Annotated in this window: 27 protein-coding genes and 1 pseudogene (1 of these 28 cut by a window edge); 11 read left to right on the top strand and 17 right to left on the bottom strand. The window is 71.5% G+C overall.

The window, feature by feature from the left end; translation table 11 throughout:
• Positions 1-553: PEGA domain-containing protein (locus POL72_RS24415; protein WP_272097928.1), on the top strand; the 553-nt coding region annotated here is incomplete at its 5' end.
• A gap of 86 nt (positions 554-639) precedes the next feature.
• Here the strand turns inward: POL72_RS24415 and POL72_RS24410 are convergent.
• The 3 genes from POL72_RS24410 to POL72_RS24400 are packed head-to-tail and all read right to left on the bottom strand — an operon-like array spanning position 640 to position 18,025.
• On the bottom strand, positions 640-8,520 hold the full coding sequence (locus tag POL72_RS24410; protein ID WP_272097927.1) for a beta-ketoacyl synthase N-terminal-like domain-containing protein: 7,881 nt from the start codon (positions 8,518-8,520) through the stop codon (positions 640-642).
• An 11-nt stretch (positions 8,521-8,531) separates the two neighbouring features.
• Positions 8,532-16,349, bottom strand: a complete 7,818-nt coding sequence (locus tag POL72_RS24405; protein WP_272097926.1) for a type I polyketide synthase — start codon at positions 16,347-16,349, stop codon at positions 8,532-8,534.
• Positions 16,350-16,375: 26 nt separating this feature from the next.
• Positions 16,376-18,025 (bottom strand): PfaD family polyunsaturated fatty acid/polyketide biosynthesis protein, encoded by a 1,650-nt coding sequence (locus tag POL72_RS24400; RefSeq protein ID WP_272097925.1) that lies wholly within the window; start codon positions 18,023-18,025, stop codon positions 16,376-16,378.
• 561 nt (positions 18,026-18,586) lie between these two features.
• Here POL72_RS24400 and POL72_RS24395 point away from each other — a divergent pair.
• A complete protein-coding gene (locus POL72_RS24395; RefSeq protein ID WP_272097924.1) occupies positions 18,587-21,166 on the top strand; it encodes an ATP-binding protein in 2,580 nt (859 codons plus the stop codon).
• A gap of 52 nt (positions 21,167-21,218) precedes the next feature.
• Here the strand turns inward: POL72_RS24395 and POL72_RS24390 are convergent, their stop codons facing one another.
• Entirely contained in the window at positions 21,219-21,968 is a 750-nt protein-coding gene (locus POL72_RS24390; protein WP_272097923.1) for a hypothetical protein, read from the bottom strand.
• 508 nt (positions 21,969-22,476) lie between these two features.
• Here POL72_RS24390 and POL72_RS24385 point away from each other — a divergent pair.
• Positions 22,477-23,646, top strand: a complete 1,170-nt coding sequence (locus POL72_RS24385) for a hypothetical protein (RefSeq protein WP_272097922.1) — start codon at positions 22,477-22,479, stop codon at positions 23,644-23,646.
• 81 nt (positions 23,647-23,727) lie between these two features.
• Here POL72_RS24385 and POL72_RS24380 read toward each other — a convergent pair whose 3' ends face one another.
• Complete coding sequence (locus POL72_RS24380) at positions 23,728-25,080, bottom strand: MBL fold metallo-hydrolase (RefSeq protein WP_272097921.1); 1,353 nt, start codon at positions 25,078-25,080, stop codon at positions 23,728-23,730.
• A gap of 653 nt (positions 25,081-25,733) precedes the next feature.
• A complete protein-coding gene (locus tag POL72_RS24375; protein ID WP_272097920.1) occupies positions 25,734-26,579 on the bottom strand; it encodes a transglutaminase-like domain-containing protein in 846 nt (281 codons plus the stop codon).
• 506 nt (positions 26,580-27,085) lie between these two features.
• Here POL72_RS24375 and POL72_RS24370 point away from each other — a divergent pair.
• The 5 genes from POL72_RS24370 (at position 27,086) to POL72_RS50485 (ending at position 32,145) form a co-directional block, all read left to right on the top strand.
• Entirely contained in the window at positions 27,086-27,859 is a 774-nt protein-coding gene (locus tag POL72_RS24370; RefSeq protein WP_272097919.1) for an acyl-CoA desaturase, read from the top strand.
• 547 nt (positions 27,860-28,406) lie between these two features.
• Complete coding sequence (locus POL72_RS24365; RefSeq protein WP_272097918.1) at positions 28,407-30,320, top strand: glycosyl hydrolase; 1,914 nt, start codon at positions 28,407-28,409, stop codon at positions 30,318-30,320.
• Between the two features lie 228 nt (positions 30,321-30,548).
• Positions 30,549-31,283: a hypothetical protein gene (locus tag POL72_RS24360; RefSeq protein WP_272097917.1), complete on the top strand. Its 735-nt coding sequence runs from the start codon at positions 30,549-30,551 to the stop codon at positions 31,281-31,283.
• Positions 31,284-31,468: 185 nt separating this feature from the next.
• The gene (locus tag POL72_RS24355; protein ID WP_272097916.1) at positions 31,469-31,774 is read left to right on the top strand and encodes a hypothetical protein; all 306 of its coding nucleotides are present in this window, start codon (positions 31,469-31,471) and stop codon (positions 31,772-31,774) included.
• Positions 31,771-32,145 carry a ribosomal protein bL12 gene (locus tag POL72_RS50485; RefSeq protein WP_272097915.1) on the top strand — a complete coding sequence of 125 codons (375 nt, stop codon included), beginning with the start codon at positions 31,771-31,773 and terminating at the stop codon, positions 32,143-32,145. Before POL72_RS24355 ends, POL72_RS50485 begins: the two co-directional genes overlap by 4 nt.
• 64 nt (positions 32,146-32,209) lie before the next feature.
• Here the strand turns inward: POL72_RS50485 and POL72_RS24345 are convergent, their stop codons facing one another.
• A complete protein-coding gene (locus POL72_RS24345) occupies positions 32,210-32,935 on the bottom strand; it encodes a TetR/AcrR family transcriptional regulator (RefSeq protein ID WP_272097914.1) in 726 nt (241 codons plus the stop codon).
• A gap of 289 nt (positions 32,936-33,224) precedes the next feature.
• Between POL72_RS24345 and POL72_RS24340 the strand changes: the two genes are divergently transcribed.
• Complete coding sequence (locus tag POL72_RS24340; protein ID WP_272097913.1) at positions 33,225-34,712, top strand: carotenoid oxygenase family protein; 1,488 nt, start codon at positions 33,225-33,227, stop codon at positions 34,710-34,712.
• Between the two features lie 110 nt (positions 34,713-34,822).
• Here the strand turns inward: POL72_RS24340 and POL72_RS24335 are convergent, their stop codons facing one another.
• The 3 genes from POL72_RS24335 to POL72_RS24325 all read right to left on the bottom strand — a co-directional run bounded on the left by POL72_RS24335 (position 34,823) and on the right by POL72_RS24325 (position 37,273).
• Positions 34,823-35,920, bottom strand: coding sequence for a nuclear transport factor 2 family protein (locus POL72_RS24335; protein ID WP_272097912.1), 1,098 nt, complete (start codon positions 35,918-35,920; stop codon positions 34,823-34,825).
• Between the two features lie 153 nt (positions 35,921-36,073).
• Positions 36,074-36,904, bottom strand: coding sequence for an SDR family NAD(P)-dependent oxidoreductase (locus POL72_RS24330; RefSeq protein WP_272097911.1), 831 nt, complete (start codon positions 36,902-36,904; stop codon positions 36,074-36,076).
• Positions 36,905-36,964: 60 nt separating this feature from the next.
• Positions 36,965-37,273 (bottom strand): hypothetical protein, encoded by a 309-nt coding sequence (locus tag POL72_RS24325; RefSeq protein ID WP_272097910.1) that lies wholly within the window; start codon positions 37,271-37,273, stop codon positions 36,965-36,967.
• Between the two features lie 39 nt (positions 37,274-37,312).
• Here POL72_RS24325 and POL72_RS52290 point away from each other — a divergent pair.
• A pseudogene (locus POL72_RS52290) lies at positions 37,313-37,944 on the top strand (GxxExxY protein); the annotation flags it as partial.
• A 364-nt stretch (positions 37,945-38,308) separates the two neighbouring features.
• Here the strand turns inward: POL72_RS52290 and POL72_RS24315 are convergent.
• The 6 genes from POL72_RS24315 to POL72_RS24290 all read right to left on the bottom strand — a co-directional run bounded on the left by POL72_RS24315 (position 38,309) and on the right by POL72_RS24290 (position 44,896).
• Entirely contained in the window at positions 38,309-38,620 is a 312-nt protein-coding gene (locus POL72_RS24315; RefSeq protein WP_272097909.1) for a hypothetical protein, read from the bottom strand.
• A 66-nt stretch (positions 38,621-38,686) separates the two neighbouring features.
• Positions 38,687-39,646, bottom strand: coding sequence for a protein phosphatase 2C domain-containing protein (locus POL72_RS24310; protein WP_272097908.1), 960 nt, complete (start codon positions 39,644-39,646; stop codon positions 38,687-38,689).
• A gap of 261 nt (positions 39,647-39,907) precedes the next feature.
• On the bottom strand, positions 39,908-40,285 hold the full coding sequence (locus POL72_RS24305) for a response regulator (protein WP_272097907.1): 378 nt from the start codon (positions 40,283-40,285) through the stop codon (positions 39,908-39,910).
• 36 nt (positions 40,286-40,321) lie between these two features.
• Positions 40,322-40,858 (bottom strand): chemotaxis protein CheX, encoded by a 537-nt coding sequence (locus POL72_RS24300; RefSeq protein ID WP_272097906.1) that lies wholly within the window; start codon positions 40,856-40,858, stop codon positions 40,322-40,324.
• A gap of 48 nt (positions 40,859-40,906) precedes the next feature.
• On the bottom strand, positions 40,907-43,696 hold the full coding sequence (locus tag POL72_RS24295; RefSeq protein ID WP_272097905.1) for a nitrate- and nitrite sensing domain-containing protein: 2,790 nt from the start codon (positions 43,694-43,696) through the stop codon (positions 40,907-40,909).
• Positions 43,697-44,386: 690 nt separating this feature from the next.
• Complete coding sequence (locus tag POL72_RS24290) at positions 44,387-44,896, bottom strand: chemotaxis protein CheX (RefSeq protein WP_272097904.1); 510 nt, start codon at positions 44,894-44,896, stop codon at positions 44,387-44,389.
• Positions 44,897-45,360: 464 nt separating this feature from the next.
• On the opposite strand from POL72_RS24290, the gene POL72_RS24285 reads away from it, so the two are divergent.
• Positions 45,361-47,532, top strand: coding sequence for an alkaline phosphatase D family protein (locus POL72_RS24285; RefSeq protein WP_272097903.1), 2,172 nt, complete (start codon positions 45,361-45,363; stop codon positions 47,530-47,532).
• Positions 47,533-47,568: 36 nt separating this feature from the next.
• On the opposite strand, the gene POL72_RS24280 is transcribed toward POL72_RS24285, so the two are convergent.
• Positions 47,569-47,687, bottom strand: partial view of a multicopper oxidase family protein gene (locus POL72_RS24280; protein WP_272097902.1) — the final stretch only. The gene runs 1,306 nt beyond the window's last position; the window shows 119 of its 1,425 coding nt (coding positions 1,307-1,425); its start codon lies off the right edge, out of view; its stop codon occupies positions 47,569-47,571.

Genomic DNA, 47,687 nt, shown 5'->3' with positions numbered 1-47,687 from the left:
CCGCGTCTTCGTGACGCTCCCCGGGTCTGCCGAGCGCGCGGCGGCGCCGGTGGAGAAGAGGTTCACTGTCGAGCTCGATCCCGGGGTCCATCTCTTCCGCGCGGCGCGGCCAGGACGCCAGGATGCGTTCGTTCAGAAGACCTACCGGCCGGGGGAGAAGGCGACGCTCGATCTGCACCTCGACATCCTGCCCGCGCGCGTGGCCGTGCGCGCGGAGCCGGCGCAGGCGCTCGTGCGTGTGGACGGCCGCGAGGCCGGGCTCGCGCCCATCGACATCGAGCGACCGCCGGGGAAGTACAGGATCGAGGTGGTGCGGGACGGGTTCGAGACGTACGCGGCGACGCTCGATCTGCACGCGGGGCAGCGGGCGGATATGACGGCCAAGCTGATCCAGGTGCGGCCGTCGCTGTGGACGCGGTGGTGGTTCTGGACGGGCGCGGCGGCGGTGGTGGCGGGAGGCGTGGTGCTGACGTACGCGCTGACCCGGCCGGAGCCGGACTACAACGGGGGAAGCCTGAACTGGGTCGCGGAGCCGGCGGCGATCAGGTGGTGAGGGGCCAGGGCGCGCGCGTGTCGCGACCGAAACGGCGGCCGTGACACGCGCGCGGCGACGGCTCGTTCCCGGGGTCGAGCCGCGGCTCACCCCCCGAGCCGCCTCCCGATGAGCCGCGCGGCGAGCTTCCGCAGCCAGTCCGCCCGCCGCGCGTCGGGCGCGACGAGCCGCCCCGTGCGCGCGGCCTCCAGGATCGCGGCTGTCTCCGGCGTCGGGTCGGCGCACGCCTGCAGCACCCGGAAGACCGTCGCGTCCTCGTGCGCGACGCCCGCCTCCTCCACCCAGGCGTCCACCGACGCCGCGAACGCAGGATCCCCGGGGAACGGCTGCTCGACCGCGTTGCTCGGGCCGAGCCCGTTGATGCCGCTGATCACGAGGTCCTTGCGATCCTTGTAGGTCAGCCCCGCGAGCTCCTCGGGCAGCAGCGGGCGGCCGATCCAGATGTCCTGCACGCCCATGCCGAGCGGGAACTCGAGCCGCCGCTCGAGCGGCTCCGGCGGCAGCGCGCCGGAGAAGCGCACAGGCACCACCGGGACGCCCACCGCGAGCGCCATGTCGATGAACGAGCCGCTCATCTTGCGCACCGGCGTGCGGCACTCGAGCGACCGCGTGCCCTCGACGTGCACCATCACGCCCTTGCCAGCCCCCTGCATCTCGGCCCCGAGCTCGGCGATGATGCTCCCGAGCGACGCCTTGTCCTCGCGATCGAAGTACGTGATCACCTTCGGATCGCGCGCGCCCGGGTACGCGAAGCAGTGCGCCAGCATCGTGCCGAGCCACGTCGTCCGGTGCTCGGCCTTGGCCAGCGTGACCGTCGAGACCTCCGTCAGGCCGGACACGGCGATGCCGAACAGCAGCGACTCCACGCCGACCTGGTGGTTGCCCAGGTAGAGCAGGCTCCGGCCCTTCACGGCGCTGAACGCTGCGGGATCGACGACGTGCACCCGGCGGATGAACCGCTCGATGAGCCCGAAGTAGAGGTCCTCCGCCGGCCACCGGCCGATGCCCATGGCCGCGCCCCAGTAGCGGCGGACCGGCGCGATGTCGATCATGGGCGGGCCCGCGTCGCGGACCACGACCTCCGAGCCCTCGCGCGCCACGGTGAACGGCCAGCGGGTCAGCGGCTGCGCCGACGAGACGCCGGCGAGGGACACGGTCGACGGGTGCACGCCCGCGCGCCGCGCGACGTGATCCTTCACCGCCGCCGCCTCGACGAGGTCGCCCGACGCGGCGTAGAGCTGCGCCACGGTGCCGGGCATCCAGTCCATCGTGCGCACGTCGGCGGGGCTGCAGCGCGCCTCGCCCGACGCCGCGTCGACGCGCGAGACGGCGAGGTCGACCGGCGCGCGATCGCGCAGGAACGCCCGGCGGATCCCGGGCGGCGCGCCGCCGATCGGCCCCTGCGGGAGCAGCACCTCGACAAGCCGGAGCTCCAGCCAGACGCGCTCTCCCGCCGCGGCCCCGACCTCGGCCCCGGCCTGCGCGATGGCCTGCACCCGGAACGAGACGAAGCGATCGTCACGGCCCTCGTAACGCACCTCCACGCGCACCGGCGACTCGGGCGCCGGCCCGTACACGCGGAGCGACGGGATGCGCGACGGGAACGCGATCTGGGCGGGCGGGCACCCTGGATCCCACAGCGACAGCCGATCGTGCGGGATGGTGTGGGTCAGCGCGTCGAGCATGCCCTGGTGCAGCGTCCCTGGGGGCACCGAGCCCCTCCGGGGGTCCAGCACCGCCGACGAGCCGCGCGCGCCGAGCCTGAGCGAGGTCAGGTACTGGAACGCAGGGCCGTGGAACAGCGTCCCCGCCGCGTACGGATCGTCCGCCTCAGGTGCGTCGAGCGCCGGCTCCGGCGCCGGGGCGGGCGGGTAGTCACGGGCCACCCGCACGCGGCCGGTGCACACGGGCTCGAACCGCGAGAGCGCCGGGTTCGATGCCTCGCGCCACGCGAGCAGCCGGACATCGAGCTCGTCGCCCGAGCCGGTCGCCTCGGCCTTGACGCGCACCGGCCCCGGCACGGGCAGCCAGCGCTGCACCACCACGTCCTCCACGGCCACGACCACGCTCCCCGGGCGCGCTCGCAACGCGGCGCCGGCCAGCCGGTCGACCATGCTCATCCCGGGGAGCGCCGGGACCGTCCACGTGGGGCGGTGATCCGCAACCCACCCGTCCGGGTCCAGCACCTCCTCGACGTCGTCGAGCGCCGGCGCAGGCGCGGCCTTCGCCGCGGGTTGCTCCTGCGGGCGCAGGCGCGGGCTCCCGCCCACGGCGCCGGGGAGCGACGCGAGGCGGCGCGCGCTCGCGCGCGGGTCGAAGCCGACGTCGCGACGCGCGCGGGGCGAGGCGCCGTCGACGATCCGCACGCCGAGCGTCGCGCCGTAGATGCGCAGGCCGTCCACCCAGAGGTAGGACTCGGCGATGACGTAGGGCCCGCGGTCGTCGCGGCCGACCTCGAGGATGTCGGTGTCGACAGTCACCCGCCGGCTGGCCGGCAGCACCTGGCCCCGGTACCGCCAGGAGTGCTCGTGCCCCGTCATCACGGGCTCGAACCGCGGATCGCGCAGGCCCGCGTGGAGGTCCTGGTGCAGCATCCAGAACTGGATCGTCTGCAGCATCGCCTCGATGCCGAGCGAGCCTGGCTGCACGGGATCGCCCAGGAAATGGGCCTTGAAGAACCACTCCGACGCGTGGACGTCCCGCCGCGCGCGGAGCCGGCCGAGCCCCTTCCGGCCGCCGGCCTGCCACAGGCCGTCGATCCGGTCGATCATCAGCAGCGACGGCCGCGCGAGCCCGAGCTTGCCGCCGCAGTACCGCGCGGGGCGCTCGCGGAGATCGACGTCGAAATCGGACGGCTCATCGAGCGCGGCGACCTCCTCGGGCCTCGGCGGGATCCCGATCTGCGTCGCGAGCGCGGCCTTCGGGAAGAAGCCGAACACCGTGTCGAGCTCGTACACCCGCGCGCCGCCGAGGCTGCACTCGACCCGGAACGAGAGGATGATCATGCCGCCCGACCGGGACATGTTCGTGAGCCGCGACCTGGTGCGCAGCGCGCTCACTGCCGGCGCCGGCGCCGGCAGGACCTCGGCGTGCAGCGTGCCCTTGCCGTCGAGGTTGCGGAAGTACAGCGCGCCGTCGGTCGAGAGCGCGCAGCCGGTGTAGCTCGCGAGCCAGCCGCACGTCTGGAGCGCGGCCTCGAGCACCACCGCGAACGGCATCGTGAGGCTCGCGTTCTCGTCGAAGTACCACGCGTCCTCCGGGACGTCGTACTCGACCTCGACCTCGGCGCCGGCCTTCATCGCCGCCATGGGGCGCGAGACCGACAGGACCCGGCTCATGAAGTGGTACGGCGGCCCCGGGAGCCGGGCGACGTGCTGTCCCCCGTCGAACCTGCGGTAGAGCGGCCCGAACGCGTCCGACGGCCTGCCCCAGGCGCACGAGAGCAGGCTCCGGTAATCGAACGGGAAGCCGCCGGCGTCTGCAGAGGCGCCATCCGGCGGCGCCGCACCCGTCTCGGACCAGGGGACACGCGCGACCGGCACCGGCTCGACGTGGCCGTCGAGCAGTTCGGGGGCGCTCGTCAGCGGCCAGTCGGGGCTGAGGCGCAGGCCCACGCGGCGGGCGTGGAACGCCTTGAGGCCGTCGACCGTACACAGGAAGTCGGCGAACACCGTCGGGCACGGGCCGTCGTGGACCTCCTCGACGAACACCTCGTAGGTGAGCACCCGGCTCGTCGGGACCACCTGGCCGCGGCAGCGGAGCAGGTAGGGGATCTCCGGCACGGGCTCGAAGCGGAAGCCGTCCGCGTCCACCGTGAAGCCCATGGCCGCCATGTAGAACGCGAGCGCCTGCAGGCAGCCCTCGAACATGAGCGTCCCCGGCATGCAGGGGTCGTCCTTGAAGTGGCCCTCGAAGTACCAGCCGTCCTTCGTGATCGGCAGCGTGGCCCGGAGATAGCCGCGCTTCCACGGGCCGCCGGCCGGGTCGAACACGTCGACGCGATCGAAGAACAGCATCGGCGGCGCGCTGATCCGCGGCGTCCTGACGTGGGTGCTCAAACGATCGAAGGCGGGGCCGAACGCCGCCGCGCCGTCGCCGGCCGCGAACGCGAGGAGGTCGGCCCGGTCGAACGCGGACTTCTGGCACGCGATCCGGGGCGGATCGAGGCGGGCGGTCTTCGCATGCTCGGCGGTGTCCGCGTCCCAGAGGACGCCGCCGGAGCTCGCGAGCTCCTCGTCGGTGAAGAAGCCTGCCTGGCCCTTGCGCGTCTTCAGGCGCAGCTCGCCGCCGATGCGGCAGTCGTAGTGGAAGAAGAACAGGCGGACGTCGCCGTGCTTCGCGTGCCCGTCGACGTGGATGTCGTAGACGAGCGTGTCGCCCGGGCGCGGCAGGCCGCCGTAGAAGGTGAGCTCGCAGCCGAGCAGGCGGTAGACGCGCTCGCCCTTGTTCTCGAAGTCCGCGCCGAGCCAGCTGATGAGCAGCAGGTCGGCCTGGCCGCTCTCGATCATGACGCCGGCCGGCATCGCGCCGTCGTGCAGGTACCAGGAATCCCACCGCACGTCGGTCTCGGTCCACATCGTGCCGAGCTTCATCGAGCCGGGCTCGGCGTCGATCCCGGTGACCCGATCGGCCAGCAGGAGCGGCGGCATGGGCATGCGCACCTGGCGTCGATAGGCGTCCTGCCGGGCGAAGAGCGGGCCGAACACGTCGGAGATCCGGCCCGAGGCGAGGTGCTCGAGCTGCTCGCGGCTGAACCGGGGGCCGCGGGGCGCGAGGGAAGACGCCGCAGGGAGCTCCGGCTGGGCGGCGGGGCGCGGCGCAGGCGGCGCGGCGGCGGGGCGCGGCGGCTCGAACGAGCGCGGCGGCTCGGCGCGGGCGGGCTGCGGCGCCTCGGCGCGAGCGGGCTGCGGCGCAGCGGTGGGGCGCGGCGCGTCGAGGCGCGCGAGAGCCGGCGCATCGATCGGCTGCGGCACAGCAGCGGGGCGCGGCGCGTCGAGGCGCGCGAGAGCCGACGCGCCGACCGGCTGCGGCACAGCGGCGGGGCGCGGCGACTCGACCGTGCGCGGGGCATCGATCCAGACCGGCGCGGCGTGGGGCGCCTGCGCCAAGGGGGCCTCGACCACCACCGCGGCCGCGCCCGACGACGCCTGCACGAGCGAGTCCAGCGCGCGCTGCCGCATCTGAAGGAACCGACGGTGGACCTGGGCTTGCTGCTCCGCCCACTCCTTGTGGATCTGCGCAAGCTGCACGGTGAACGCCGCGGCGCCGGCGATCACGTCGCCCGGGATATCCACGGCAGCGGCCGCGACGACCGCCGGTCCGACCGGCGGCGGCTCCTCTGCCAGGCGCGCGGCGACGGCCGCGACGACCGCCGGCTCGACCGCCGCCGGCTCGTCCCAGGACGGCGCCCGCTCCGCGTCGGCGGCAGAGAACCCCGTGGGCCCGGGGTACAGCGGCGGCAGGTCGTCGAGAGCGGACGGCAGAGGCGGCGCAGGTTCCATGGAGTCTCCGGGGGATGAACAGGAGGCCGCGCCGGGCACGACGATCGCCGGCGGGTGGGCGGGGAGCGTGAGCATCGGCCCCTCCGCCGATCGCGGCGGCGGGAGCGGCGCGGCAGGGCCGCCGGCCCCGATGCGGACCGACAGCGAGCCGCCGCCGAGGCCGGCGCAGCGGACCTCGGCGACCCGGATCTCGTCGGACCACGGCGCCCCGTCGAGCCTGCGGCCGTGACGGCACGCGAGCACCGCGGCGGCCACGTGCAGCAGCCCCGACGCGGCGTGCGCGTGGCCGAACCGCGGCGCGAGATCCGTGGACGACAGCACGAGGCCAGGGTCGCCCGGCTCGTCCACGACCACCGCCAGGACCGGGTGCCGCTCCCGGACGGCGTCGTCGAGGCGCTCGAGCACGAGCACCACGGCGGCGTCGCCGGGGGGCAGGCGGACGCCGAGCGCCTCGAGCGCGGCCGCGTGGGCGGGCTCGCACGAGAGATCCACCGCGCCGACGATCGCCGCGTCGACCGCGCCGGCGCGCAGGGCGCGGGACGCGACGCGCAGCGCCCAGGGGCCCGACAGCTCCTCGGCGGCGATCGTGAACGACGGTCCACCGACGTCGAGCTGGCTGTTCAGCCGGTTCGCCGGGATGTTCGGCATGTTCCCGACGACGCCCGCCGCCTGCAGCGCAGGGATGATCGCGTCCTGGAGCGCGCCGACGTCGACCGACGGACCGAGCCGCGGCGGCGCCGTCTCGGCGAGCCGCCAGCGCGTCATGTACCTGCACACCTCGGTGTCGGCGCCCATGCCGATGAGCACGGCGGTGCGATCGCGCGGCAGCGCGAGCCCCTCGGTGGCCTCGATCGCCGCCTCGAGCAGCAGCGTCTGCTGGGCGAGCGCCTGCTGAAGATCGCGCGGCGGGAACCGGAGCCGGTCCGCCGGCAGCGCGACGGCCGCGCGGCGAGGATCCGCGCCGCGGCCCGAGAGGAGCGGCTCGGCGAAGGCCCGGACGCCGCTGAGCTCACCGACGCACAGGCCCATGGCCACCACGGCCAGGTGGCCTGCCGGCGCGGGGCGCGCGGCATCGACAGGGCGCGAGGCCGCTGCAGCGACCTGCGGCGCGGCGTGGGCCGCTCGGCTCCTCGGCGACGACGGCTCGTACGCCTCCACGAGGAGGTGGGCGTTGTTCCCGCCGAACCCGAACGCCGACAGGCCCGCGAGCCGACGCCCCTCCCACGGCTCGGCGCGCTGCAGCACCCGGAAGGGGCTCGAGGCGACCGCCTCGCTCAGCGGATCGGCGTGCAGCGTCGGCGGGCGGACGCCCGCCGCCATGGCGCCGAGCAGCTTGAGGAGCCCGGCCGCGCCGGCCGTCGTGACGAGGTGACCGAGGTTCGACTTGAGCGAGCCGAGCGGGACCTCGCGGGAGCCGAACACCTCCTTGAGGGTCGCGATCTCGGTCGCGTCGCCGAGGGGCGTGCCCGTCGCGTGGCACTCGAGCAGCGACACCTCGCGAGGATCGAGGCCGGCCGTCGCATACGCGGCCCGCATCGCGCGCAGCTGGCCCTCGACGGCGGGCGCGAGGAGGCCGCGGCCGCGGCCGTCGTTCGACAGGCCGACCCCGCGGATCACGCCGAGGATCGGCCTGCCCGCGGCCTCCGCGTCCGACAGGCGCTCCAGGACCACGAACGCCGCGCCCTCCGCCGGGACCAGGCCGTCGGCCTCCGACGAGAACGGGCGGCTCTGCCCGGTGCGGCTCATGGCCGACAGCGCGCAGAACCCGATGTGGATGAAGAGATCGTCCGAGCGGCACACCGCGCCTGCGAGCATCCGGTCGGCCTCGCGATCGTGCAGCCGCTCGCAGGCGAGCGCGATCGCGTACAGTGACGACGCGCACGCGGCGTCGAGCGCGAACGCGCCGGCCCCGAGGCCGAGCACGTCGGCCAGCAGGTGGGCGGGCAGCCCCGACATGAACCGGTTGCGCGGATCGGGCCGCGGGACGCCGGCGAGATCGCCGAGCCACGTCGACTCGACCCACGCCGACATCGCCGACGACGGGAACGAGAGGTTCCCGAACACCGCGCCCGCGCGGTCGGACCGGCCCTCGTGCCCCGCCTCGCGCAGCGCCTCGCGGCCCGCGTGGAGCACCCACTGGAAGAGCGGGTCGAGCGCGAGCAGGGACTCGGGCGGCCCGGCCGGCCGCGGGAACGGGTCCCTGGCGAGCACGCGGCGGAAGTGCTCGTCGAACCCGGCGACGTAGCCGCCGCGGTCGCTCCACGCGCGGTCCTGCGCGTCGCGCACGTCGCGCGCGCCGCGCACGGAAGGCCCCGCGAGCGCGCGCTCGCGCGAGAGGCGCCAGCGGCCGTCGGGGGCGGCGGACAGGAGGTCCCTGCCGGCGAGCACGTTGTCCCAGAGGGCCGCGGGGTGGAGCGCGCCCGGGAGGACGCACCCGCGGCCGACGATCGCGATGGGCTCGAACACGCTGGCCTCGATCACGCCTGCCCGCGCGCCGTGTCGGGGCGCAGGACGTACTGCACGTCGCGCAGCTCCGCGACGAGCGAGCCGCGGTCGTCGACGAACGCGATGTCGGCCTTCGTGCGATCGCGGGCCACGATCTGCCCGCGCACCACCGCGCGCAGCGGGCCGTCGGACGGCCCCTCGGCGAAGGTGTGCAGCGCGCCCACGGACATCGGGAGCGCGGCGCCGCCGAGCACGTGCTGCGTCCACAACGTCGCGAGCTGCAGCCCGCCGTCGAGCGCCGCCGGATCGGTCTTCCACGGCTGGGCCACCCAGCCGGCCTCGCGGAGGCCCACGACCGTCCCCGCGATCCCTTCGCGGCTCACGCCGTCGAGCCGCCGGATCACCTGGAAGTCGCGGCCGTGGAAGAGCGTGCGGCCGTCGTACAGCTCGCCGCCGGAGGGCCATGGGCCGAGCTCCGGCGCGGCCGGGCCCTTCGGGGCCACGCGCCCCTCGGGCTGCTGCATCTGGATGGTCGCCGCGTAGTGCAGCGCCCCCTGCGGCCCGCGCAGCTCCGCCGCGAGCACGGCGCCGTGGCCGTTGCTCACCTCGCGGCAGTCGACGCGGAACACCTCGCCGCCGGTCTCGTACGCCGCGAGCTTGATCCCGCGCAGGACCCGCACGTCGCGGAGCTCGGTCACGACGAGATCCGGCCGGCACGCGCGCGCGGCGCGAGCGAACCACTCGAGCGCGATCACCACGGGCACCACGGGGACGCCGTTGATGGCGTGATCGCCGAGGTAGGGGTGCGTCGCGCGGTCCGCGCGGACGGCGAGCGCGACCCGGCCGCCGTGGCCCTGGGCCGCGAGCGCCTTCGGCTCCGCGCCGAGCACGAGCTCGACCGCGCCGGGCGGGGCGCCGCCTTGCCCGCGCGCGCCGCGATCGCCGCGATCGCCCGACGCGTCGCACAGCTCGTCGAGGAGCATCTTCGCGCCCGCGGCGAGCGGGATGAGCGGCACGCCGAGCTGCGCGAAGTGGGCCTCGAGCGCCGCGTTCACCATGCCGCCTTGCCAGGGGCCCCAGCCGAGCGACTTCACCCGGCAGCCGGGGCGGCGGGCTGCCTCGGCGGCCGCGACCTTGTTCAGGACCTCGTTCGCCATCGCGTAGTCGCACTGCCCCTTGTTGCCGCCGCGCGCGGCGATCGAGCTGAAGAGGACGATCGCCTTGAGCGGGTCGCCCGCGGTCGCGCCGAGCAGGGCCCGGAGGCCGTCGACCTTCGTGCTGAACACGCGCTCGAACTGCTCGACCGTCTTCTCGGCGACGAGCTTGTCGGCGAGCACGCCCGCGCCGTGGACGATCGCCGTGACGGGGCCGAGGGCGCGGCGCACGCCGTCGAGCGCCGCGGCCACCGCCCGCGCGTCGTTCACGTCGGCCGGGACGTAGAGGGCCTCGCCGCCGGCGGCACGGATCGCGTCGAGCGTCGCGCGGACCTCGCGGTTCGCGAGGATCTTCGCGACGCTCCTGCCGATCTCCGCCGGGGTCACCCGCTGGCCCTCGGAGGTCGCCGCCTTGACGAGCGCCGCCTTGAGCGCGGCCTCGCCGTCGGCGCCGCGGCAGGCGGCCGGCTCGTCCTCGAGCGCGGTGCGGCCGAGCAGCGCGAACCGCGCGCGGCTGGCCCTGGCGAGCGCGATCAGCGTCGCCGCGGTGACGCCGCGGGCGCCGCCGCTCGCCACGACCACGTCGGACGGCCCGAGGGGGAGCGGCCCGGGCTGCGCGTCCTGCCGGACGCTTCGCGGCGCGGTGCGCAGGCCGTCGGCGCGCAGGCCGATCTCGAGCTCGACGCCGCCGGACAGGAGCTCCGAGGCGATGGCCTCCGCGAGCTCGCCGGCGGGGCGGCCGCCGCGCTCGAGGTCGATCGCGCGGCAGGACGCCTCGGCCCACTCCAGCGCCGCGGTCTTCACGAGGCCCGGCAGCCCGCCGACCCAGGCGCGGTCCGAGCCCGCGATACCGAAGTCGCCGCCGGTGTCCTGGACCGTGACGAACAGGGCCGGCTTCGCCGCGATCGCCTGGGCAGCGAGGAACGCCTCGCGGTGGACGGCGAGCGCCTCGTCGGCCGTGGCCAGCTCGCGCAGGCCGCCGAGGAACACGGCGCCGCGCGCGCCGCGGGGCACGGCGGGGGCGTGCTCGGCGGCGATCCCGCGCGCCGCGAGGGCCGCGACGAGCGCGGGGCCGATCGCGTCGTGGCCGGTGACCACGATGGTGCCTGCGTCGAAGAGGCCGGGCATCGCGAGGCCGGCCGCGGGCGCCGGCTCCTCGACGAGCGTCCACCGGCCGAGGGGCGCGGAGGCCGGCTCCTCGGCGGGCTCCGCCGGCGCAGCGCCGGCGGTGACAGCGGCGGAACCGAGGCTCGCGCGGAGGTGGTCGACGACCTGCCCCAGCGTGCGCAGCTGCGCCAGCGCCGACGCGTCGACCTCCGCGAGGCCGGGCGTCCGGTCGCGGACCGCCGACAGGATCTCCACCCGCTTGATGCTGTCGATGCCGAGGTCGCTCTCCAGCTCCATCTGCAGCCCGAGCATCTCCGCCGGGTAGCCCGTCGTCTCCGCGACGACCGCCATCACCACACGCTCCACCTCGGCCGCCGCGGGCGCCGATGCGGAAGCAGCGGCGGGCGCTGCGATGGCAGGCACCGTGGCGGCGGCGGGCGCGACGACTGCCGGGCTGGCGCTGGCAGCAGGCAGCGAGGCGCGGAGGTGGTCGACGACCTGCCCCAGCGTGCGCAGCTGCGCCAGCGCCGACGCGTCGACCTCCGACAGCCCCGGCGTCCGGTCGCGGACCGCCGACAGGATCTCCACCCGCTTGATGCTGTCGATGCCGAGGTCGCTCTCCAGCTCCATCTGCAGCCCCAGCATCTCTGCCGGGTAGCCCGTCGTCTCCGCGACGACCGCCATCACCACCCGCTCCACCTCGGCCGCGCCTGGCGCCGCGACGGAAGCGGCGGCAGGCGCCGCGACGGCAGACGCCTTCGCGGCGGACGCGGCGACAGCCGGACTGGCGCTGGCGGCCGGCAGCGAAGCGCGGAGGTGGTCGACGACCTGCCCCAGCGTGCGCAGCTGCGCCAGCGCCGACGCGTCGACCTCCGACAGCCCCGGCGTCCGGTCGCGGACCGCCGACAGGATCTCCACCCGCTTGATGCTGTCGATACCGAGATCGCTCTCCAGCTCCATCTGCAGCCCCAGCATCTCCGCCGGGTAGCCCGTCGTCTCCGCGACGACCGCCATCACGACTCGCTCCACCTCGGCCGCGCCTGGCGCGGCGCTGGAAGCGACGGCAGGCACCGTGACGGAAGACGCCTTCGCGGCGGGCGCGACGGCAGCCGGACTGGCGCTCGCTGCCGGCCCGGCGGCCGGCAGCGAAGCGCGGAGGTGATCGACGACCTGCCCCAGCGTGCGCAGCTGCGCCAGCGCCGACGCGTCGACCTCCGACAGCCCGGGCGTCCGGTCACGGACCGCCGACAGGATCTCCACCCGCTTGATGCTGTCGATGCCGAGATCGCTCTCCAGCTCCATCTGCAGCCCGAGCATCTCCGCCGGGTAGCCCGTCGTCTCCGCGACGACCGCCATCACCACACGCTCCACCTCGGCCGCGCCTGGCGCCGCGCTGGAAGCGACGGCAGGCGCCGCGACGGAAGACACCTTCGCCGTAGACGCAGCGACAGCCGGACTCGCGCTGGCGGCCGGCCCGGCGGCCGGCAGCGAGGCGCGGAGATAGTCGACGACCTGCCCCAGCGTGCGCAGCTGCGCCAGCGCCGAGGCGTCGACCTCCGCGAGCCCGGGCGTGCGGTCACGGACCGAGGACAGGATCTCCACCCGCTTGATGCTGTCGATGCCGAGATCGCTCTCCAGCTCCATCTGCAGCCCGAGCATGGAGACGGGGTACCCCGTCTTGTCCGCGACAACGTCGAGGACCAAGCGCTCGATATCGACGCGCGGCGCAGCGGCGACCGCCGCCTGCGTCGCCACGGCGGCCGCAGGCGCGGTGACGGCCGTGGACACTGCCACCGCGGGCGCAGCGGCCGCCGCCTTCACAGCCGCAGCAGGCGCCGCGGTGGCCGCTCTTGCTGTCGCGGCGGGCGCTGCAACGGCCACCTTCGCTTCCACGGCAGGCGCCGCCTGCGCCGGCAGCGCGACAGCCGTGTGGAGCTCCCGGCCCGCGCCGTTCGGGCCGTCCAGGGCCACGTTGCTCCTGCCCTCGCCGGAGCGCGCGGTCGGCGCCGCCGAAAGCCGTACGGACGCCTCCGAGACAGGCCCCACATGCACCGGAGCGAGGAGAACCGGAGCAGGCCGTACCTCGGACACCGTCGTTGGAGCGACGGGGTACGGAGCGCCGGTCGCCAGCGCGGCAAGCCCCGCGAAGGACGCCTCGGCGGCCTGAAGGAAGGCGATGTGGCTCTCGGCCATCGTGCGCTGGTACACGCTGTGGGCTTCCGCCGTCGCGCGCTGCGCCTCCTGGTACGCGGCCAGCCACGACGCGCTCGCCGTCGGCCGCGACGCGCTCACCACGGGCGTCGACGAGCTCACTGCCGGCCGCGGCGCGCTCACCACAGGCGCCGACGCGCTCGCCAGCGCAGGCGCGGACGCGCTCACCACCGGCTGCGACGCGCTCACTGCCGGCCGCGACGCGCTCACCACCGGCGCCGACGCGCTCGCCAGCGCAGGCGCGGACGCGCTCACCACCGGCTGCGACGCGCTCACTGCCGGCTGCGACGCGCTCACTGCCAGCCGCGACGCGCTCACTGCCGCCTGCGACGCGCTCACCACCGGCGCCGACGCGCTCACCACCGGCGCCGACGCGCTCACTGCCGCCTGCGACGCGCTCACCGCCGGCTGCGACGCGCTCACTGCCGGCCGCGACGCGCTCACCACCGCCTGCGACGCGCTCGCCACCGGCCGCGGCGCGCTCGCCACCGCCCGCGCCGCCTCCGGCGCCGGCTTCTGCGCCGCCCGCGGCGGGCTCGCCGCCGGCAGCGCCTTCGCGCCCCCCTGCGGCGGATACGGCTTGCCGTAGTTGCTCCCGTTGATCTGCAGCGCCAGCTTCGGCTTCGGCAGCGCCCGCGGATCGCTCGGCGCCGCGAAGCCTTCCCAGAGGACCCGCGCGTCCAGCGGCACCCCGGCCACGGCGAGCCGCGCCACCGCCTCGAGCAGGCTCGTCACGCCGTGCTTGCCCTTGCGGTCGAGCGCCACCGCCCGGTGCGGCCGACCGCTCAGGATGTCGCCGACCAGGTTCGTCAGCACCGAGCCCGGCCCGACCTCGACGAACGTGCGCACGCCGTCCGCGTACATCCGCTCGATCTCCTCCACGAACCGCACCGGCTCCGCGAGCTGCCGCGCCAGCCGGTCGCGCGCCGCGTCGCCGCCGCCCGCGTACGGCTCGATCTCCGCGTTGCTGTACACGGGCGCCGCCGGCGCCTCGACCGCGATGCCCGCCAGGAACTCGCGGAGCGGCGCGCTCGCCTCCGCCACGAGCGGCGAGTGGAACGCCGCGGCCACGTCGAGGCGCCGCGCCTGGATCCCGACGCCCTTCAGCCGCTCCTCCGCGGCCTCGATCGCCGCGACCGACCCCGACAGCACCACCTGCTTCGGGCCGTTGTGATTCGCGATCACCACGCCGCCGAGGCCCAGCGCCCGCACCTCGTCGATCCCCCGCGGGACCGCGATCATCGCGCCCCGCTCCGACGACGCGGCGCCCATCAGCTCGCCGCGCCGCCGCGCCACGCGCAGGAGGTCCGCCGCGGACAGCGCCCCGGCCGCGTGCAGCGCCGTGATCTCGCCGAAGCTGTGGCCCGCGAACGCCTCGGCCCGCACCCCGAGCGCCGCGAGCAGCGCGAGGTGCGAGAGGCTCGTCGCGCCGATCGCCGGCTGCGCCCACCGCGTCTCGCGGAGCCGCGCCTCCTGCGCCGCCCGGTCCTCGTCCGAGAACACCGGCCGCGGGAACACCACCTCGTGCAGCGGCGCGTCCGCGATCGCGACGCCCGCCGCCGCGTCCCAGGCCGCGCGGGCCGGGTCGAACGTCATGAGCGCGTCCGCGCCCATCCCGACGTACTGGCTCCCCTGCCCCGGGAACAGGAACGCCACCCGCCCCGGCGCCTCCCCGCTCGCGCAGTGCACGAGCGGCGCCGAGAGCGCCTGCTCCGGCCTCGCCTCGAGGTGCGCCGCGACCTGCTCGAGCTTCTTCCTGAGATCCGCCTCGTCCGCCGCGCACAGCCCGAGCCGCGCCGGCCTCGACGCGTCGAACGAGAGCACCGACTCCCGCGCCAGGAAGCGCAGGATCTCGGGCACCTCCGCCTCCTTCGCCAGCGCCCGCGCGCGATCCGCGAGCGCCGCCGGCGTGTCCGCCGACAGGAGGAACAGCTCCGCCGGCAAGGCCCGCACCCGCCACGCCTTCGGCGCCGGGCCCGTGTACTCCTCCAGCGCCACGTGGAAGTTCGAGCCGCCGAAGCCGAACGAGCTCACCGACGCCCGCCGCGGGTGGTCCCCCGGCCGGATCCACGGCCGCGCCTGGGTGTTCAGATAGAAAGCGGTCTTTTCTATGTCGAGCTTGGGGTTCGGCTTGTCGACCTTGATGGTCGGCGGGAGCACCTTGTGGTGCAGCGCCATGATCGCCTTGAACAGGCCGGCCGCGCCGGCCGCCGCCTTGGTGTGGCCGATCTGCGACTTCACGCTGCCGAGCGCGCACCACTGGCGGTCAGCGCGCCCCGACGCGTCGAACATCGCGCGCAGGCCCTCGAACTCGGCCGCGTCGCCGGCCTTCGTCCCGGTGCCGTGCGCCTCCATCAGCTCCACGGTCTCGGGGCCGTACCCCGCGGCGGCGTACGTCCGGCGGATCGCCTTCGCCTGCCCTTCCGGCACCGGCGCGTACACGCTCTTGCTCCGCCCGTCCGAGGACGAGCCGATCCCGCGGATCACCGCGTAGACCCGGTCCCCGTCGCGCTCGGCGTCGTCGAGCCGCTTGAGCGCCACCATCGCGATGCCCTCGCCGAGCAGCGTGCCGTCGGCCTTGTCGGAGAACGGCCGGCAGTCGCCCGACTTGGACAGCGCGGGCGTCTTGCTGAAGCACATGTACATGAACGCGTCGTTCATCGTGTCGCAGCCGCCCGCGATCACGAGATCGGACTGCCCGAGCGCCAGCTCGTTGATCGCCATCGACATCGCCGACAGCGACGACGCGCACGCCGCGTCGGTCACGCAGTTCGTCCCGCCGAGGTCGAGCCGGTTCGCGATGCGCCCGGCCACCACGTTCCCGAGCAGGCCAGGAAAGCTCGACTCCTGCCACGGCACGTAGTTGCCTGCGATCTTGTCGCAGGCGCGCTTCACCTCGTCCTCCGGATACCCGAGGTCGCGGAGCGCCTTCGCCCACACCGGCCGCTGGATCCGGCTCACCATCGACGCGAGCAGCTCCTGCGCGGAGGTGACGCCGAGGATCACGCTCATCCGCTCGCGGTTCATCGCCTCGAACTGCCCCTGCGCCGCGTCCTCCAGGACCCGCTTCGCCACGATCAGCGCGAGCAGCTGCGTCGTGTCCGTCGCCGGCACGATCGAGGGCGGGACGCCCCACTCGAGCGGATCGAACGGCACGTTCTTGAGAAAGGCGCCGCGCTTCGCATAGGTCTTGTCCGGGGCGGACGGGTCGGGATCATAGTAGTCCTCGACCAGCCAGTGGGTGCTCGGGACCTCCGTGATGAGGTCTGTCCCGGACAGGATGTCACGCCAGAAGCCGTGCGCGTCCAGCGAGCCGGGGAAGATGGCGCTCACGCCGACGACGGCGATGGACGGGATACGCGAAGACGAAGGGTGCATGAGGACCTCGGCAGATGATCAGGCGCTCAGGCGAGCGGGCGAGGAGTGAAGTGGAATGCGGCGCTCGGCACGGGGACGCCGTACGTCCGGAGCTGCTGCGCGCGCGTGACGACGGCCGCGCCCTCGAGCAGGTTGCGCGCGACCTGGACCGCCGTGCGGCGCGCCGGGTCCTCGAGGAACGACCCCTTGACCCAGCGGTTGAACGCGCCCATGGCCGGGCCGCACCAGATCTGGTAATCGGCGCGGCGCTTCGGGTCCCCGGCGATCGCCCACTTGCTGGACATGCCGAGATACCAGCGGAAGATCAGCGCCATCTTGTGCTTCGGCTCGCGCGCGGCGCGCTCGAGCTCCGCGGGGTCGCGCTCCGTGAAGAACCGCTCGCAGCCCGCCCACACCTCGTCGCACGACATCTGGAACAGCTCCCTCTCGATGCGCGCGCGCACGTCCGTGGGCAGCGACTCGATGGAGTCGTGGGCGACGTAGAGGTCGTAGAGCCGCTGCGCGCGGACACCGAACATCGTGCCGCGCTTGAGCACCTGGACCTGCACGCCGAGCTCGAACATGTCGGCGGCCGGCGTCATCACAACGTCCGGGAGATCGGCCTGGGCCAGCATCTTCTTGCCCTCGTCGGAGAGGCCCGACTCGATGCACGACTGGTTGACCGAGCCCGTGAGCACGTACGCGGCCCCGAGCGCGAACGCGGCGGCGATCGACTCCGGCGTGGAGAGGCCGCCGGCGGCGCCGACGCGGATCGGCCGGTGATACCCGTACTTCGCCGCGAGCTCGTCGCGGACGCCGAGGATCACGGGGAACAGCGCGACGAGGGGCTGGTTGTCGGTGTGACCGCCGGAGTCCGCTTCCACGGTGATGTCCTCGGCGACCGGCAGGCTCCGCGCGAGCTCCGCCTCGTCGCGGGTGAGCCACCCGTTGCGAACGCAGGTATCGAGGATCTCGGCCGGCGCGGGCGACAGGAAGCGCGCGGCGACCTCCGGGCGCGAGATCTTCGCGAACAGGTGGTTCTTCCGGTCGACGCGGCCGTCGGGCAAGCGCTTGACGCCGCTGTAGGCGAACCGCACGACCATCGGGTTCAGGCCCATGTAGGCGGCCGCCTCGGCCCGCCGGACTCCCCTCTTCAGGTAGAGCTCCACCGTGTCGCTCTCCAGCCTGGGCTGGTTCGGAGCGTGGATGAGGTTGCAGCCCCAGGTGGGGCCGTCCGCGCCGAGCGCCGCGGAAATTTCGTCGATCGCCTGCTCGATCCGGTGCAGCCCGAGGCCTGCGGCGCCGAAGAACCCCATCATGCCTGCCTTGGCCATCGCGATCGTGAGCCGCGTCGTGTGGATGCCGTTCGCCATCGCGCCGGCCACGTAGGGGAAGCGCAGGCCGTGGACCTCGACGAAGGAGCGGTCTCCGAGCCACTCCGGGTACAGGGCGGGCAGCGTGCCGAGGAGCGGGAACGTGGGGACCCCATTGACCTGATCCTCGCGGAGGACAGCGCCGCCCCGGGACACGCCGACGCGCCCATCCGGCGTCTCACGCACCACGTGCACCGGCTCTCGCACGCAGGAGACGGCCTCCCGCAAGTCTGTCGATGTGAACGCGGGGAGCCAGGGCCCGCTGCGCCAGATGCCGATCGGCTGGAGGCCGGCGCTGCGGATGACCTGCGGATCCTCAATCATGCTGAGCTGCCTCCTAATGACAAGCACGGCCTCTATAACACCCGTCGTGAGCGGCCTGCGGTAATGGTTCGGTCACGGCGCAACGGCGCGCCGGACCCGTTCACCCGGCGATGAAAGCGCTTTCCCTCGGCTCCTGCGGGCCTGACGCGCCCTCGTGACGCACCGCGCCTTTGTTTCGTGTCTGTCACACGCGCCGCAGCGCGGCGCTCACCCCTCCGCATCGATCCCCCACGCGCTCGAGGAGACGAAGGCCCGTCCGGAGCGTCAGAGAGACCCCATCGAGGTTGACGGAGAGGACCCGTCGCCGCCGTGCGCGGGCGCCGGCTCAGGGCGGGTGGGACGAGGGCGGCGACGTGCGCAGGCCGGCGCCGCCGGGAGGGCTCGACGGGACCGACACCAGGCGCTACCACAGCGCCCGGCGGCGAGGTGAGCGGCGGATCCGACGCGCCAGCCTGCTCGGGTGTCATTTTCCACGGCCGTGCGTGCTCGGCTGCGGCGTTCCCGTGCCCAGCAGGTTTGATGTCGCCCGCGCTCGCCTTATGCTCCTGTGACGATACGACGATGAGACGTCTCTACCGCCTCTCCGCCAAGATCAGCAGGCTCCTCGCGGCCCGTCGGACGCGCGAAGCACGCGCGAGGACGCCCCGTGTGGCGCCGCCGGACGAGGCCCCGACTGGCACCGCCGCCCAGGAATGGACGCCGCAGCCCGTCGATCAGCAGCAGGCGGTGCTCAAGTACGTCATCGCCAACGTCCCCCACGCCATCTTCTGGAAAGACCGTCATGGACGGTTTCTCGGGGGAAATCAGAACTTCCTCAACGACACCAACACGAAGGTGCTGGAGAACCTCGTCGGCAAGACCGATTTCGACGTGTGGGGCAGCAAGAACGCGGAGTGCTTCGTGCGCATCGACCGGGAGGTCATGGAGGGCGGCACCCCGATGCTCGACGTCGAGGAGCCGCTGCTCCGCCCGGACGGCGAGCAGCGGTTCCTGCTCACAAGCAAGGTGCCCATCCGCGACGAGCGCGGCGATGTGACGGGGATCCTCGGGATCTACGCGGACATCACCGAGCGCAAACGCATGGAGATCGAGCTCCAGAAGGCCAAGGAGGCGGCGGACGCCGCGGCCTGCGCCAAGGGAGAGTTCCTCACGGTGATGAGCCACGAGCTCCGGACGCCGCTCTCCCTCATCCTGGGACCGCTCGAGTCGCTCCTGTCCAACCGGGACGAACCGCTCTCGCCGCGGGTGCGGACCGACCTCGAGCTCGTCCAGCGCAGCGGGCGGCGGCTCCGACGGCTGGTCGACGATGTCCTCGATCATCAGAAGATCGAGGCCGGCAAGATGCAGATCGACTGGGAGGCCGTCGACGTCGGAGAGCTGGTGTCGGACATGGTGGAGGAGGCTCGCCCGGCGGCGGCGCGCGGTGGGCTCGATCTATCGATTCACCTGGATCCCGAGCTGCGGAGGGTCCCCGCCGACCGGCGCAAGCTCGAGAAGATCGCGCTCAACCTGCTGGGCAACGCGCTGAAGTTTACCCCGCCTGGCGGGCGCGTCACCGTCGACCTGAGGGCGCTCGATGGCCAGTTCGAGCTCTCGGTCGAGGACACCGGTCCTGGCATCCCGGAGGACAGGAGACACCTGCTCTTTCAACGGTTTCAGCAGATCGACGCCTCGGCGACGCGAAAGCACGAGGGGACGGGGATCGGGCTGTCGCTGGCCAAGGAGCTCACGGAGCTCATGGGCGGCACGGTCGGCGTGGAGAGCGAGCCCGGGGTCGGCTCTCGCTTCTTCGTGCGGCTCCCGCGCGCCGCGGATTTCCTGGCAGCGAGGCGGGCGCCCGTCGCGCCAGAGCCGCCGAGGTCGGTCAACGGCGCGGGCACCTCCGAGGCCCCCCCGTCGTCGGTCAACCTCCGCGGCTTCGAGGTGCCTCCGCTGTCCGCCGCAGGCGCGCCCCGCGGCGACGGCGGCGCGGAGGGGCCGCGCGTGCTCGTGGTGGAAGACAACCCGGACATGAGATCTTACCTGGCAGACATCCTGTCGGCCGGACACGAGATCGTCCTGGCGACGAACGGCCGGGAAGCGCTCGAGTCGATCGCGGCGAAGCGGCCCGATGTCATCGTCTCGGACGTGATGATGCCGGAGATGGACGGATTCGAGCTGGTCCGGCGGATCAAGGGGGATCCCGCGCTCCGGGCCATCCCGGTCCTCCTCTTGACGGCCAGGGCGAGCGGCGCCGAGGCCGTCGGGGGGCTCGACGTCGGCGCCGACGAGTACATGAGCAAGCCGTTCGACCCCCTGGAGCTCAGGGCGCGAGTCCGCGCCGCGGAGCGGCTGCACCGCGCCTATCTGGAGCTCGCAGCGAAGAACCGCGAGCTCGCGGCGGCGCTGGAGCGGCTCTCGGAGACGCAGCAGGAGCTCCTCCAGGCGGGCAAGATGGCGGCGATAGGGACGCTTGTGGCGGGGCTGTCTCACGAGATGAACAACCCGGTGTCGGCCATCCTGATGAACGCCCAGCTGCTGCTCAGGCGGCACCGGAAGGGCCACGGGCTGCCGGACGAGGCCACGATCCTGAAGGCGCTCAGCACCATCGAGCGGCAGGCGAACCGGTGCTCGGATCTCGTGACGGCGCTGCTCGAGTACGCGCGCGGCAAGCCGATCGGCCGGGAGCCGTGCGACGTGCGCGCGGCGCTCCGCCGCGCGGTCGACCTGTCCGCGCCGCGGGCGCGCGAGCGCAGGGTCCACCTCGAGGCGGACAGCACCACGTCGGCGCTGCCCGAGGTGCTCGTCAACGCATCGCAGCTCGAGTCGGCCTTGCTCAACGTGATAGGCAATGCGCTCGACGCCAGCCCGCACGGCAGCGCCGTGGTGGTCGAGGCTCGCCCGCTCCCGCGCGGCGACATCCACGGCGTGGAGATCGACGTGCACGACCACGGCTGCGGCATCCGCACCGAGGACCTGAGCCGCATCTTCGAGCCGTTCTTCACGACGAAGCCGCCCGGGCAAGGGACCGGGCTCGGGCTGTCGCTGACGCACCGGTTCATCGAGGAGCACCACGGCAGCATCCGTATCGAGAGCGCGCTGGGCGAGGGCACGACGGTGCGCATGTGGCTGCCCGCGCTGCAAGCGAACGGGGCGGAGTGAGGCGAGGGAGCGCGTTCTCACGACCACGGACGACCACGCCGGCCCCGCGGCGTCAGCTCGCCGGCGAGGCGCGGAGCTCTGCGGCGAGCGCCGCGCCCAGGGCGAAGAACGCCGGGCGGGCGGGCTCCGGGCCGCCGCCCAGCCGGCGCTCGAGCCGCGCAGGATCCCAGCCGCAGGCATCGTAGGTCTCCAGCGCGTGCCGGTCGCGCCTGGACAGCCGGGCCCTGGCGCCACGGAGCGCCGCGGTCATGGCCGGCAGCACCGCGGAGAGCGCGCGGCCGGTCTCCCCCCAGTCGTCGAGCGACGATGGGCTCTCCAGCACATCGACGACGAGGCCCGTGAAGAACAGGCCGACGATGGCCTCGCAGAGGCGGTCCAGCGAGCCGTGCACGGCGTCATCGCCCATCGTCCAGAGGGCCGGGTCCGGGTTGAAGTAGCCCAGGAACGCTTGCAGCATGAGCATCGGCGTCTCGGGCATCAAGAAGCGATGCTCGCCTCGCTCGCGCGTCCGCCTGCGGAGCACGCGCATCATCGAGATCATGATCTCGCCGACCGCGAACCCCTGCCGCGCCTGCTCGGCGAGATCGTCGTCCATGTCCACCTCGGCGCGGACGCCTGGGCTGAGCCGGGCGACGAACGAGATCCCGAGCGGGTGCACGAACAGCGTCCTCGTGGCGAGCGTCTCGACGTCACGGAGGACATCTGCGGGGAGAATCACGGCATAGGCGACGAGCGCACGCTGGACCGCGCCGGTGATGAGCCGGTCCTCGTGGACGTCTTCGAGCAGGTCGTCCAGGCTCATGATCGACTCCGCATGATCGCGGAATAGCACAGCTGGACCTGGACGAGGAGCGGCGCCCGCTTCGCGCCGAACGCTCGCGCTGCGGCCGGCGGCAGCGCGACATCGAATCTTTCATTTATTTGCGACGAGCGATCTGTCATTTATTTGTGACGAGAAATCTCGTCATTTATTGTTGACGAAGAGGGAGGCCACGGCGCCCCGCGACCCCCTCGAGCCTACATCGCGTCGCATCAAGCTCGCCCTCGAGGCGGAGCTCGCTCTGCTTCAGGCCGTCGAGCTCCCCCACCCTCTCCTTGACGGCCGAGAGCCCCGCGGCGATCTGATCGTGGCGAGCCTCGGATCTCCACGCCGTCGCGGTAGGGGTGGGCATGGCGGCTTGGATGCCCGGGGCGGCCAGAGATTGGCTCGGAGCCTGCGGCGCGACGGCAACGGATTTTGGCAGCGCCGCCGGCGGCCGAGCGCGCGGCGCGCGCGCCGGACGGGCGCCCCTGTGTGGTAGCTTCGGCGCATGACCAGCGCGGGAGCGACGCTGCCAGTCCCGGTCGCGGCGCCGCGCGGAGCCGCGCTTCGCGCGCATCTCATCGAGTTCCTGCTCGTCGGGGGCGCGACGCTCGTGCTCTTTCCGCTCGCGTGGCTCGCCCGCAGGGCCGTCGGGCTCGACGCGGCGGAGCTCGCGATCGGCTTCCTGACGTTCCACGCCGCGTCCCTGATCAACGATCCTCACTTCGCGGTGACGTACCTGTTGTTCTACAAGGACGCGAGGCGCCGCGCGTTCGGCGGCGCGTTCGCCCCGGCGCAGCGAGCCCGCTACATCGTCGCCGGTCTCCTGGTCCCGCTCGCGCTGCTCGCGTGGGCGATCGGGGCGCTCTCGACCGGCTCGGCGCGGGCGATGGGCTTCATGATCCAGCTCATGTTCCTCCTGGTGGGCTGGCACTACGTGAAGCAGGGCTTCGGCGTCCTGACGGTGCTCTCGGCGCGGCGTGGGTTCCGGTTCGACCCCCTGGAGCGCAAGGTGATCCTCGTGCACTGCTTCGCGGCCTGGGCTTACGCGTGGGCGAGCCCGGCGGATCCAGGCAGGGAGGTCGAGGAGAAAGGCGTCGTCTACACGTCGCTCGCGCACCCGCCTGCGCTCGAGCCCGTCACCGGGCTCGCCTTCGGGCTCAGCGCGCTCGCGCTGCTCTGGGTCATCGCGCGCAGGTGGCGAACGGAGCGGCGCCTGCCGCCGCTCGCGCCGCTGGCCGGTTTCCTCATCACGGTCTGGCTCTGGACGGTCTACTCGAGCCTCGACCGGCTCATGGTCTACGTGATCCCGGCGCTCCACTCGGTTCAATATCTGTATTTCGTCTGGCTCCTGAAGGGGAACGAGGCGCGCGCCGCCGAGGGCCCGCCGCTGTTCGGGCGGCCGACCGGCCTGCGCCTCGGGATCCTGGCGGCGACCGCCATCGGCCTCGGGTGGGTCGTGTTCCGCGGCGCGCCGGCGCTCCTCGACAGCGCGCTGGTGCTGAGCTCGAGCGACGGCGAAGCGATGTCCGACCTGGGCCCGACACCGTACTTCGCAGCCGTCTTCGTGTTCGTGAACATCCACCACTATTTCATGGACAACGTGATCTGGCGCCGGGAGAACCCCGAGACAGCGTATCTGCTGCGACAGGACGACCGAGGCAGCGCGGCCGGCTGAGCGGGCAGGCCGGCGCGGCGGCGCCTCGGGCCCCGCCCCGGCCCTGCGAAGACCGGAGCGCCGACCGCCCTCAAGGCCGCTTCACGCCCGCCGCTTCGCGACCGCCCCCGCCGCGCGCGCGGCGAGCCGGGCCGCGGCCGTCGCGGCGCCGAGCGCCGTCGCCGCGACCAGGGAGACCCGCAGCCACGCGGCGGCGGCCTTCTCTGGCCGGTAATCGGGCAGGTACGGGCGGGCGGCGCGCGGCAGCACCCAGGCCTCGCTCCCGGGGCCCTCTCCGCCGATCGCGTGCACCGCGCGCGCGAGGCGAGTGCCGGGATACGAGCGGCTCTGCAACCAGGGGATGAAGCGGAAGAAAGGGACGTGCCCAGGCGCCTGCCGCTCCATCCAGACGAGCGCGCGCCGGAGCTCGGCGGCCGTCGCGGGAGCGCCCCCGTCGCCTTCGAGTCGGTGCCATTCGCCATGGCCAGGCAGGAGCCACGCGAAGCGGAGCTGGCCGGCGCCCGCCAGCGCGACCAGGCGGCGCACGGAGCGGATCTGTCGCTCCCAGTCGTTCCAGCACTGGAGCCGGAACGCCACGATCTGACCGATGCGGCGCGAATAGGCGAGGTGGTCGCCGGTGAACAGGAAGCGGCCCCTGTACAGCAGGCACATCGAGCCTGCGGTGTGGCCGGGCTGGGAGAGCACGGCGAGCTCGGCGCCGGCGAGGTCGCCGTCGGCGAGCGGCGAGCCGTCGAGGCTCATGGGCTCGAGGCGCTCCCTGAGCTTGATCTCCACATCGGACGTGGCCGGATTGCGCCCGTCACCGCGCGGGCTCACGTCCACGGCGCCGAGGACGCGGCGACACCCGGGGAAGCGGGCCGCGAACTCGGCGTGGTGCGCGGTGTGGTCACGGTGGGTGAGGAAGATCCACCGCACGCCGCCGTGCGCTTCGAGGAAACGGAAGACCGCCTCGGTCGGGCTCGGCAGGTCGACGAGCACGCCGCCGCCGGGGCGCTCGATGAAGTACGCCGTCGCGCCCGCGTTTTCGCGCGCGGGATGGCCGAGGGCCCAGACGTCCTCTTCGATGCGGCGGGGCCAGGCGCGGAACGGGGCCCCGAGCGCTCCCAGCCCGGCGCGCGCGCGGGACGGCGACGATCGGAGGCGCAAGGCGTTGACCGGGCAGGCGGCGACAGCCGAACGCGCCGCCTCGAGATCGGCCCGGCACCGGGGCTGGCGCAGGATGCCGGTGAAGGCCCCTTCATCATAGGTGCCCGCGAGCACGGCGGGGCCGCGGCGCCGCACGTCGCCGTCCATGGCCTCCCAGTGCGCGGGCGCGACCTCGCCCAGGAGCTCTGGAGCGAAGTTCCTGCAAACGCCTGCACCACAGCAGGCGCGCGTGACGTGAAGTCGCCCCCAGTCGCCCTCCTCGACATCATCGCTCTGCGCGTTGTCCATAGCCGAGCAGATTACCACGTTGTTCGCGAGTTGACATGTGCGCCGACACGCGTCGAGCGGCCGGACGCGCTGACGCGTCCCCAAAGCCATGACGCCGCCACAACACCATCCGATCGTCCAAGTCGTACACCGCCGTCCCCCGCATCGACGACATCCGCGTGCGGCGGTGAAGCGATGTCGCACGCCCCGGCAGCGGTCGAGGAGAGCAGCGCCGCGGCGCCTTCGAGCGAGCGCAGAGCGAGCGACGATGGTGCCATCCTGGAAACGACCGCCCTTCATGGTGGTCAAACGCCAGCGCCCCTTGGAGCTCCTCGCAGGCGAGCTCCGGCCCGCTGCTCCTCTCGTCGCAGGTGGGCGCCGCTCCGGGCGCACATGCGATCCATCTGCGGCCGTCGACGGGCGGACGGGCACGGATCTCTCGACGACGTTGATGCCTTCAGCAGCACCTCGAACCAAGTACGGCTGTAGTACCAGCACCACTGCGGGAAGTCGCCCCGGATCGGCAGAACAACCGCCAAGATCGCCAAGGTCGCCAAGGTCGCCAAGGAGAGAGAGGAGGTGCGGTTCCGGCATTTCCCCTCCCATTTCCCTGGCTTCCTGGCGCGCTTGGCGTCATGGCGGTTCGCTTCCCCGTCCGACTTCCCGCAGTAGTGCTAGCCCGCGATCTCATCCGTCCACACGCGGAAGCTCCTCAACGTGTTCCGGCCAAATGTCGTGGAGATCGCCACGTCGGCGGCATCCCGCCCGCGGGCGATCAGCACGCGTCCGATGCGAGGCACGTTGTTGCGCGCATCGAACGTGTACCACTCGCCACCGAGATAGGCCTCGAACCAGCCCGAGAAGTCCATGGTCCCGTGAGGAGGAGGCACGCCGATGTCGCCCAGGTAGCCGGTGCAGTATCGAGCCGGAACATTCAGGCAACGGCAGAATGCGATCGCAAGATGCGCATAATCTCTACAGACGCCTCTCCGATCGTTGAACACCTCCGCCGCCGTCTTGGTAGGGCTCGCGAACTCGTACCCAAAGGTGATGTGCCGATGAACGAAGTCGCAGATGGCCTGCACGCGACCCCAGCCGGTGGGCGACCGGCCAAACAGGTCCCATGCCGCCTCTGAAAGGCGATCCGTCTCGCAGTACCGGCTGCCCAGCAAGAACACCAGCGTCTCTTCTGGCAGCGCTTCAACGGGGTGCTGCTCGGCCGAGGTCACGACGCGGTCCGGCGCGCCCGTATCGTTCACCACCGCGTCGGCGGAGATCCTCAGCTGCCCCGCCGGCGCGAGGATACGGCTACACCAGTTGCCGAAGGCGTCCCGGTAGGCTCGAACCGGGATCGCCGGGCTGGTGAGCATGTGATCGGGCCGCACCAGATCGGACACGCGCGAGTAGTGGACGCTCAGCGTCAAGATCACCGGCGTGGGTCGCGGGAATTCGTAGAGCAGCTCGTAACCTATGCGGATCTGCATGCGTGCACCTCGAGATGATTGCGCGGCACCAGTCACGAGCGGGACGCCGCGAGGCACCCTGCTCTCGCGGCGCACGCGCCGCCGCGCGACGGCCGGCTGCGCCAGCTCCCCGCCGCGGCGGAGCGCCCGGACGAGCTATCCCTCATCGAGCCAGATGAGCCCTCGCTGCGCGACGCTCGCAGCGAGCCCCTGGGAGCCGAGCGCGAGGGATCCTTCGATGCACGCTCGAACGGCTTACTGAACCAGTCTGTACGCAGCGCATATGTATGTCAAGAACGATCCATCGCCGCGGGCGATCAACGTTCGGGTTGTCGTGATAAGGCGGCGCGCGCGAGGTCGATTGCGTGATGCCTGCAGGAGCGACGCGGCGCCTGGCAGCACAGATTTGTTTCAGGTCGATGAACTCGCCCGTTGCGGGCTCACCCCACGAACGGAATCGCGCGAAATGAGGACGTACTGTGTGAACGGCGCGGCACCGGACTTCGCGAATCATGACCGTGAACCAACTACATTTCGGCCCACGCCGGGTGTACAAGCGAGCCATGGAACTCATCGCCGTCCTGATCGCCCACTCGACATTATCGGTCTTTTTCCAGACCTTCTTCCTGCACCGATACGCCTCGCATCGGATGTTCACAATGCCGAAGCGCTGGGAACGAATCTTCCATCTTCTCACCTACGTCACGCAGGGCTCCTCGTACCTTGTGCCCCGGGCGTACGCGATCTTGCACCGCATGCACCATGCCTACAGCGACACCCCGAAGGACCCGCACTCGCCACGCTACTTCGCGGAGCCCGTCTCCATGATGCTGTCGACCGCCAAGCGCTATGACGCCATCTGCGACGGAACGGCGGAGGTGGAGCCACGCTTTCTGGGCGGCTACCCCGAGTGGCGCACGCTCGACCGCGTCGGCAACTCGTGGGTCAGCCGCCTCGCGTGGGGGACGGGCTACGCGCTCTTCTACATCGCGTTCGCCACGCATTGGTGGCAGTTCCTGTTCGTCCCGCTCCACTGGACGATGGGCCCGCTACACGGCGCCATCGTGAACTGGTGCGGCCACCGCTATGGTTACCGGAACTTCAACGGCGACGACGACTCGCGCAACACGCTCGCCCTCGACCTCGTGACGCTCGGCGAGCTCTTTCAGAACAACCACCACAAGTACCCGCAGAGCCCGAGCTTCGCGGTGCGCTGGTTCGAGATCGACCCGGCCTACCAGGTCATCCGCGTGTTCGCGTGGATGGGCATCCTCCAGATGCCCGAGAGGCGCCAGATCGCCCGGCTGGACACCGGGGCCCCGGATCTCGAGGGTTGAGCTCCCCTCCCTGGAAGCGCCATTTTCATGAAGCCCGGGTGCGGCGGTCGTCCTTTCTGCTGTACGGCTGCGCACCCGCAGTGAAGTTGTCGGCGATGCCGTCTGGATCGCATCACCGCCATGTCCATCCCCCGGAAGCCAGTCGCCTCCTCCCCGCTGCTCGCCGCCGCTGCCCACCTCAACTTCCGCGCCACCACGCCGCGCGACCGAAGCCGCTCGACGCTCGGCGCGCTGGAACAGTAAAATTCCACCACGGAAGCATGAACCAAATGAACCGGTTAACATTCTGACCCGGCAGGGGTCCGAGCCAAGGCGCGCCGGCAGCCGGCCGAGCCGGCACGGCGCGTGCTCACGGCGGCCTGTTCACCTCCGGTCACCATGGGCCACCACGCGACGCACCGCGGCACCGCGCCGACGAGCGCTCGCGGTGAAGCCTGCGCGAGGCCGGAGCGGCGACACCTCGCCCGGTGAGGTCGCTGTTGACACTGAACCGATTAACAAGCTTTATTCCTGCGTGGTTACTGGCACCGGTCGCAGGGGAGAACCCATGAAGCTCATCCAGCTCAGTCCACGCGTTTATGCTGCAGTCCTCCTGTGCTTGGCAGCCGCCTGTGGGTCGTCGAATGACGACACGCCGCCGGGGGGTCCGTCGGGAAGCGCGTCGTCAACCACGTCGTCGAGCACGTCGTCAGGCGGGTCGGGAGGCGCGTCGTCAACCACGTCGTCGAGCACATCGTCAGGCACGGGAGGCGCGCCGGGAGATCCACCGGAGTTCCCGGACACGCCGAGGGGCGACCTCCTCGAGGACCTGTGGACGTCGTCTCGAGCCGGCAAGTTCCGGTTCGGTTACGAGAACGCCATCACGTGGGGGCTCTACGATCCGGGCACCAAGCAGCTCGTGTCGACCAACGACTGGTTCTCGAGCATGGCGGGCGCCGCCAGCCGCGGCGAGCGAGGCTGGTCGTCGGACGCCGGCGCCACCGTGGGAGAGAACCCCGGGCTGCTCGGCATCTCCCTCGACGCGATGGTCTTCGATCCGGTCCCCTGGAATCGCCGCGACGTCACCGCGAACGCCGCGGCGTACATGCTGGAGCAGCCGGGCGGGATGGTGGCCTTCGACTGGCACACGCCCCCGTGCAACTACGACGTCAGCACCTCGGACTTCGCGGACGCCATCGAGACGCCGCTCGCGACCATCACGGTCGATGGCCAGAGCGTGCCGATCCACGCCCAGGGCGGAGGCACTCCGTTCTACGCCGAGACGTACTATTCGCGATCCCTCGGCTCCAGCGCGGACATCCCCGAGAACCTGAAGTGCATCTGCAAGATCGCCAACGACGTGCCGATCGAGCAGGGGACCCACGCCGGGATCTCGGCGCGCGACTGGCTCGTGGCCCACGCGAAGTACGTGGCCCAGTTCTTCCGCGAGCACGGGCTCGGCGGCAAGCCGATCGTCCTCCGTCCGTTCCACGAGCACACTGGCGGATGGTTCTGGTGGGGTCAGCCCTACTGGAACTGCCAGGCCCTGCTCGACGACGATCAAGCCGTCACCGGCCCCGCCGCCTACAGCGCCGCGTACCGCACGTTCGCCGAGGCCGTCCGGAGCGAGCCGGGGATGGAGAACGTGATCTTCGCGTACTCGACGGACAAGGTGCGAAAGCTGAGCGACAGCTCGGTGACGCCCGCCGAGGCGAAGGTCAGGGATCCAGAGAGCCTCTCTCGCGACATGCTCCGGGCCCGCCTCATCGAGGAGCTCACCGATCTGGGCGCGGCCTACGAGAGCCCGCCCCAGGAGGCGATCGCGGCGCTCGAGAACGACGGCCAGCCGCCGTCCGCCCTGCTGGAGGAGTACTACCTCGAGGCGTACCCTGGCGACGACCTCATCGAACTCCTCGGTATCGATCTCTATTACCCGTACGAGCGCGCGGCGTCCTCGGCAGATCTCGAGGACATGAAGGCGATGGCGAGCGCCGTCGCGGCGATCGGCGCGGCCAAGGGCAAGCCTCACGCGCTCACCGAGACGGGCACCTACCGGCTGCACCTCCTCCACCGGGTCAGCAAGCTCGCGGCGGGCGCGTCGCTCACGCTCTACCCGGCAGATCACGTGAGCAAGTGGCACGACGCCCTGTTCGATCAGAGCCTGCGGACGGAGTTCCTGGCCAACTACGGCCTCGGCTCGGCGGGCGCCGTCACGCTCTCTTCCGCCGAGGTAACGAGCCTGTTTCCGGACGCGGGGCAGGGCGCGCTCACCGAGGACTGGTACAACACCCACCTCCTCGATCTCGCCAAGAGCGCCGGCGTCGCTTACGCGCTGACGTGGCAGACCTACTACGACGGCAGCGGCTTCGACGACAAGGCCGTCTACTACTATGTTCCGTTCCCGGGCCACCCGGAGGCGGACAACTTCCGTCGCTTCGCGGCGGATCCGGCGGTCTGCTTCGGCGCAACAGCCTGCCAGTAGCCCGGCGAGGACCGGGGCGCGGACATCCGCTCTAGACGTGAAAGCTGCGTCGAGCCCCGGGCGTCGCGGTCAGGCGTCCAGGTTCAGGCGGTGCCAGGCGGCCCGGAGTCGCCGGAGCGAGGGAGCTCCGGCGGCTCTCTCCCTGTCGCCGCGGCCGAAGCTCCCTCCCCGGCGCGCGCTGGCCTCGACGGCCGCGCTGGAGTAAGGGGAGATCGTTCAGGAGGCACCATGGGCATCTCCATCGCGTACTCGGGCAAGCTCCGCGACCCGACCGCCGTCCCCGAGCTCGTCGCGGATCTCGCCGCCAAGGCCGCGGCCGCCGGCTGGCCCAGCAAGACCATGAAAGAGCTCATCGAAGGCCGGCGCGTGACGTGCTCGGGTCTCGAGGGGATCACGCTCTATCCCCACCGCGAATGCGAGCCTCTCCACTTCCACTTCGACGGTGAAGGCACCTTCATCAACCACACGTACCACGCGCTGCTCACCGACCCGAAGATGGCGGACATGATGCGTCAGGCGCTGGCGGAGTCCGCGGCCATCACGCGCAACCTCACCCGCGCAGCGCAGGACAAGTCGGGGCGCGGCGGAGGGCCGCGCGTCAGCGTCAGCGTCCCCAGCCTGCCAGAGGCGCCGGGGGTCGAGTTCTTCAAGGAGGGGAGCCGCTACAACTGGACGAAGACGCAGTTCGCCGGCCCCAAGGTGCACGTCGCCGTGTGCGCCATCCTGCGGTACGTGAAGCAGCGCTATGCGCCGGAGCTCGACGTCAAGGACGACAGCGGGTACTTCGTCGACGGGGACTACGAGAAGCTCGAGGGCCAGCTCGCCTACGTCGAGCGCCTCACCTCGCTCGCATCGCAGGCCATCGAGGCCGCCGCCGCCGCGAGCAAGGGCCCGATGACCCTCGACGCGTTCGTGGACCGGATCAACGAGGAGCTCGCCGAGGCCAAGGACAGGCTGCACTGACGAGCGCCGGCGCCGCCGGGCCGTGGTGGTGCGCGCGCCGCGGTCGCCTCTCGCGAGCTTCATGCCATCTCTCCCGCGAGGTCCGTCCGGGAGATCGCGCGCGGCGAGGAGCGGGCCGGGGCGGACTCGCGGGGATCCGCGATAGCCCGCTTGACGTGGCGTCCACGCCTCGCTGTTCTCTGCTCATGAAGCTCAGCGCGCTCCGGATCGCCGAGCCTTGCCATGAGGACTGGAACGTCATGCCGGGCGACGCCCGGGAGCGCGGCTGCGCCGCTTGCCAGACCCGGGTCCTGAACCTGTCCGAGCTCTCCCGCGCCGAGGCCGAGGAGGCGCTCGCTCGCCGTCCCCCCGACGGCCGGCTCTGCGTGCGTTTCGCGCGCGACGAAGGCGGCGAGGTCGCCACGCGGACCCTCCAGGAAGAGCGGTTCCTGGCGGCGCTCCTGGCGCTCCAGTCGCTCGCCGCGCGGCGACGGGCGGAGGAGGCGCCGTGAGCCTCACCCGCGAGCAGGTCATCGCGTACATCGAGGGGCTCACGGCCGAGGAGCTGTGCGAGCTCACGAGCGAGCTCATGGAGCGGCTCGGTCGACCGGCGACCGAACCCGCGCCCCTGAGCTTCACCATGGGGGCCCTCCCGGCGATGCCCTGGGACGACGAGGTCGTGTCGGTGGTGCTGAGCAGCTTCGGCGGGGAGCGGATCGCGGTGATCAAGGCGGTCCGGGAGCTGTGGGGGCTCGGCCTGGACGAGGCGAGGAGGCTCGTGGAATCGGCGCCCATCGTGCTGCGGGAGGGCTTGAGCCGCATGGAGGCGCAGGCGGCAGCCGAGCGGCTCACGAGCGCGGGGGCGGAGGTCGAGCTGCGCTGAGGCGCGGCTGCCCGGCTGCCCCGACCCGGGTTGAGGCGCGGCGGCTGCCCCAACCCGGGTCGGCTCACGCCTCCGGAGGCCCCTGCGCGAGCCCCTCGCCGAGCACATCGAGGACGGCCGCTGTGAGCTCCATCGCGCCCTCGCGCGGCAGGTGGCCATCCAGGAACATGCGCGCGAGCCCGTAGGCGATCGCCCGGCCCGCGACCTCGATGACGATGGGGTCGGTCGGGCGCAGCTCGCCGCGCGCGCGCGCCTCCTGGAGCATCTCCTGAAGCCGCGACCGCGCCTCATCGTCCGCGGCGACCAGCGCGCGCGCGTGCTCCGGATCGGCGCGCAAGGCAGGGCTGTTCAGGAGCTCGAACAGCGCAGGATGCTGGAGGGCAAAGCGGACCGAGGCGAGCCCGAGCGCGCGGAAGCGCAGGAGCGGGGTCGGCGCCGCCGCGATCTCCGCCGCAGAGACGAGCTCGAACCGCTCGATCCCGGCGAGCGCGACGGCGCGCAGGAAATCCTCCCGCGAGGGGAAGTGACGGAACGGCGCCGCCGGAGAGACGCCCACCCGCCGCGCCGCCTCGCGCACCCGGACCGCATCGATGCCGTCCTCCTCCAAGAGCGAGAGCCCCGCGTCCACGAGGGCCCGCTTGAGGTCCCCGTGATGGTAGCCGCGCGCCGGCCGCTTCGAGGCCCTCCGCTCGGCAGGCGACTTCCTGGCGGGCGCCTCCTTGGCGGGCGCCTTCTTGACGGGCGCCTTCTGCGCAGGCGGATCCTCGGCGCGCTTTCGACCCGGGGGCATGCCGCGCTTTCCGGGCGGCGTACGGCGGCGTCAAGGAGCGGCGCGCGGCGGCGTTCAAGGAGGAGATTCGGAGACAGGGCGCCAGCAGCCCGGGTCCGCGGCGGCATCGGGTAGACTTCCGCGTCGTACAGACGGCCGCATCGAGCGCCTCGCGCAGCCGGAGTCCGCAGGGAGCGACCGGACGCCCGGGGCCCGGCTCCACAGGATCCCGCTTGCGCCGATGTGATCGATGATTACATAACCAGGACGCCGATGTGATCGACGATCACATCGGCCGCCCGGAGGTCCCATGTCCATCGCCGTGTCTGCCGCCGACTTCGACGCCGCCCTCGACGCCGCCTTCGCCGGCGCGGGGGGCGTCTCCACGGACGCCTCTCGCGGAGCGCGCGCCTTCGATCACCCGCTCGACCTCGAGGCCGAGTACGGCTTCACGCCGCTCGCGGTCGAGGGGACGCTGCCCGAAGGCCTCGAGGGCACGCTCTTCCGGGTGGGCCCGGCCCGCGCGACCCTCTTCGGCGTCCGCGTGCCGCACCCGTTCGAGGCCGATGGCGGGGTGCTCGCGGTGCGGCTGTCGGGCGGCCGGGCGGAGGGCGCGCACCGCCTCGTGCGCAGCCGCGGCCTCGTGGAGGAGCTCGCGGCCGGGCGGCGCCTCTATGGCTCGACCCTCTCCTGGCCGAAGCGCGTGCTCCACGCGCTGCAGGGCAAGGCCAAGAACGTCGCGAACACGAGCCCCTTCATCGCCGGCGGCCGGCTGTTCGCGCTCATGGAGGCCGGCAGGCCGACGGAGCTCGATCCCGCGACGCTCGACACGCTCGGCGAGAGCGATCTCGGCGGCGCGCTGGGTCCCACCTTCTCGGCCCACCCGCACCGGGTTGCTGCCAGGAAGACGAGCTACAACTTCGGCGTCCGCTTCGGGCGCAGGACCCAGCTCGACCTCTACGCGGTCGACGACGACGGGCGCGCGCGCTCGCTCGGCGCGGTGCCGCTCTCGGCGCCGGTGATGCTCCACGACTTCTGCGCCACCCGCCGGCACCTCGTGTTCTTCGTCTCGCCCGCGATGATCCAGGTGGGGCGCGCGATGCTCCAGTGGGGAGGCTTCGATTCCTGGGTGCGCTTCGAGCCCGGCCGGGGCACGGAGGTGATCGTCGTCGACCTCGACGACGTCTCCCGCGTGCGCCGCTTCGGCGTCGACGCGTTCTTCCAGTGGCATTTCGCGAACGCCTACGACGACGGCGAGGACCTCGTCGTCGACCTCGTCCGCTACCGGACGCTCGCCACGCTCGGCGCGATCGGCAAGGACCCGGATCGGCCCGAGCTGGCCTCCGTCGACGCCGGCGTCCTCGTGCGCCACCGCGTGCGCGCGAGCCGCGAGCAGCTCCTCGTGGAGGACCTCGGCGGCGTCGTCGGCGAGTTCCCGCGCGCCGACCCGCGGGTCGCGGGGGAGCGGCACGGCGTCGTCTTCCTCGCCACGAAGGGGCGGGCCGACGACCCGAATGGAAACGGCATCGCGCGCGTCGACGTCGACACGGGCGCGATCACCCTGGCGCGCATCGCGCAGCACGAGCGCCCGTCCGAGCCGATCTTCGTGCCGCGCGCGCCCGGCGCCCCCGAGGGCGACGGCCACGTGCTCGCGGTGGTCACCGACGCGAAGGCCGGGAAGAGCGCCATCCACGTCTGGGACGCCGCGCACATGGACGAGGGGCCAGCGGCGCGGGTCCACCTGCGCCACGCCTCGCCCCAGACCTTCCACGGGGCGTTCCTGCCCCGCGCGGACTGAAGGCCGCTGCTCCTGCCCCGACTGGCGCGTCGCCGTCAGGCAGCGAGAGGAGGTGGCGCCGCGCCGAGCGAGAGGCTCGTCGGGCCTCGAGAGCGCGGTGAGACATGGAGCTAGAAGATCGGGAGCCCGCTCATGGTCGAGCTGGGCACGGAGCGCCGCGAGTCCCAGTGCTCGACGATGTCGCCGCCCTCGACGCGGAACAGATCGTAGAAGCCATAGGCGGTGTTGTTGCGCTTTCCTTCCGACAGGGTGAAGACGAAGTTCCCATCGGCGATGACGTGGTGCACCTTGACGTAACTGATGCCCTCGTCCTTCACGTACTCGACGAGCGCGGCGGGCCCGCTCGCGTCGGTGTCGCGGTGCTCGACGTAGCTCGCGCCGAGGAACTCCGACGCTCGCGCGTGCGCCCCTCCGATGAGCACGGCGTCGATGAAGCTCAGCACGTGCGCGCGGTTCTGCCCCGTGAGCGCCTCGTCCTCGACGTCCTTCGGGCCGTCCGTCGCCGAGGCCTGGTTCGAGTCGGAGTCCCAGTGCTCCATGATCCTGTCGTCTTTGACCCGGAACATGTCGAAGATCACGCCGGTCTGCGAATAGCGGCCCTGCACGACCACGAGATCGCACTCGCCGAACGTGCGCAGGCGCTGGTAGCTGAACGACCCCGACGTGACGATTCCCCGCATCAGGCTCTTGAGCGTGGCGACGCCGCTCGTCGCGATCGGGTTGTGCTGGAGGTACGGATCGGCCCAATAGCGATCGATCGCCGAGACGTCCTTCTGGACGAACAGCGCGTCGATGGCCTGCGCGACAAGGGCCTTGTTCGCGCGCGACTCCTCCGGATCGCAGCGGCTCCCGGAGCCTCCGGCGCCACTGCCTCCAGCGCCGCTGCCGCTGCCGCCAACGCCGCTGCCCCCGGTGCCAGCGCCGCCGCCGTCTCCGCCACCGCCCGCACCGCCCTGCGCGCCGCCACCCGAGCCCTCCGGCTCCCCGCCGCTCCCCGTGGAAGCGGGAGAACCAGCCGAGGACGTCGAGCCCGAGGACGTCGAGCCTGCGGGCGACACATCGCCCCCCGTGCCACCGCTGCCGACCGACGCTGCTGTCGTGTTGCTGCCTGTCGTGCCGCCTTGGTCGTCAGGCGTATCGCCCGATTCGTCGGAGCACGCCACGAAGAAGCAGACGGCCGCCAGCCCGATCCAAGGAGCGATGTTCATCCACGTCCCCTATCGCGCCGCGCACCGGGGAGGCAATCCGCGGTGCGTGGGCCGCGGAGCGTTTCAAACATGTTGAAGTTCTGAAGGAGCCTTTCGAATGGCGAGCTCAGCGTCTGCGCCGAGGAGTGGAGCACCACCCCCACGCTCGAACGCTCACCCCCGCGTCGCTCGCTCTTTGGCGATCTCGCCGCGGCCGCCCTTCTCGACGAGCGCCGGGAACATCCTGCCGAGGCGCCAGAGGAAGCGTGCGCGCGAGGGCAGCACGATGACGGGCTCGTCGTCGGCCGCCGCATCGAGCGCCTCGCGCGCGAGCGCGTCGGCCGGGTAAGGCGGGCCAGCAAGGGCCTCGAGCAGGCGTCGCGCGTTCGGAACCCACGGGATCGCCGGCAAATCGGGGGGGTTCTCGGAGTCCAGGATCGGGGTCTCGACCGCAGCCGGGCAGAGCACGCTGACGTGCACGCCGTAGGCCGCCGCCTCGATTCGCAGGCTCGTGCTGAGGCCGACGACGGCGTGCTTGCTCATCGCGTACGGCGTGAAGAGCGGCGCGGGGCCCAGACCGGCGAGCGACGCCACGTTGAGGATATGGCCGCTCTTCTGGCGCACCATGATCGGGTAGCCCGCCACGATGCCGTGCAGCACGCCGCGCACGTTGACGTCGAGGACGCGGTTCCAGTGCGGGAGCGGGATCTCGTGCGCCTCGCCGGCGACGCCGATCCCCGCATTGTTGATGAGCAAGTCGAGGCGCCCGCCACGCGCTGCCGTGTCCTCGATGGCCTCACGCATGCCCGCTTCATCACGCACGTCGAGCGCGCGCGACGAAGCGCCGTTTCCAGCCTCGGCCGCCACCTTCGCAGCGGCGTCGCCGTTCACGTCCGTCACCGTCACGCGCGCGCCGCGCCGCGCGAGCTCCAGGCTGAGCGCTCGACCGATCCCCGAGCCGCCGCCAGTGATGAAGGTGACTGCATCCTTCCACGTTTTCTTCATGGGCGCTCCGAGCAGGACAGGGAATACGACAACCTCTCTCGTGTCAAGCTCCCGTTCGACTTATTCGGCATCGTCCTCGTCCACTGTTTTAAAGAAAGCGTGCCCCGTGTTCTTGAACCGCAGAAATCTCCACCAACTTAAGGCGTTGACGCCCTCCACCTTCAGCACCGGTGCCCCACCCCGATTCAAGAGTGCATACTCCCCAGTGGTCCAGTCCGCGAGGACCATCGCCTTGGCGATTTCCTCTGCTTGCTTCACTGAGCGGGCTCGAACCGCGCGCGTCGCGAAGAAGCCAATGATCGGTGGCTCCCCGTCTGCCCCCTGGACCTTTATACCCTTCCCTTCGAGAATCACGCTGTAGTAAGGCATCGACCCATTCCTGCTCGAGAGGCCGAACGTCTTGCCGGTATGCCGCCGCGCGAAGCGCGGTCGGCACCAGCGGTTTGTTGGGCGGGAGACAGCGGAAGAGAGAGTACACAGGGAGACGGGGAGACGGGGAGGAGAGAGAGGCCAACGTGGAGAGGCAAGAGGTGGGGAACATCCTTCGAGCCTGCTCGCTTGGGGTCGACTGCTTTCAGGTCGGCCGTTCGCAGGGCGGTTCCCGGCGATGTCAATCTCGCGCAACCAGAGCTGGCCTCGCGTCTACATATAGGCATGAGCATGGACTTGGTACAGGGAGACAGGGAAACGAGGAGATTGTGGGATCTGTCCGAGCGAGTCATTGGAGCGTGCATCGAGGTGCATCGTCACCTCGGTCCCGGGCTCCTGGAGTCTGCCTACGAACAATGCTTGTGTCATGAGCTGTCGCTCATGGGCTTGAGCTTCGCCAGGAAAAGGCCACTTCCAGTAACCTACAAGGGAGCCACGCTCGACTGTGGCTATCGACTCGACGTTGTCGTCGAGGGAAAGCTCATACTGGGCTCAAGGCTGTCGATCACCTGCTGCCAGTCCATGAAGCTCAGGTGCTCACATACCTGAAGCTGATGGACCTGGACGTCGGGTTGCTCGTCAACTTCAACACGCCGGTGCTCCGCCGTGGGATCCGACGACTGGTACGCCGCGGTGCGGAGGCTGTCCGGTTCTCCCGATGTCGAACTGAAGATGACCACCCCGGCACCACCAGCCGCCCCGCATCGATGCCGCCCGAAGCAGTCGCCGCCAAGCCTGATGGTTCGAACGACTGATCCCCATCTCTCGCCTCCCCGCCTCCCTGTGAATCTTTCCTTCTTCCTCTCCGCTCAACACCGGCGCTAACTGCACCGAGGTCCAACGATACCGCAAGCTCACCGCGAAGGATAGACTCTGGCAGACTGATGTGCCAAAGGCACGTCAGTCGAAACAACCTCGACCCGGCCCCGGTGTCAGGTTCAGCGGCTCGTTGGGGGGCGTCCACACGTCGACCAGTCACCTGTGTTGCTGAAGACGTTCGAGCTCCGCGGTCGCACGCGCGGCCTCGTCACGCAGGCCAAGAACCTCGACGGCATCTCGCCACAGCTCAAGGGACGACATGTGTTCGAACCGGAGCTCGTCGGGTCGGCTGCCGGCAAGCGCAACTACGGTCTTCGCGATGGCGGCCGCCTTGAGATGCTGGCCTTCGGCGAAAAACTGGCGAGCGACCTCGAGGTATGCGGCAGCAGCGCCACGAAACTCGTTTCTTTTCGCGAGTTCGTCGGCCCGGCGCAGCGCATCCCAATGGTTCGTTCCGTCGGTTGCCACTCCAGATCCCCCCTAACGAGTTGCCGCTCTGCCGCGCCGCGAAGCGGCGTCGGCAGCAGCGGCAGGTTAGCCGACGCGCTCGCCGAGCACCACCGCGACGTCGTCGGGCCGGTTGCCCGATGGAAGAGTCACCGCCTGGATCAGTGCCTCGACCGCCGTCTGCACATCGCCTGTGCGGGCGAGAGCGCCGAGGGTCGCCCACGACGCGTACTTCAGGAGGCCGTCGGTTGCGACCAGGAGGCGCCCCGTGAGCGGCCGGCGGGGGATGCCGACGGGGCTGCACGCACCGCTGCCGACCAGCGGCTTCCGAATCTGCCTTGAAGTCAGGTCGACCAGCCCGTCCGGCTCGACGACGAGCGCGCCCGAGTCCCCCACGCTGGCCCCCCAGAGTTCGCCTTGGCTCACCTGGACGACGACGAGGGTCGTCTCGCCGCACCTCGGCTCCGCTTCCAGCTCACCGTCGAGTCGGCGGATGCGCTCGCACCAGAAGTCCGGATCGAGCTCCCTCTCCGCGCCGAGCGCCACCATCGCGCCCGCCGCCGTGCTCGCCGCGGCCTCACCGCCCGCGAGCCCGCCGGCGCCGTCAGCGACGGCCACGGTCCATCGATCGCCGCGGCAGCTCAGATCGAGGCGATCCTCGTTCCTGCTGCCTGCCACGCGGCGTGACCAGAAGCGCATCCATCCAGACGGGCGCTCGAGCTGCGCGTACTCGTCGCCTCCCACCGAGGACCTGATCTCCACGCTGGAAACGACATTGTTCTCGAAGCGGAGAACGGCGCCCTCTCCCTGGCCGCACCTCGAACAACCGATCTCGACGAGCCCGGGGACGGCGAAGAGCCCGCCGACATTTTCGCCATCGTCTTCGAGCGGCGCCGGACGCCCGGGCGGATCGAACCAGCAGAGCGGGTCACCGAGCCTGTACTCGTGCTGCCTGCAACGGCCGAACTTGTACCGGATGCGCCACTCTTGGGAATGCCCGCAACCGGGGCAGTCCGCTCGGGCGATGACCACATCAAACAATCCCATGGAGCTTCGCCCGGCTGACGGGTAGTCGACAGGTCAAGCGAAGCCGGCGGACCAGGTCTGCCCATTCGGGTGCCCTTGGTGACTTTCCGCACAGAGAGTCACACGGATCGGCGCTACGCCGCAAGCACCGAGCGCTGTCCAGCGCCGCAGGGTAGATCCGCCCAACACCGGCGGCAGTCGCCGATTTTCCGTTGTACCGGGGAGCGACGCCCCTCGGCCGGGCCGATGTCGCGGGGATGGCCGCGGCTCGCGCCCCGAGGCTCACGGCTCGCCGGCGAGCTTCTTCACCGCCGCGAGCAACAGATCCGGCTTGAACGGCTTGATGATCCACCCCTTCGCCCCGGCCTTCCGGGCCTTCTCGATGAGCTCCGGCTGCCCCTCGGTGGTGAGCATCAAGATCGGAACGCCCGACGCGAGCCCCTTGTCCCGCAGGCTCTGGATCATCTCGATGCCGTTCATCACCGGCATGTTCACGTCCGCGATGATCATCGCCAGGTCATCCTTGTGGGCGGCGACCGCGGCGACCGCATCTCGGCCGTTGTCCGCTTCCAGCGTGCCATAGCCCGCCCCCGACAGGAGAATGCCGACCTGCTGGCGGACCGTACTCGAATCCTCGACGAGAAGAATTTTCTTGGCCATGTGACGTGTCTCCTCTTGCGTGTACGGCCATCCGGCTCAGAACAGCAGCACTTCGCCCTCGGGCTGCGGATCGGGCATGTTCACTTCCTCGAGCTCCAGCGCGTCGTCAGGGGCGAGCGCGTCGAAGAGCACGACGAGCCGGTCGGGCCCCGCGGCGAACAGGAGCCGCCGGAAGCCCTCGCTCTGCTCCTCCCTGGCGCGCAGGTGCTCGCCGATCGCGGCGCTCGGCGTCGAGAGCACGATGACCAGCCCGAGGTGGCGCAGGCGGTTCTTCACCCGCCCGAGGAGCTGGTTCGAGAGCTCGCTCGCCCAGTCGCACACCATATCTTCGTCGATCTCGCGCTGCTCTTTCAGCGGGTGGCTGCGCATGATGAGCGCCACGGGGGCGACGAGCGTCAGGCTCCCGCGAAGGTGGTCGCCCGTGAAGCCGATGAAGGAGACCACCGCGTTGCCCGGCGTCGCCTCCGACGCCGCGTCGTCCAGCCGCAGGAGCTCGACGCCGTTGTCGCGAAACAGGTGGACGCACGACGTGGCGAGCTCCTCATGGATGCGGTCCCAGCTCTCCGAGTTCATTCCCCTCTCCTCGATCTCTCGCTCTGCATTGTCGATGTGCTCACCGTGTCACGCGCTCCCCGACGCCATACCCGGGCTCGATCCGCCCCGCGAAGGGGGAGGTACCAGCGAGCCCCGCCCGCTCGGAGGCGGAAGCGAGGCAGTCGTGAGCGACACCCCCGCGGCGTCGCTCGGATCCCGGGGGAACCGGAAGCGGAAGGTCGTCCCCTGGCCACGCTCGGTGTCGAGCTCTACCCGGCCCGCGAGCCGCCGGCACTCGTGGAGCGCGACGCCGAGACCGACGCCGCGGCCGGAGACGTCCGTGACCTGCTCGGCCGTGCTGAACCCCGGCGCGAACAGCGCGGCCTCGAGATCGCGCCGCGTCGCGCCCGGCAACCCGACGGCCACGGCCTTCTCGCGCACGCGCTCCCAGTCGATGCCCGCCCCGTCGTCGCCGATCTCGATGACGATCTCGTCCGCCGTCGTCCGCGAGCTGAGCGTGAGCGTGCCCCTCGACGGCTTGCCCGCCGCCTCGCGCGCCTCCGGCCGCTCGATCCCGTGGTCCATCACGTTGCGCACGACGTGGCCCAGCGCCTGCCACATCCCGGCGAACCGCGACGCGGGCAGCCGGACGCCCCCGGCGTCGATGCGCACGTCGGGCTTCGGCTTGCCGAGCTTCCGGGCCAGCGTCTCGGCCTGGTCCTTCATCCGGCTGAACCGCACCTCGGTCCGCTCGTCGCGGAAAGCCGCGATGGCCCGCTCGATCTCGGCGGGGTCGCGGCGCTGGCGCACCATGGCGAGCAAGGCATCGACCTCTTCGTGGCCGACGTCGGCGCGCGAGGACTGCGCCGTCGACGCGAGCAGGACGCTCACGCGCCCCACGAACGCGAGCCACACGTCCCTCAGCGCGTCGATCTGCTCGTCGGACGGCAGCGCGCGCTCCTCGACGACGAAGCTCTCGATCTCGTGCGCCACCCTCGCCACGCTCGTCACGTCCCAGAGCCCGGCGTTCCCCTTGATCGTGTGCACGAGGCGCATCACCTCGTCCACCTCGCCGCTCGACCGCGCGCTCACGGCGTCGACGAGCTTGGTCGTGTCGTTGACGAAGCCGACGAGGCCGAGCCGGTCCTTCACGGCCCGCTCGAACACCTGGATATACTCGTGCTGCTGCTCGGCCTCGCGCACGGAGGCGATCGTGGACGTGACGTCCGTGATCACCATCAGCGCCCCGCTGAACTGGCCCTCTCCCGACAGGATCGGCTTGAAGCCGAGCGCGAGGTAGCGCCCCTCGCGGTGCAGGGTCTTCGGGAGCTGGTCGAGGACGACCTCGAGCGGGAGGAAGTCGTCGCAGGCGGCCTCCCACCCCATCCTGAGGAACGCGCGGGCCCGCGGATCGTGACCGGCGACGCGATCGGCGAAGTGCTCATCGCGCGCCGGCACGCCGAAGAGGCGCTCGAAGGCGGCGGAGTGCACGGGCTCCATCGTGCCGTCCCGGTGGATGGTCACGAGGGCCTGATCGACGTTGTCGAGGACGAGGCGCATCTCCCGGTTGCGCTTCTCGAGCTCCGAGGTCCGCTCCGCGACAGTGGCCTCGAGGTTCTGCCGGTGGCCCTCGAGGACCTCGTCGCGCGCCTGGATGCCCGCCAGCATCTCGTTGAAGGCGTCCGTGAGCGCCCCGAACTCGTCGTCGGCGGTCTTGCGGGCGCGCGTCGTGTAGTCGCGCGTCCGCCGGACGTGGGCCGCGGCCTCGCCGAGGACCTCGAGCGATCGGGAGATCCCCCGCACGAGCACCAGCGCCAGCGCGACCGACACGAGGAGCACGAACGCCGAGACCGCGATGCCGTCGCGCACCGTCCGCCGCGTGTCCGCGACCCTGGCCGCCGCCGCGCGCCTCATCCCGGAGATCGCCTCCTCCTCGATCGCGGCGAGCCCGTCGACGCGCCCCTGCTGCGCCTCGAACCACGCGTCGTGATCGATCGCCAGCGCGTCGTCCGTCGACGTGATCGCGGCGGCGCGCAGCTCGTCGGCGCGCCGCACGCGCGGGTCGGAGCGGGCGGCGTCATAGAGCGCCCGCGCCGGCTCCGACGCGTTGGCGATGAACTCCTCGTGATAGAGCTGCTCCTCCGTCATCAGCGTCACGAGCGTCTTGAAGGCGCCCGGCTCGAACTGCGTGGACGCGAAGGCGTGCGCGAGCAGCGCGTGCTGGCGGCTGGCGCGCTCGGCGAACTCGTGGACGGCGACGATCGACTGGATCCTGCGCAGGAGCTCGCCTTCGTCGCTCAGCTCGGAGAGGCCGGCGTTGGCCCGGATGAGGCTCACGTTGATGCCGCCGAAGACCCTCAGCACGCCGTCGAGCGACACCGTCTTCGCGTCGGCCTGGCTCCGGAACGCGCCGAGCTCGCCGACCTTGGCGCGCGCCTCCGCGAGATCGCGGGCGAGCCGGCGCGGCAGCCCGGAGAGGTCGCGCGCGGCCAGGAACGCGTCGAGGTCGGCGAGGCTCTCGTCGGTCGCCGCCCGCGCGACCCGGAGGTGGCCGCCGGCGCGCAGGAGCTCCGCCGCGCGATTGAGCGGCGGCGTGGCGCGCCGCTCGACCTCGACGTCGATCGTCTCCGGAGGCCGGGCCTCCAGCCCCTCGACCAGCGCGGTCCACGCCCGCTCCTTCTGGAGGGCGTGCAGCGGCTTCGCCATGATCGAGGAGAGCTGCGCGAGGTCCTCGATGGAGCCTATCCCCGCCGCCCTCGCCGCCTGCTGCCGCGCGTCGCCGACGATCATCGCCGCCAGCAGCAGGGCCCCCGCGACGGGGACGCCGGCGAGCGACCACAGCTTCAGTCGAATCGAAGCGCTACGCAATGTCGGCATGCCCCCGTCCCTCCGGCGTGGCCCGCGCGGCGCGGCGCCCGCGCGCATCTCGTGTGCTTCGTGACGAGGGATCTCGCGCGAACGCCTGTCCCCGCGCGCGGCGCGCTCAGCACGAGCACCGGGCGAGCTGAGCCCCGCGCGTGACGCGCGCGACGCGAACGACGCGAACGACGCGAACGACGCGAACGACGCGAACGACGCGAACGACGCGAACGACGCGAACGACAATCGACGCGTGCACACGTGGAGTCATCATCAACGTTCGCCCGCACACCATGTGTGCTCTCCTGATTCACGTTCTTTCCTGTTGTGATGTCTCACCCAACTGTGGTGCGAGCGTGATGGAGCGCGTCGAGTTCCCCGCCCGTCCTCGTCGCTGTGTATGCTACGCGTGAAGTTCGCAAGTCCGCAAGAGCGCGTGCGACGTCGGCTGGAGCCGCAACGAAGGCTCTGCGAACGGGGAGAAATCAATGATGATGGGTCGGAGTTCACTGCCGCGAGCGCCGGCACGGCGCCTCGCGCGCGCGTCGAGCGCGTCCATCGGAGCAGTGCTCGTCACGGCATCTCTCGCGCATGCGCAGAGCCCTGGCGCCGGCGTCGCCCCGGCGCCCGCCGCGACCGGAGCGCCTGCCGCCGCCCCTGCCGCCACCGGCAGCGGCGCCGCGGCAGCGCTGTGCCGCGCAAGAGGGCTCAGAACAGGATCACCTTGCCATCGAGCGGAAGCGGGGACGAGTTCGAGAACACCAGCGAGCTCTCGTCGAAGTCGCCGCCCAGCGTGACGACCACCTCGCCCTTCAACGTCCGGAAGGCATAGCAGAACTGCTGTTTGCTGCCCCGGTACCGGCGCGCCACGTCGGTCGCGCGGCGCAGCTGCGGCAGCTCTGCGTGAAGCGCTATCTGGAACCGCGCGAGGCGGCTCTTCACCTTTCCCATGAGCTGATTGACGACCTCGCGCATCCAGTCGTCGACGCTATCGAGCGTGGGCGGCAGCCCCGTCATCGCGCGAAATACGCCAGGGTGCGCCGACAAGGCCAGCAGGCCGGAGAAGCCGGGCGCAGAGAACTCGACCGTGCTCGCAGGATCGCTGTGGACGAGCGCCTCGTCGCGGCGCTCCCCGAGGTCCGCAGGCGCTATGGCGACGCCGTAAAAGTGGAAGAGCTCCACGGTCGCGCCCTGAACGAGGACGTCGATGGTCCGCACCTTGCGCGAGGAAGCAGACCTCGAAGCAGGCGACCGCTCGCTGGACGGGCCGGAACGCCCGGGCCCGGAAGGCTGCCCGAATGGAGGCGGGGGGATCGAGTCGCGGCGGTCGGCGCCAGGACGGTCAGGGACGCTGTGCCCCGACCTCATGTCGGACTCGCCCTCCGGTGTCCTGCCCCGCTGCCGCATGATAAACGCTCAACTTAGCTCATCTATCCCTTGAAGACCAATGCGGTCCTAGGACAGGACTCACGAGCACCCGACAGCTTATCTACCATGTTTGGTCACGTTTGACCACGCCCGTCAACGCTCGGCCATGCTCGGCAACGCGTAAGCACGCCCACTTACCTCACCCATCGGACGCCCCGCTTTGCGCTTTACAGGCGTGGCCGCCAGCGCGCGAAGCGGCTGGGTCCACGAGGAGATTGACATCGGCGAAAGTTCCAGGATTCCCTGGTCGCCCGATGCTGAAGCGCAGAGATTTCCTCCGAGCCACGCTCGTCACCGCCGGCGCGCTGGTCGTCCCGGCTTGCGGCGGCGACCCCGAGACGATCAACCCGGTCGATAACGAGCGCGAGCTCGCAGACGGCTCCGGGTTCTTCCCCCAGTCGGTCGCCTCCGGCGATCCGCGCCCCGGCAGCGTCGTCCTCTGGACCCGCGTGCAGGACGGCGCAGAGGATCTCGATCTCGAGGTCGAGGTCGCCACCGACGCCGGGTTCGCGCAGCGGGTGGCGCTCGACGCCGGACAGGCGAAGGTGAAGGCGCTCGCGAGGCACGATCACTGCGTGAAGGTGAAGGTCCGCGGCCTCGCGGCGGGCACGGTCTACTACTACCGATTCATCTACGTGAAGGGCGAGACCAGCTATGCGTCTCGCGTGGGGCGCACCAAGACCGCCCCGGCCGAGGGGGCCGACGTCAAGGTCCGCTTCGCCTACGTGTCTTGCCAGGATTACGTGGGGCGGTACTACAACCCCTACCTGGCGCTCGCCCAGGAGGAGCTCGATTTCTTCGTCCACCTCGGCGATTACATCTACGAGACGGACGGCGATCCCAGCTTCCAGAGCACGAGCGGGCGCCGCGTCGTCTTCACCGACGTGGCCGGCAGCATCTCCCTCGGTGACGGCGACGGCGCCTACCACGCGGCGAGATCGCTCGATAACTACCGCGAGCTCTACAGGACGTACCGCTCCGACGCGAACCTCCAGAAGGTCCACGAGAGCTTCCCGATGATCGCCACGTGGGACGATCACGAGTTCTCGAACGACTGCTTCGGCGCCACGGCCACGTATTTCGACGGCCGGCAGGACGAGACCGACGCGGACCGCCGCAAGGCCGCGAACCAGGCCTGGTTCGAGTACCAGCCCGTCGATTACGGCGACGATGTGGAGCTCGACCCGGGCGCCTCGCTCCCGGACGAATTCCACATCTACCGCGACTTCGTGTTCGGCCGGCACGTCCACCTGGTGATGACCGATCTACGCAGCTACCGGCCGGATCACCTCATCCCCGAGGACGCTTTCCCCGGCAGGGTCGCGCTCGATCAGCCGAAGCTCGTGGCCGAGCTCGGGGAGGTGCCCGCGGCCGCCCTGCCCTACGTGGACGTGGAGACCTACGGCGACGGCATCTATGCGCCGGTCCTCATCGGGGCCGCGGAGGCCGTGGGCTACGATCCCGCCGAGGTGACGGGGAATATCAGCGTCGCCTTCATCAACGAGATCGTCGCCGCCGCCAACGAGGGCCTGCCGGCGGACATGCAGATCCCGCTCATCGACCCCGCGGAAGCGGGCCTGGAGCGGGGCATCGCCTACGTGGATTTCGGCAAGATCAACGCGTACGGCATGATCGGTACGCGCTACTTCACGGCCAAGGACACCTTCGATATCTACGCTGCCATCCGCTACAAGGAGACGCAGGGCGCGAGCGAGGACATGATGGGCGCCGAGCAGGAGGCCTGGTTCCTCGACACCATGGAAGGCTCGAAGGCGACCTGGAAGGTCTGGGGCAACGAGTTCTGCCTCGTCCAGCTCGCCGTCGATCTCAGCCCCTATTCCCTCCCCGCCCAGTTCAAGCGCAGCTTCTATCTGACCACCGACGCCTGGGACGGCTTCCGCAACAAGCGGGACGAGCTGCTCGAGAGGCTCGTCGGGCTGGGGGGCGTCGTGGCGATCACCGGCGACGTCCACGCCTTCTACGCGGGGACGCCCGGCCCGAGCGGCGATCCCACGAAGAAGATCGTCGAGCTCGTGGGCGGTTCCGTCTCCTCGGCGTCCTTCCGCGAGATCCTGACGAGCCAGGTCGCGAGCGATCCGACGCTGCGCGGGCTCCCGGGCGCCGCGGCGCTCGCCCTCAGCATCGACTCGCTGCTCACGTCGGCAGAGACGAAGATCAACCCGCACCTCGCCCACGCCAACAGCAACGCCCACGGCTATGTGGTGGTCGAGGCGAGCGGGCAAGAGCTCGTCGCCGACATGCGGAGCATCAAGGGCGCCGAAGCGCAGACCGACTACTCGGGGAGGATCGACGATCTGAAGATCAGCAGCACGCGCTTCCGCGCCCTCCCCGGGGAGAGCGAGCTCTACATGGACGACAAAGGCACCTGGAAGCGCTGGGATCCCTCGACGCAGGCATGGGTCTGACGCCCTGCAGCCCTCGCACCTCATCGGAGGGACGGTTCACGGCATCAGGTGGAGCATCGCCATCATCCCCAGATCCGCGTGGTCGAGGATGTGACAGTGGAACATCCACATGCCGGCGCGGTCGTCGAACGGAATCGCGATCCGCACGGTCTCTC

This window comes from Sorangium aterium (genome assembly GCF_028368935.1).
GTDB lineage: Bacteria > Myxococcota_A > Polyangia > Polyangiales > Polyangiaceae > Sorangium > Sorangium atrum.
This window is presented reverse-complemented; position numbering and strand designations above follow the sequence as displayed.

Excerpts from the sequence above, each read along its gene's own strand:
- POL72_RS24370 (WP_272097919.1), top strand. The coding sequence starts at position 27,086 with ATGGAACTCATCGCCGTCCTGATCGCCCACTCGACATTATCGGTCTTT.
- POL72_RS24405 (WP_272097926.1), bottom strand. The coding sequence starts at position 16,349 with ATGCACCCTTCGTCTTCGCGTATCCCGTCCATCGCCGTCGTCGGCGTG.
- POL72_RS24330 (WP_272097911.1), bottom strand. The coding sequence starts at position 36,904 with ATGAAGAAAACGTGGAAGGATGCAGTCACCTTCATCACTGGCGGCGGC.
- POL72_RS24335 (WP_272097912.1), bottom strand. The coding sequence starts at position 35,920 with ATGAACATCGCTCCTTGGATCGGGCTGGCGGCCGTCTGCTTCTTCGTG.
- POL72_RS24400 (WP_272097925.1), bottom strand. The coding sequence starts at position 18,025 with ATGATTGAGGATCCGCAGGTCATCCGCAGCGCCGGCCTCCAGCCGATC.
- POL72_RS24300 (WP_272097906.1), bottom strand. The coding sequence starts at position 40,858 with ATGAACTCGGAGAGCTGGGACCGCATCCATGAGGAGCTCGCCACGTCG.
- POL72_RS24325 (WP_272097910.1), bottom strand. The coding sequence starts at position 37,273 with ATGCCTTACTACAGCGTGATTCTCGAAGGGAAGGGTATAAAGGTCCAG.
- POL72_RS24385 (WP_272097922.1), top strand. The coding sequence starts at position 22,477 with ATGACCAGCGCGGGAGCGACGCTGCCAGTCCCGGTCGCGGCGCCGCGC.
- POL72_RS24295 (WP_272097905.1), bottom strand. The coding sequence starts at position 43,696 with ATGCCGACATTGCGTAGCGCTTCGATTCGACTGAAGCTGTGGTCGCTC.
- POL72_RS24340 (WP_272097913.1), top strand. The coding sequence starts at position 33,225 with ATGTCCATCGCCGTGTCTGCCGCCGACTTCGACGCCGCCCTCGACGCC.
- POL72_RS24285 (WP_272097903.1), top strand. The coding sequence starts at position 45,361 with ATGCTGAAGCGCAGAGATTTCCTCCGAGCCACGCTCGTCACCGCCGGC.
- POL72_RS24310 (WP_272097908.1), bottom strand. The coding sequence starts at position 39,646 with ATGGGATTGTTTGATGTGGTCATCGCCCGAGCGGACTGCCCCGGTTGC.
- POL72_RS24305 (WP_272097907.1), bottom strand. The coding sequence starts at position 40,285 with ATGGCCAAGAAAATTCTTCTCGTCGAGGATTCGAGTACGGTCCGCCAG.
- POL72_RS24360 (WP_272097917.1), top strand. The coding sequence starts at position 30,549 with ATGGGCATCTCCATCGCGTACTCGGGCAAGCTCCGCGACCCGACCGCC.
- POL72_RS24355 (WP_272097916.1), top strand. The coding sequence starts at position 31,469 with ATGAAGCTCAGCGCGCTCCGGATCGCCGAGCCTTGCCATGAGGACTGG.
- POL72_RS24365 (WP_272097918.1), top strand. The coding sequence starts at position 28,407 with ATGAAGCTCATCCAGCTCAGTCCACGCGTTTATGCTGCAGTCCTCCTG.
- POL72_RS24345 (WP_272097914.1), bottom strand. The coding sequence starts at position 32,935 with ATGCCCCCGGGTCGAAAGCGCGCCGAGGATCCGCCTGCGCAGAAGGCG.
- POL72_RS24380 (WP_272097921.1), bottom strand. The coding sequence starts at position 25,080 with ATGGACAACGCGCAGAGCGATGATGTCGAGGAGGGCGACTGGGGGCGA.
- POL72_RS24395 (WP_272097924.1), top strand. The coding sequence starts at position 18,587 with ATGAGACGTCTCTACCGCCTCTCCGCCAAGATCAGCAGGCTCCTCGCG.
- POL72_RS24390 (WP_272097923.1), bottom strand. The coding sequence starts at position 21,968 with ATGAGCCTGGACGACCTGCTCGAAGACGTCCACGAGGACCGGCTCATC.